The organism is Kiloniellales bacterium (assembly GCA_030064845.1).
Classification (GTDB): Bacteria; Pseudomonadota; Alphaproteobacteria; order Kiloniellales; family JAKSDN01; genus JASJEC01.
This window is the reverse complement of sequence record JASJEC010000026.1, coordinates 1-51,779: the sequence shown is the minus strand read 5'-3', so window position 1 is coordinate 51,779 and position 51,779 is coordinate 1. Positions and strand designations below refer to the sequence as shown.

General features: G+C 67.9%; 54 protein-coding genes and 1 pseudogene. 18 read left to right on the top strand and 37 right to left on the bottom strand.

Going from position 1 to position 51,779, the window contains the following annotated elements; all coding sequences use genetic code 11:
• The 3 genes from QNJ67_11745 to QNJ67_11735 form a co-directional block, all read right to left on the bottom strand.
• A partial coding sequence (locus QNJ67_11745) for a CoA transferase (protein ID MDJ0609639.1) occupies positions 1–258 on the bottom strand: 258 nt, incomplete at its 3' end.
• Positions 259–493: 235 nt separating this feature from the next.
• A complete protein-coding gene (locus QNJ67_11740) occupies positions 494–1,033 on the bottom strand; it encodes an N-acetyltransferase (GenBank protein MDJ0609638.1) in 540 nt (179 codons plus the stop codon).
• 289 nt (positions 1,034–1,322) lie between these two features.
• Positions 1,323–2,243, bottom strand: coding sequence for a LysR family transcriptional regulator (locus QNJ67_11735; GenBank protein MDJ0609637.1), 921 nt, complete (start codon positions 2,241–2,243; stop codon positions 1,323–1,325).
• Positions 2,244–2,327: 84 nt separating this feature from the next.
• Here QNJ67_11735 and QNJ67_11730 point away from each other — a divergent pair.
• The 5 genes and pseudogenes from QNJ67_11730 to QNJ67_11710 all read left to right on the top strand — a co-directional run bounded on the left by QNJ67_11730 (position 2,328) and on the right by QNJ67_11710 (position 7,511).
• Positions 2,328–2,456, top strand: a pseudogene (locus QNJ67_11730) (NAD(P)H:quinone oxidoreductase).
• A gap of 27 nt (positions 2,457–2,483) precedes the next feature.
• Entirely contained in the window at positions 2,484–3,188 is a 705-nt protein-coding gene (locus QNJ67_11725) for a pirin family protein (GenBank protein MDJ0609636.1), read from the top strand.
• A 160-nt stretch (positions 3,189–3,348) separates the two neighbouring features.
• On the top strand, positions 3,349–3,822 hold the full coding sequence (locus tag QNJ67_11720) for a DoxX family protein (GenBank protein ID MDJ0609635.1): 474 nt from the start codon (positions 3,349–3,351) through the stop codon (positions 3,820–3,822).
• A gap of 25 nt (positions 3,823–3,847) precedes the next feature.
• Positions 3,848–4,816 (top strand): glutathione S-transferase family protein, encoded by a 969-nt coding sequence (locus tag QNJ67_11715; protein ID MDJ0609634.1) that lies wholly within the window; start codon positions 3,848–3,850, stop codon positions 4,814–4,816.
• A 211-nt stretch (positions 4,817–5,027) separates the two neighbouring features.
• Positions 5,028–7,511 (top strand): mechanosensitive ion channel, encoded by a 2,484-nt coding sequence (locus QNJ67_11710; protein MDJ0609633.1) that lies wholly within the window; start codon positions 5,028–5,030, stop codon positions 7,509–7,511.
• A 29-nt stretch (positions 7,512–7,540) separates the two neighbouring features.
• Here the strand turns inward: QNJ67_11710 and QNJ67_11705 are convergent, their stop codons facing one another.
• The 11 genes from QNJ67_11705 to lgt form a co-directional block, all read right to left on the bottom strand.
• A complete protein-coding gene (locus QNJ67_11705) occupies positions 7,541–8,389 on the bottom strand; it encodes a nitroreductase family protein (protein MDJ0609632.1) in 849 nt (282 codons plus the stop codon).
• A gap of 16 nt (positions 8,390–8,405) precedes the next feature.
• Entirely contained in the window at positions 8,406–9,026 is a 621-nt protein-coding gene (locus tag QNJ67_11700; protein ID MDJ0609631.1) for a LysE family translocator, read from the bottom strand.
• 354 nt (positions 9,027–9,380) lie between these two features.
• On the bottom strand, positions 9,381–10,478 hold the full coding sequence (ychF, locus tag QNJ67_11695; protein ID MDJ0609630.1) for a redox-regulated ATPase YchF: 1,098 nt from the start codon (positions 10,476–10,478) through the stop codon (positions 9,381–9,383).
• Between the two features lie 4 nt (positions 10,479–10,482).
• Positions 10,483–11,133, bottom strand: coding sequence for an aminoacyl-tRNA hydrolase (gene pth / locus QNJ67_11690; protein ID MDJ0609629.1), 651 nt, complete (start codon positions 11,131–11,133; stop codon positions 10,483–10,485).
• Positions 11,134–11,163: 30 nt separating this feature from the next.
• The gene (locus tag QNJ67_11685) at positions 11,164–11,841 is read right to left on the bottom strand and encodes a 50S ribosomal protein L25/general stress protein Ctc (GenBank protein MDJ0609628.1); all 678 of its coding nucleotides are present in this window, start codon (positions 11,839–11,841) and stop codon (positions 11,164–11,166) included.
• Between the two features lie 109 nt (positions 11,842–11,950).
• The gene (locus QNJ67_11680) at positions 11,951–12,883 is read right to left on the bottom strand and encodes a ribose-phosphate pyrophosphokinase (GenBank protein MDJ0609627.1); all 933 of its coding nucleotides are present in this window, start codon (positions 12,881–12,883) and stop codon (positions 11,951–11,953) included.
• A 125-nt stretch (positions 12,884–13,008) separates the two neighbouring features.
• Positions 13,009–13,749, bottom strand: coding sequence for a hypothetical protein (locus QNJ67_11675; GenBank protein MDJ0609626.1), 741 nt, complete (start codon positions 13,747–13,749; stop codon positions 13,009–13,011).
• A gap of 238 nt (positions 13,750–13,987) precedes the next feature.
• Positions 13,988–15,139 (bottom strand): Xaa-Pro peptidase family protein, encoded by a 1,152-nt coding sequence (locus tag QNJ67_11670; GenBank protein MDJ0609625.1) that lies wholly within the window; start codon positions 15,137–15,139, stop codon positions 13,988–13,990.
• Positions 15,140–15,910, bottom strand: coding sequence for a peptidoglycan editing factor PgeF (gene pgeF, locus QNJ67_11665; GenBank protein MDJ0609624.1), 771 nt, complete (start codon positions 15,908–15,910; stop codon positions 15,140–15,142).
• 43 nt (positions 15,911–15,953) lie between these two features.
• Entirely contained in the window at positions 15,954–17,057 is a 1,104-nt protein-coding gene (locus QNJ67_11660) for an SAM-dependent methyltransferase (protein MDJ0609623.1), read from the bottom strand.
• On the bottom strand, positions 17,054–17,959 hold the full coding sequence (gene lgt / locus QNJ67_11655; protein ID MDJ0609622.1) for a prolipoprotein diacylglyceryl transferase: 906 nt from the start codon (positions 17,957–17,959) through the stop codon (positions 17,054–17,056). The genes QNJ67_11660 and lgt overlap by 4 nt, the downstream gene beginning before the upstream one ends.
• 195 nt (positions 17,960–18,154) lie before the next feature.
• On the opposite strand from lgt, the gene QNJ67_11650 reads away from it, so the two are divergent.
• The 8 genes from QNJ67_11650 to QNJ67_11615 all read left to right on the top strand — a co-directional run bounded on the left by QNJ67_11650 (position 18,155) and on the right by QNJ67_11615 (position 23,000).
• On the top strand, positions 18,155–18,484 hold the full coding sequence (locus QNJ67_11650) for an accessory factor UbiK family protein (GenBank protein ID MDJ0609621.1): 330 nt from the start codon (positions 18,155–18,157) through the stop codon (positions 18,482–18,484).
• Positions 18,481–19,101 (top strand): HAD family phosphatase, encoded by a 621-nt coding sequence (locus QNJ67_11645; GenBank protein ID MDJ0609620.1) that lies wholly within the window; start codon positions 18,481–18,483, stop codon positions 19,099–19,101. The genes QNJ67_11650 and QNJ67_11645 overlap by 4 nt, the downstream gene beginning before the upstream one ends.
• Positions 19,102–19,277: 176 nt before the next feature.
• Positions 19,278–19,778 carry a YbjN domain-containing protein gene (locus QNJ67_11640; GenBank protein MDJ0609619.1) on the top strand — a complete coding sequence of 167 codons (501 nt, stop codon included), beginning with the start codon at positions 19,278–19,280 and terminating at the stop codon, positions 19,776–19,778.
• A gap of 90 nt (positions 19,779–19,868) precedes the next feature.
• Entirely contained in the window at positions 19,869–20,681 is an 813-nt protein-coding gene (gene proC, locus QNJ67_11635) for a pyrroline-5-carboxylate reductase (protein MDJ0609618.1), read from the top strand.
• Complete coding sequence (locus QNJ67_11630) at positions 20,678–21,169, top strand: YbaK/EbsC family protein (GenBank protein MDJ0609617.1); 492 nt, start codon at positions 20,678–20,680, stop codon at positions 21,167–21,169. Before proC ends, QNJ67_11630 begins: the two co-directional genes overlap by 4 nt.
• 95 nt (positions 21,170–21,264) lie before the next feature.
• Positions 21,265–21,957 carry a TetR/AcrR family transcriptional regulator gene (locus tag QNJ67_11625; protein MDJ0609616.1) on the top strand — a complete coding sequence of 231 codons (693 nt, stop codon included), beginning with the start codon at positions 21,265–21,267 and terminating at the stop codon, positions 21,955–21,957.
• Positions 21,958–22,061: 104 nt separating this feature from the next.
• A complete protein-coding gene (locus tag QNJ67_11620; GenBank protein MDJ0609615.1) occupies positions 22,062–22,514 on the top strand; it encodes a phasin family protein in 453 nt (150 codons plus the stop codon).
• Between the two features lie 135 nt (positions 22,515–22,649).
• On the top strand, positions 22,650–23,000 hold the full coding sequence (locus QNJ67_11615; protein ID MDJ0609614.1) for a tRNA-binding protein: 351 nt from the start codon (positions 22,650–22,652) through the stop codon (positions 22,998–23,000).
• A 23-nt stretch (positions 23,001–23,023) separates the two neighbouring features.
• On the opposite strand, the gene QNJ67_11610 is transcribed toward QNJ67_11615, so the two are convergent.
• From QNJ67_11610 to QNJ67_11595, 4 genes are all read right to left on the bottom strand, one after another.
• Complete coding sequence (locus tag QNJ67_11610) at positions 23,024–24,052, bottom strand: HAMP domain-containing sensor histidine kinase (protein ID MDJ0609613.1); 1,029 nt, start codon at positions 24,050–24,052, stop codon at positions 23,024–23,026.
• 158 nt (positions 24,053–24,210) lie between these two features.
• Entirely contained in the window at positions 24,211–25,530 is a 1,320-nt protein-coding gene (locus QNJ67_11605; protein MDJ0609612.1) for an ATP-binding protein, read from the bottom strand.
• 18 nt (positions 25,531–25,548) lie between these two features.
• A complete protein-coding gene (locus QNJ67_11600; protein ID MDJ0609611.1) occupies positions 25,549–26,235 on the bottom strand; it encodes a response regulator in 687 nt (228 codons plus the stop codon).
• A 104-nt stretch (positions 26,236–26,339) separates the two neighbouring features.
• Positions 26,340–26,843 carry a MarR family transcriptional regulator gene (locus QNJ67_11595; protein MDJ0609610.1) on the bottom strand — a complete coding sequence of 168 codons (504 nt, stop codon included), beginning with the start codon at positions 26,841–26,843 and terminating at the stop codon, positions 26,340–26,342.
• Positions 26,844–27,002: 159 nt separating this feature from the next.
• Here QNJ67_11595 and QNJ67_11590 point away from each other — a divergent pair, with 159 nt between their 5' ends.
• Positions 27,003–27,905: a branched-chain amino acid aminotransferase gene (locus QNJ67_11590; GenBank protein MDJ0609609.1), complete on the top strand. Its 903-nt coding sequence runs from the start codon at positions 27,003–27,005 to the stop codon at positions 27,903–27,905.
• A 225-nt stretch (positions 27,906–28,130) separates the two neighbouring features.
• Here the strand turns inward: QNJ67_11590 and QNJ67_11585 are convergent, their stop codons facing one another.
• From QNJ67_11585 to uvrB, 13 genes are all read right to left on the bottom strand, one after another.
• The gene (locus tag QNJ67_11585; protein ID MDJ0609608.1) at positions 28,131–28,601 is read right to left on the bottom strand and encodes a molybdenum cofactor biosynthesis protein MoaE; all 471 of its coding nucleotides are present in this window, start codon (positions 28,599–28,601) and stop codon (positions 28,131–28,133) included.
• A 2-nt stretch (positions 28,602–28,603) separates the two neighbouring features.
• Positions 28,604–28,855, bottom strand: coding sequence for a molybdopterin converting factor subunit 1 (moaD, locus tag QNJ67_11580; protein ID MDJ0609607.1), 252 nt, complete (start codon positions 28,853–28,855; stop codon positions 28,604–28,606).
• On the bottom strand, positions 28,855–30,108 hold the full coding sequence (locus QNJ67_11575; GenBank protein MDJ0609606.1) for a molybdopterin molybdotransferase MoeA: 1,254 nt from the start codon (positions 30,106–30,108) through the stop codon (positions 28,855–28,857). Before QNJ67_11575 ends, moaD begins: the two co-directional genes overlap by 1 nt.
• Before the next feature lie 209 nt (positions 30,109–30,317).
• Positions 30,318–31,562 carry a hypothetical protein gene (locus tag QNJ67_11570; protein MDJ0609605.1) on the bottom strand — a complete coding sequence of 415 codons (1,245 nt, stop codon included), beginning with the start codon at positions 31,560–31,562 and terminating at the stop codon, positions 30,318–30,320.
• A 160-nt stretch (positions 31,563–31,722) separates the two neighbouring features.
• Complete coding sequence (mobB, locus tag QNJ67_11565) at positions 31,723–32,241, bottom strand: molybdopterin-guanine dinucleotide biosynthesis protein B (protein ID MDJ0609604.1); 519 nt, start codon at positions 32,239–32,241, stop codon at positions 31,723–31,725.
• A gap of 72 nt (positions 32,242–32,313) precedes the next feature.
• Positions 32,314–32,871 (bottom strand): CDP-diacylglycerol--glycerol-3-phosphate 3-phosphatidyltransferase, encoded by a 558-nt coding sequence (gene pgsA / locus QNJ67_11560; GenBank protein ID MDJ0609603.1) that lies wholly within the window; start codon positions 32,869–32,871, stop codon positions 32,314–32,316.
• A gap of 161 nt (positions 32,872–33,032) precedes the next feature.
• Positions 33,033–35,096, bottom strand: coding sequence for an excinuclease ABC subunit UvrC (gene uvrC / locus QNJ67_11555; GenBank protein MDJ0609602.1), 2,064 nt, complete (start codon positions 35,094–35,096; stop codon positions 33,033–33,035).
• A gap of 372 nt (positions 35,097–35,468) precedes the next feature.
• Positions 35,469–35,837: a dihydroneopterin aldolase gene (locus tag QNJ67_11550; GenBank protein MDJ0609601.1), complete on the bottom strand. Its 369-nt coding sequence runs from the start codon at positions 35,835–35,837 to the stop codon at positions 35,469–35,471.
• Positions 35,838–36,025: 188 nt separating this feature from the next.
• On the bottom strand, positions 36,026–36,823 hold the full coding sequence (locus tag QNJ67_11545) for an SDR family oxidoreductase (protein ID MDJ0609600.1): 798 nt from the start codon (positions 36,821–36,823) through the stop codon (positions 36,026–36,028).
• A gap of 60 nt (positions 36,824–36,883) precedes the next feature.
• The gene (locus QNJ67_11540) at positions 36,884–37,849 is read right to left on the bottom strand and encodes a calcium/sodium antiporter (GenBank protein MDJ0609599.1); all 966 of its coding nucleotides are present in this window, start codon (positions 37,847–37,849) and stop codon (positions 36,884–36,886) included.
• Between the two features lie 146 nt (positions 37,850–37,995).
• A complete protein-coding gene (msrB, locus tag QNJ67_11535; GenBank protein ID MDJ0609598.1) occupies positions 37,996–38,397 on the bottom strand; it encodes a peptide-methionine (R)-S-oxide reductase MsrB in 402 nt (133 codons plus the stop codon).
• Between the two features lie 104 nt (positions 38,398–38,501).
• The gene (locus tag QNJ67_11530; GenBank protein ID MDJ0609597.1) at positions 38,502–38,987 is read right to left on the bottom strand and encodes a hypothetical protein; all 486 of its coding nucleotides are present in this window, start codon (positions 38,985–38,987) and stop codon (positions 38,502–38,504) included.
• A 168-nt stretch (positions 38,988–39,155) separates the two neighbouring features.
• Positions 39,156–41,291: an excinuclease ABC subunit UvrB gene (gene uvrB / locus QNJ67_11525; protein ID MDJ0609596.1), complete on the bottom strand. Its 2,136-nt coding sequence runs from the start codon at positions 41,289–41,291 to the stop codon at positions 39,156–39,158.
• Positions 41,292–41,499: 208 nt separating this feature from the next.
• Between uvrB and carB the strand changes: the two genes are divergently transcribed.
• Complete coding sequence (gene carB / locus QNJ67_11520; protein MDJ0609595.1) at positions 41,500–44,760, top strand: carbamoyl-phosphate synthase large subunit; 3,261 nt, start codon at positions 41,500–41,502, stop codon at positions 44,758–44,760.
• A gap of 75 nt (positions 44,761–44,835) precedes the next feature.
• Positions 44,836–45,312, top strand: a complete 477-nt coding sequence (gene greA, locus QNJ67_11515) for a transcription elongation factor GreA (protein MDJ0609594.1) — start codon at positions 44,836–44,838, stop codon at positions 45,310–45,312.
• Positions 45,313–45,342: 30 nt separating this feature from the next.
• On the opposite strand, the gene QNJ67_11510 is transcribed toward greA, so the two are convergent.
• The gene (locus tag QNJ67_11510; GenBank protein ID MDJ0609593.1) at positions 45,343–45,834 is read right to left on the bottom strand and encodes an Lrp/AsnC family transcriptional regulator; all 492 of its coding nucleotides are present in this window, start codon (positions 45,832–45,834) and stop codon (positions 45,343–45,345) included.
• A 169-nt stretch (positions 45,835–46,003) separates the two neighbouring features.
• Here QNJ67_11510 and trxB point away from each other — a divergent pair, with 169 nt between their 5' ends.
• On the top strand, positions 46,004–46,972 hold the full coding sequence (gene trxB, locus QNJ67_11505; protein ID MDJ0609592.1) for a thioredoxin-disulfide reductase: 969 nt from the start codon (positions 46,004–46,006) through the stop codon (positions 46,970–46,972).
• 64 nt (positions 46,973–47,036) lie between these two features.
• Complete coding sequence (locus QNJ67_11500) at positions 47,037–47,927, top strand: LysR family transcriptional regulator (GenBank protein ID MDJ0609591.1); 891 nt, start codon at positions 47,037–47,039, stop codon at positions 47,925–47,927.
• 452 nt (positions 47,928–48,379) lie between these two features.
• Here the strand turns inward: QNJ67_11500 and QNJ67_11495 are convergent, their stop codons facing one another.
• The 5 genes from QNJ67_11495 to QNJ67_11475 all read right to left on the bottom strand — a co-directional run.
• Entirely contained in the window at positions 48,380–48,961 is a 582-nt protein-coding gene (locus tag QNJ67_11495; GenBank protein MDJ0609590.1) for a peptidoglycan-binding domain-containing protein, read from the bottom strand.
• 127 nt (positions 48,962–49,088) lie between these two features.
• On the bottom strand, positions 49,089–49,442 hold the full coding sequence (locus tag QNJ67_11490) for a hypothetical protein (GenBank protein MDJ0609589.1): 354 nt from the start codon (positions 49,440–49,442) through the stop codon (positions 49,089–49,091).
• Between the two features lie 158 nt (positions 49,443–49,600).
• The gene (gene msrP / locus QNJ67_11485; GenBank protein MDJ0609588.1) at positions 49,601–50,590 is read right to left on the bottom strand and encodes a protein-methionine-sulfoxide reductase catalytic subunit MsrP; all 990 of its coding nucleotides are present in this window, start codon (positions 50,588–50,590) and stop codon (positions 49,601–49,603) included.
• Between the two features lie 158 nt (positions 50,591–50,748).
• A complete protein-coding gene (locus tag QNJ67_11480) occupies positions 50,749–51,057 on the bottom strand; it encodes a hypothetical protein (protein ID MDJ0609587.1) in 309 nt (102 codons plus the stop codon).
• 287 nt (positions 51,058–51,344) lie between these two features.
• Positions 51,345–51,779: ATP-binding protein (locus QNJ67_11475; GenBank protein MDJ0609586.1), on the bottom strand; the 435-nt coding region annotated here is incomplete at its 5' end.

Genomic DNA, 51,779 nt, shown 5'->3' with positions numbered 1-51,779 from the left:
GAAGCGCGGCGCCGGGCCGTGCTCGCCCAAGGTCACCGCGGCCGCCTCAACGGCGGCGACGCAGCCGGCGCCGATCAGCAGGTCGGCCTGGAACCCCATCTGCGGCACGGCGAGCAAGTTCAGGTCCCGGGCGCCGCGGTGGATCAGCGCGCGCACGGCCGCCATGGCGCAGCCCGAGTAGTCCGGTGGCAGCGCCAGGAGGCAGCCGTCCGGTACCAGTGCGGCGATCTCGTCGGCTGAAGCGGCGAAGTCGGTCATCGGGGCATCCTTTCGGCTCCCGCGCTCGCAAGACCGGCTCACTCTGCGCCCCGCCGGGCGGGGCGGGCAAGGCCCAAGTGCCGCCCAGAGCAGATCCGGGTTTGACTGAATCGCCAGAGGCGATCCATCAAACCCGGTGAATCTGCTCTAACAAGGTGATATCGAGCGGATTCACATGTTTTGCCGGAACCGCGCAGCGTTTCCGGCAAAACATGATCCGCTCTAGGCCCCAGCCTTACGCCGCGGTGCCGTTCCGCGAAGGGCGCCCGCCGGTCTCGGCCTCGGGTGCGTGGCCGACCAGACCGCGCAGTCCCTGCAGCGCGCCCGGCTTCAGTTCTAGGACCTGAAAGCGCTCTAGGTCGACCGGTCCGGGTAGCATGATTCCGGCGGCTGCCGCGTTGACGAAGCCGAAGGGACCGTAGTAGTCGGCCTCGCCGACCACCAGGCAGACGCCGTGGCCGAGACGGCGGGCCTCGGCCAGGCTGTGGGCGATTAGGGCGCGCCCCATGCCCCGGCCCTGGAGCGCCGGCTCCACCGCCAGCGGGCCGAGCAGAATGGCCGGCGCGCCTTCGATCAGGACCGGCCAGTAGCGGATCGACGCGTGAACCTGGTCGTCGGCATCGACCGCGACGAAGGCGAGGGCTTGCAGGTCCGGGACGCCTTCGCGCAGCCGGTAGACCGTCTTGGCCAGGCGGTCGGGACCGAAGGTGCGGTCCAGCAAGGGTTCGAGCAGGTCTTGGTCTTCGGGCCCTAGGGGCCGGATCTTGAACGTCATCGCATCGCCTCTTCCGGAGTCCGCAGCGCTCATTGTCTAAGTATCAGGCGCGGCTCTCTTGGATTGTTCGCCGGGGGTCGGCCCGCTTGCCCGGGGGCGCGGCTGGAGGGGTGTGGTCGCTGGCCCTGGAGCTGCAATCGGTCCGATGTCACGCGGTCCGCGTGGGATCCTCTCGTCGTCGTCGCTGGCGATGCGATGCGGTCATCGGTTCTTTTCCACGGGGCCGGTGTGTATCGACCCTCGAAACGTGCCCATAGCACAGGCGGCTCGTTCAGGCCAAGGGTTTCCGTTACCCCGCTTCGCCCAGGCCCCGCTCCCAGTAGGGCGTGTCGCCGAAGCGCTCGGCGAGGAAATCGACGAAGACGCGGACCTTGGGCGACAGGTTGCGACTGGCGGGGTAGACGGCGTGGACGTCAGGGTGATCGATGGTCCAGTCGGTCAAGAGGGGCTCCAGCAGGCCGGCGCGCAGGGCCTCGGCCAGGATGAAGCTCGGCTGGATCGCGATTCCCAGGCCGCCGACCGCGGCGGTCGCGAGCGCCTCGCCGTTGTTGGCGCGCAGGCGGCCCTCGAGGGAGATCGTCCGGCGCCCGCCCGGGCTGGCGAAGGCGAAGCGGTCGCCGCCGCTGCGGTAGGCGTAGAGCAGGGCCTCGTGGCGGGTCAGGTCGTCCGGCGTCTCGGGCCAGCCCTTGGCCGCCAGGTAGGAAGGCGCGGCCGCGACCACCAGGCGGGCGGGTGCCAGGCGGCGGGAAATCACGCTGGAATCCGGCAGCGGCGTGATCCGGATCCCTACATCGAAACCCTCCTCGACCAGGTCGACCATCCGGTCGTTGAAGACCATCTCGACCTTGAGCTCGGGATAGCGGGCCATGAAATCGGCCAGGCAGGGCGCCACGTGCAGCATCCCGAAGGACATGGGCGCATTGACCCGAAGCGTTCCGCGCGGCGCGGTCGCCAGGTGCGAGACCGCTTCGCTCGCCGCCTCGGCCTCGGCGACGACCCGCCGGCAGCCGTCGTAGAAGGCGGTGCCGGCCTCGGTCAGGGAGAGGCGGCGGGTCGTGCGGTTCAGGAGGCGCAGGCCCAGGCGGTCCTCGAGCCGGGCGATCCGCTTGGAGACGGCGGATTTCGAGAGGCCGAGATCCCGCGCCGCGCCGGAGAAGCTCTCCAGCTCCGCGACCCGGGCGAAGAGGGCCATGTCGACCAGGTGGTCCATCTTATTGTTTCTTTCAGTCAACAATAAGTTTCGAATGACGTACCTAATTTTCCCTAATGAAACAAACCATCTTTCTGGTCAGTGGGCGGGCGGCCCTACGGCGCGACCACGCTGGCCGGCACCGACGGCAGCCGCCAGGTCAGCGAGAACGAGCTGGACATCGCCCGCTTCCAGGGCCGGCACGTCGCCAAGATCGCCGCCAAGCTGTGCGGCCAAGACCTTAAGACGAGGAGATTTGAGATGATCGAGATCTTGCCCTTCGAGCGCCTGGGCCGCTTCGACAACGACTGGCTCGGCGCGCGCTACCACTTCAGCTTTGCGGGCTACTATGACCCGTCTCGGACCGGCGTCGGTCCCCTCCTGGTCTGGAACGACGACACGATCCAGCCGGGCACGGGCTTCGATCCCCACGGCCACCAGGACATGGAGATCATCACCTACGTGCGCCGGGGCGCGATCACCCACAAGGATCACCTCGGCAACGAAGGCCGGACGGTGGCGGGGGACGTGCAGGTCATGTCCGCCGGAACCGGGATCCAGCACGCCGAGTTCAACCTGGAGTCCGAACCGACCCAGATCTTCCAGATCTGGATCGAGCCGAACAGCGGCGGCCTGCCGCCGCGCTGGGACACCCGCAGCTTCCCCAAGGGCGAGCGGGCCGGCGAGCTGGTGCCCTTGGCTTCCGGTCGCGACGGCCAGGACATGGCCTTGGCGATCAACCAGGACGCCACGATATTCGGCGCGACGCTTCAGCCGGGCCAGAGCGTGACGCACAGGCTCGGGTCGGACCGTCTGGCCTATCTGGTCGCGGCGAGCGGCCGCTTCGAGATCAACGGCCAGGAAGCCAAGGCGCGGGACGGTGTCACGATCCGCGACCTGGATGAGATCACCGTCACGGCGCTGGAGGAGACCGAACTCCTGCTCGCCGACCTGCCCCACCACTAGAGCCCCTAGAGCAGATCCGGGTTTGACGGAATCGCCGGAGGCGATCCGACAAACCCGGTGAATCTGCTCTAACACTATGATTTAGAGCGGATTCACATGTTTTGTCGGAATCGCGAAGCGTTTCCGTCAAAACATGATCCGCTCTAGGAGGAGAGGAAAGATGACCAGCAGTTCCACGACCGCGCCGCGGCCGATCATCCCGGCCCTGGCGCCGCTCTACAAGAGCCTCTCGGGGCTCTCCTATCCCCTGATCCGTGTCGCCACGGGCTTGATCCTCGTGCCCCACGGCGCCCAGAAGCTGTTCGGCTGGTTCGGCGGCTACGGCCTCGAAGGCACGGCCGGCTTCTTCGCCCAGAATCTCGGGCTCGAGCCTGGCATGTTCTTCGCGGTGCTGGTCGGCGCCACCGAGTTCTTCGGCGGCCTCTTCTTGGCGCTTGGTCTCCTGACCCGTCCGGCTGCGATCGGTATTGCGATCCTCATGGCGGTGGCCATCACCGTACATGTGCCGAACGGTTTCTTCTGGACCGCCGGCGGCTACGAGTATCCACTGCTCTGGGGTTTGATCGCCCTGGCTATCGCGCTCAAAGGCGGCGGCGAGCTGTCGGTCGACCGGAAGATCGGCCGCGAATTCTGATCGGTAGAAGACGGAGAAGGGCGCCATGGGACTCCTGATCGACGGCCAGTGGCACGACCAGTGGTACGACACCAAGGCCAGCGGCGGACGGTTCCAGCGTCAGGATAGCCGGTTCAGGGATTGGGTCACCGCCGAGGGCGGGCCCTTTCCCGCCGAGCCGGGCCGCTATCACCTCTACGTTTCGCTCGCCTGTCCCTGGGCCCACCGCACTCTGATCTTCCGGGCTCTCAAGGGCCTGGAGGAGGTTATCTCGGTCTCCGTCGTGCACTGGCACATGGCGGAGAACGGCTGGGAGTTCCGCAAGGGGCCGAACGCCACCGGCGACGGCCTCTTCGGCGCGGCCTACCTGCACGAGATCTACACCAAGGCGGATCCCGCCTACACCGGTCGCGTGACCGTCCCGGTGCTCTGGGACAAAAAGACCGGGACCATCGTCAGCAACGAGTCGGCGGAGATCATCCGCATGCTGAACTGCGCCTTCGACGCCTGGGGCGACCCCGCGCGGGACTTCTACCCCGAGGCGCTGCGCGCCGAGATCGAGGCCGTCAACGAGGCGGTCTACCACAAGGTCAACAACGGCGTGTACAAGGCCGGCTTCGCGACCACCCAGGAAGCCTACGAGGAGGCCTTCGAGGCCTTGTTCGACTGCCTCGACTGGCTCGAGGCGCGGCTCTCCGGTCAGCGCTACCTGGCTGGTGGACGGCTGACAGAGGCCGACTGGCGGATGTTCACCACGCTCCTGCGTTTCGACCCGGTCTACGTCGGCCACTTCAAGTGCAACAAGCGCCGCCTCGCCGACTATCCAAATCTTTGGGCTTTCACGCGGGAGCTCTATCAGATGCCCGGCGTCGCCGGGACCGTCGACATGCAGCACATCAAGCGGCACTACTATGGCAGCCACCCGACCATCAACCCCTCGGGGATCGTGCCCTCGGGCCCGGAGCTCGACTTCACGGCCGTCCACGACCGGGGGCGCCTTCCTGCCAGTTCCTGAGGCAAGCCGCCGCCGCAGCCTGCTCCGATGTGGGGCGCTATCAGATCGGATGGGGTTGCTTGGCGATCAATCCCGCTTGGTGTAACATACTGATTCTAAACATTTTAGCGCACTAAATCCGGCCAGACGCCTGGGCGTCTGATCGGATAGTGCGCTTGCCCGGCGTTTGTGGGACAGTCATGGCACGTCGACCACTGTTCGAAGTGACGCCGTGCACCGACACATCCTCGCAGGTTTCCTCGCAACCCTTGGCGTGCTGTGCCTGCTTGCCTCGAACCTCGCGGCTCAAGAGGTCCAGAGACCCTTCGGCAAGCTGGTCGAGGAATGGAACCGTTCGATCGAGCTGATCCAGCAGGAGCTGGGCCGAGGCGATCCGGTCGACGAGCGCGCGGCCCAGCTAAAGGACCGCCTGGTAACCATTCGCGCGGAAGCCATCCCCGTTCGCCGAAACGCCGAAGCCTCGATCAAGACGCTGCGCAGCCGGGTCGACGCCCTGGGGCCGCCACCCTCGGAGGACGACCCTCCCGAGGTCGCGGACATCGCCGCGCAGCGCCAGCAACTCGATGAGGAGATTGCCGCGCTGACCGGGCGCGTCCAACAGGTGAATCTGATACTGCAGCAGGTCGAAGAGCTCACCGCCGACATCAACGTGCGGCTGCGGGGGCGCGCCATTGCGTTCCTGCTGACGAGCTACCCCCTGCCTATGGCGCCGAGCACCATGCTGGCCGCGGTGCCCGACTTCTTCGATCTTCTGGCGGCCCTGGTCCAGGCGCCCGTGGCGTGGTGGTCCGAACTCGGGCCGAATGAACGTCGGGCCGTCGTGACCCGCTCCTCCGTGGCCCTGGTCGTCGCTGTGCTCTTGGTCCTGTTTCTGCCCGTCCTTCTGCGGCGCCGCTTCTATCGGGACCCGAACATTTTGAAGCCGAGCTACACGCGCCGGTTCTCCTGCGCGGTTGCCTGGGGCCTTGCGTTCGGCATCATTCCGGCCGCCATCTTCGGCGCCCTGTTCTACCGCGTCGCCAGTCACAGGTCCCCGATCGTCGGCGAGTTCGCCCTCATCGTCGAAGCCACATGCACCGCCTTGGCGTTCTTCATCCTGGCCTGGGCACTGCCGCGCGCCGCGCTGGCGCCGAATCTGCCCAACTGGCAACTGATCGAGCTGCCGGTGCGGAACGCCCGCGCGCTCACCCGGCGCATTACCTTTCTGGCCGCCGTCTTCTCGCTGGATCTCTTCTTTCAGGTCTGGGGCGCCCATTGGCAGGCTTCCGACGAGTTCCTGTCGATCTTCTTTCTGGTCATCAACGTCCTCGAAGCCGTGGCCATCGTGGCGCTGGTCCAGGCCTGGCTGTGGCGGCGCGACGAGGAGCCACAAGCGGCCGAGGCCGGGCGGGGCCAAGAAGAAGAGACGGGGGAACGATCCCGAGCGCAGGACCTGGGCACAGCCCTGAGAGTCACCGTGGCCCTGATCGCCTTCGCGGCTGTCGGGGCCTCGCTGATCGGCTACGGCAATCTCGGCAACTACCTCCTGGACAATATCCATTTCAGCGCCGTGGCCTTCGGCATCCTTTTCCTGCTGCGCGGCCTGTTCCGCGAGCTGATCGGCCTGGTGCTGCGCTCGGCGTTTCTGCGTGACGGCCTTTCACTGCGCCACGTCACGCGACAGGTCTTCAAGTTTTGGCTGCGGGTTCTGCTCGACATCGTGATGGTCTCTCTCGGTGCGCTCGCCGTGCTGTCGATCTGGGGTATTCCGATCGAGAACCTCTGGGACTGGACGGTTGCCACGCTAAGCGGTTTCCAGGTCGGCGACGTGACCATCTCGGTCACCGACATCTTCGTCGGGATCGTGGTCTTCATCATCGCGCTCTTCCTGACCAGGCTGCTGCAAAGGGCGCTCACCGATCAGATCCTGCCCCGAACGCGGCTCGATTCCGGCGTGCGGAACTCCCTGGTCCAGGGTCTCGGCTACCTCGGCATGATTGTCGCGTTCGCGCTCGCCGTGGCGGCGCTGGGGTTGAACCTCACCAACTTGGCCCTGATCTTCGGCGCTCTCTCGGTGGGTATCGGCTTCGGCCTGCAGAACGTCGTGAACAACTTCGTATCCGGCATCATTCTGCTCGTCGAGCGGCCGATCAAGGTCGGCGACTGGGTCGTGGTCGGTCAGAACGAAGGCTTCGTGAAGCGGATTCAACTGCGCGCCACCGAGATCGAGACCTTCCAGCGCGCCTCGGTCGTCATACCCAACAGCGAGATCGTCTCGAACTCGATCACCAACTGGACTCACCGCGACCGCTACGGCCGCGTCGACATCCCGGTCAAGGTGGCCTTCGGGAGCGACATCGAGAAGGTCAAGGAGGTCCTGCTCGACTGCGTTAGGTCCCACGAGATGATCCTCACTTGGCCGGCGCCCTTCGTTCTGTTCCGGCGCTACGGGCAGGATTGCCTGGAATTCGAGGCGCGCGGCTTCCTGTCGAACATCGAGTACATCTTCATCGTCCAGAGCGATGTCCTGACGTCGATCGACCGCGCCTTGCGTGAAGCCGGCATCGAGGTGCCCTATCCCCAGCGCGAGCTGCGGTTCCGCGACGCCGAGGCGGCCCGCGAGGCGCTCGACAGCCCCGCCGTGGTGCGTGCTGCGGAGGATGCCGGCCCCGGTCCGGAGATGGCCGCGGAGCGCAAGGTGGGGTCGCGCAAATAGATATCCCCTGAGCGTGGCCCGGGGCGAAGCTAGTCGAGCTTGAAGCCCTTGGCGCGCAGAAAGCGCCCGAAGTCCGCCCGTTCCGGCACGGCGTACTGCCGGGCCTTGTCTTCCGACCAACCGTAGCGCGCCGCCTGGCCGAAGCGCTCGGTGTAGCGCTGGGCGCTATAGGGCTGGGCCGCTTCCCGCCGCCGGTCGTAGGCCTCGATGACCGTGCTCAGGTCCTGCTCCCGATAGCGGTCGCGGTGAAGTGTCGCGGAGAGCGGCAGGCGCAGGCTCAGCTTGGGGATCTCGTCGGCCGGATAGCCCAGCGCCAGGCCGGCGACCGGAAAGACGTGGTCGGGCAGGGCGAGCAGCGCGCTGATCGCCGCCGCGTGATTGCGGACCGCGCTGATCGGACAGCAGCCCAGTCCCGCCGCTTCCGCCGCGGTGACGAAGCAGGACAGGGCGACGGCCGCATCGACCGCGGCGTTGAACAGGGCGTCCAGGTGGTCGTTGGCGTTCTCCTTGCCGCGCCATTCATGGATCAGCCTGAGACGCCGGTTGTTGCCGCAGAACATCAGCAGGTGCGGCGCCGCCCCGATCCAGGCCTGGCCGAGCGGCCCGGTCGTCAGCAGCCGGTCGATCCGGTCCCGGAGCCCGGGATCCTCGACCAGGATGATGTCGCGCTGCTGCAGGTCGCTCTTGCTCGGCGCCGAGAGCGCCAGGGCGCAGAGGGTCTCGAGCGTGCCGGGTGGGACCTCGCGCTCGCGGAAGGCCCGGCAGGAGCCGCGCGCCGCGAGGCGTCCCCAGGCTTCCGGTGAACCACCTTCATCGCCGGCCGCGACGGGCTCGCCGAAGCGGCGCGCGAGAACCTCATGTAAGCCGGCCTTGGTCATGGCCTCTCCCTGCCAGTCAGCTGCGGCGCGCCAGAGCGAGACCGGCGGCCGCGCCGATGATCAGGCCGCCGACCGCTCGGTTGCGCAGCCGGGCGCGGCGCCGGTCCCCCAACCAGCCGTGCAGGCGGCCGGCGCAGATCGCATAGCCGCTGTCGAGAGCGATCGCGATCGTGAAGAACGTGGCCGAGAGAAGAACGAGCTGCGGACCGGCGGGCGCCGCGGGGTCGATGAACTGAGGAAAGAAGGCGGCATAGAACAGCAGAACCTTCGGGTTCGTTGCCGCGACCAGGAAGCCGCGCCAGAACAGGGGCCTCAGTCCGATCCGACGTTCCGCCCCTGGAGCCGGGCCGTTCGCCGGAAGACGCCAGTAGCGGAGACCGAGCCAGAGGAGGTAGGCCACGCCGGCCCAGCGCAGCCATTCGAACCACTGGGCGAGGAACACCATCACCGAGGTCATGCCGAGGGTCGTGACCGCGAGCTGGAGGATCTGGGCCGCGCCTGTGCCGGCAACCGTGACCAATCCGTAGCGGCTGCCGTAGGCGAGCGAGTTCGCGACGATCAGCGAGACGTTGGGCCCGGGGACGGCGATCAGGACCGTCGTCGCCAGCACGAAGGCGAGGTAGAGCTCCAGGGCCATGGCGGCGAACCTCCGGCGCGGGGATCCCAGCACCCCGGTCTACTCCGCCTCTCTGCCGAAGGGAAGGCCGTTGCGCGGAACCCGCTCTAGGGCCTGTTGACACTCACGTCGCGCTCCTGGTCCGAGTGAAATCGGCCCGCTGTTAGGCGCGAGGAGGAAGGACATGCCGAGCATATTCGACGACGAGCAACGCGGCAGGAGGCCGATTTCGCCGGATCCCTTCGGGACGGGGCGCATTTGCGCCGGGGCGGCGTCGCGGAAGGACTTGTGGGGCCCAAGCCCACGGCGCCTCCCGCTCCTGGCCCCGGTGCAAATCCGCTCCCGCCAGGAGCGCGCCGTGAGTGTCAACAGGCCCTAGACGTTGAAGCGGAAGTGAAAGACGTCGCCGTCCCGGGCCTGGTAGTCGCGACCCTCGACCCGCATCTTGCCGGCGTCCTTTGCGCCCTGCTCGCCGCCGCAGGCGACGAAATCCTCGTAGGCGATGGTCTCCGCCCGGATGAAGCCGCGCTCGAAGTCGCTGTGGATCGCGCCGGCCGCCTCGGGGGCCTTGGCGCCCCGGCGCACAGTCCAGGCGTGCGCTTCCTTGGGCCCCACGGTGAAGAAGGTGATGAGATCCAGCAGGGTGTAGCCGGCGCGGATCACCCGGGCCAGGCCGGTCTCCTCAAGACCCAGGGTTTCCAGGAACTCCTGCTTCTCCGCTTCGTCGCCGAGCGCCGCCACCTCGGCCTCGATCGAGGCTGAGATCACCACGAAGCCCGCGCCCTCGGCCTCGGCCTTCCGGCGCACCTTCTCCGAATGGGCGTTGCCGTCTGCCGCCGCGGCTTCCTCGACGTTGGCGACGTAGAGCAGTGGCTTGGCGGTCAGGAGCTGGAGCTGGCGGAAGACCGGCTGCGCCTCGCGCGGCAATTCGACGGCGCGCGCCGGCCGGCCGTCCTGCAAGGCCTCGGCGACCGGCTCCAGGACGGCGAGGCGGGCCTTGGCTTCCTTGTCGTTGCCCCGGGCCCGCTTGACCGCGGCCTCGCGCTGGCGCTCGACGCTTTCCAGGTCGGCCAGCAGGAGCTCGGTCTCGACGATCTCCGCGTCGCGGATCGGATCGACCGAGCCCTCGACGTGGGTGACCTCGCCCTCGAAGCAGCGCAGCAGGTGGACGACGGCGTCGACCTCGCGGATGTTAGCCAGGAACTTGTTGCCCAGACCCTCGCCCTTAGAGGCACCGGCGACCAGGCCGGCGATGTCGACGAACTCCAGCACCGTCGGCACCACCTTGGCGGACTTGGCGAGCTCGGCCAGACGGGAGAGGCGCGGGTCGGGCACCGGCACGCGACCGACGTTCGGCTCGATCGTGCAGAAGGGGTAGTTGGCCGCCTCGGCCGCCGCCGTTTCGGTCAGGGCGTTGAACAGGGTCGACTTGCCGACGTTGGGCAGGCCGACGATGCCGCAGTTGAATCCCATGGGATTAGGTCTCGTCCGATGTCGCTTGGTCCGGTTTAGGCGAGCGCTCGCGCTGCTCCCGGGTCTTCGGATCCGGTTTCGGCCGCGGCGGCGACAAGGCCAGCGAGACCCGTGACATGAAGGCCGAGGAGTCGCCGGCCAGCAGCAGAGGCAGCTCGCAGGCCACCGCGTCGATCAGGGGATCGAGCCAGGCGTCCTCCGCCTTGGCGAAGTCCTTGAGCACGTGTCCGTGGACCAGGTCCTTGTCGCCCGGGTGGCCGACGCCGAGACGCACCCGCCAGTAGTCCTTGCCGATGTGGGCGTCGATCGACCGGAGCCCGTTGTGGCCGCCGGCGCCGCCGCCCTTCTTGACGCGGACCTTGCCGGGCTTGAGATCGATCTCGTCGTGCAGCACGAAGACATCCGCCGGCGCCAGCTTGAAGAATCTCAGGGCTTCGCCGACCGCCCGGCCCGACTCGTTCATGAAGGTCTGCGGCTTGACCGCGAGCACCTTCTCCGAGCCGATGCGGCCTTCCGATACCTCGCTCTGAAAGCGCGCACGCCACGGGCCGAAGCCATGGCGGCGGACGGCCTCGTCCACCGCCATGAACCCGATGTTGTGCCGGTTCCGGCTGTATCGCGGGCCCGGGTTGCCCAGGCCGACAAGCAGCAGCACGCCTGGCCTCCCGCGGGCGCGTGAAGGGCGCTAGGACTCTTCGCCCGACTCCGTCTCCGCGCTCTCCTCGCCCTCGGCGGCAGGCGCCCCTTCCTCGCCCTCGGCGGCGGCTTCTTCGCCTTCCTCGGCTTCCTCGGGGATCACGCTGGGCGCCGCGACCGTGGCGATCGTGAAGTCGCGGTCGGTGATGGTCGGCTCCACGCCCTCGGGCAGGCTGATCTCGCTGATGTGGACGGAGTCGCCGATGTCGCGCCCGGTCAGATCGACCTCGATCGACTGGGGTATGGCGTCGGCCTGGCACGCGACCTCGACGGTATAGCGCACGACGTTCAGCACGCCGCCGCGCTTCAGGCCGGGCGACTCCTCCTCGTTGAGGAAGGTGACCGGCACCTCGACATTGATCTTGGTGTCACGGCTGACCCGCAGGAAATCGACATGAATCGGACGGTCGGTGACCGGATGCAGTTGCAGGTCCCGCGGCAGCACCCGTTCCTTGGTGTTGCCGACGTCGATGTCGAGCAGGGTGGAGAAGAACCCGCCGGTCGAGATCTCGCGTTGGAGTTCGCGGGGGTCCATGGAGATCATCACCGGGTCCTTCTTGGCGCCATAGATAACGCCCGGAACCCGTCCGGCACGCCGGGTCGCGCGGGCGGCCCCCTTTCCGGCCCGCTCCCTCGGCTCTGCCGCCAGTTGGTGCACGTCGCTCATCGCTCTTCGTCTCCTTCGTTCCTACCATGAAGGCGGCCGCGCCGCCCTCGCTAACGTCCCCGCCCGGCCTCCAGGGGTGCCGGCGCAGGGGGTGCCGCCCACCGGGCGGCTAATCGAACAGGCTCGACACGGAACGCTCGTCGCTGATCCGGGTCATAGCCTCGCCCAGCAGTTGCGCAATCGTTATCTGGCGGATGTTCTGGGCCACACGCATCGCCTCGGTCGCCTGGATGCTGTCGGTCAGCACCAGCTCCTGCAGCGGCGACGCGGTAACCCGCGCGACCGCCCCGCCGGACAGCACCCCGTGGGTGACGTAGGCGGAGACCGACAGGGCGTCGGCTTCCATCAAGGCCACCGCGGCGTTGCACAGCGTGCCCGCCGAGTCCACGATGTCGTCGACCAGGAGGCAGCGCCTACCTTTCACGTCGCCGATGATGTTCATCACCTCGGAGACGCCCGCCTGTTCGCGGCGCTTATCGATGATCGCAAGATCGGCGTCAAGCCGCTTGGCAATCGCGCGCGCGCGATAGACGCCGCCCACGTCCGGCGACACGATGGTCAGATCGTCGCCCTGGAAGCGCTCCTTGATATCGTTGGAGAAAACCGGCGCGGCGTAGAGATTGTCGGTCGGGATATCGAAGAAACCCTGGATCTGCCCGGCGTGCAGGTCCAGCGTCAGAACACGGTCCGCGCCCGCCGAGGTGATCAGGTTGGCCACCAGCTTGGCCGAGATCGGCGTACGCGGCCCGGACTTCCGATCCTGCCTCGCGTAGCCGTAGTAGGGGATGACCGCGGTGGTGCGCCTGACCGAGCCCCGCTTCAGGGCGTCGAGCGCGACCAGCAGCTCCATCAGATTGTCGTTCGCCGGGTAGGAGGTCGACTGGATGATGAAGACGTCCTCGCCGCGCACGTTCTCGTGGATCTCGACGAAGATCTCCATGTCCGAAAAGCGGCGCACGCTCGCCTTGGTCAGGGGGATCTGGAGGGATGCCGAAATCGCTTCGGCCAGCGGCCGATTGCTGTTGCCGGTCAGGATTTTCATACGCAGGCCCCCAGAGCGGCCTTCCCAGAGGTTTCGCTGAGGCCGACCCCCCGCCGGCCAAATCGCGCGGAATGTATCAACGGCCCCCCGGAGTGTAAATGTTCTTCGGGCCGGGCCGGGCGGGTTCAGCCGGCACGTCCCAGCTGATCCAGGAGATCGAGGATACCCGCCGCGGCGCCCTGGGCGATCTGCTCCGAGAGCTCACCCCATTGCCCGTCCAGCTGCTCCGCCGGGACCCGGTTCGCCTGGTCTATCCGGCCCAGCTCGCGGCCGTCCTTGGAATCGTTAACCGCCCAGGACAGCCGAATCTCACGCCAATAGCCCCCCGGCGGGCTGAGCGAGACCCGGCAATCGATCAGCAGGTCGCGGGTGCCCGCGTGCTCGGCCAGGGGCAGGCCGGCCCGGCTCAGTTCTTCGGCGAGAGCCTGGGCAAGGCTCAGACTACCATCACCCGGCGCGCGGATCGGCAGGATGACCAGACGCGCGCCGGGAAAACCGGGGACCGAGCGCTGAACCTGCTCCGAGTCCTGCACCTGGCGCGCTATAGCCTCGGCGGTAAGCTCGACTATCTCGACGATGCCCTCGTTCGCGCCGGTTCGCCAGGCGCCCCTGGGCAGGCGCGCCCGCTGGCGATAGGCGGCGATGCGGGCTCCGTCCGGGTCCTGCAGTTCCCAGTGCAGCATGATCTCCTCGTGGCTGTTGTCGATCGGCTGTACAACCGCCCAGCCGCGCAGCCTTTGCGCGGTCGACCCCGGGGGCCTGGTCGTCGCCGGCAAATTGCGCGATCGGAGCGCATCGGCCAAGGTGTCCGCCGTCCATGCCGGATATCCCGGGGGCTCCCCCTCGATGGTCATGACATGGACCATGCGCCCGTCCTGGATATCGAGCAGTGGGTTGCCGTTCTTGACTTCCGGCTGAAACGGCCGCGGCAGCGGGCCGCAGGCGGCGGCCGCGACGAGCAGGAGACAAAAGACAGAGGCTCTGGCGAGGCTCCGGCCGGGCGCCGCTAGACGACCACCACGCAGGTGACCAGGAGCACCAGTATTCCAAAGAAGATCAAGAGTACGAGATAGGGCATCGAACATTCCCGGCGCCTCTCGGCGGCTAGACGATGACGAGGTCGAGGGGACGGGTCGAGAGCGGCTCGGCGCCGCGCTCGCCGATCAGGCTGGTCCGCCCGAGGCTCATCGCCAGACCGCGGTCGCTGTCGAAGATGATCATGTGGCAGAAGAACACCATGCCCGGCGCCACCTCGACCGGGTTGCCCTTGTAGAGCATCGGCCAGTCCATCCAGTTGGGCGAGAAGGTGGTGCCGAGGGAGTACCCGCAGGCATTGAGTCTGTGGGCCTGATAGCCGGCACGGTCGAGCACCCGGGCGTGGGCGTCGAAGGCCGCGCCCACCGTGTTGCCCGGCGTCAGTGCCGCCTCGACGGCCAGGAGCGCTTCTCTCGCCACGGCGTGCATTTCGACCTGGCGGTCCGGCGGCGTGCCGATCGCGAAGGTGTGCATCATGGCCGCGTGGTAGTGCCGGTAGGCGCCGGCCCACTCCAGGGTCAGCTGGTCCTGCGGGTCGAGATGGCGCCGGCCGGTGTGGTAGCGGCACAGCAGCGCGTTCTGCCCGGAACCGATGATGTACTCGTTGCCCGGGTAGTCGCCGCCGCCCTTGAAGACGGCGCCCTGCATGGCCGCCAGGATATCGCCCTCGTAGGCGCCGGCGCCGGCGAGCCCGGCGGCCGCGTCGAAGGCCTCGTCCGCGAGGACGGCGGCCCGGCGCACGAAGGCAACCTCCGCCTCGCTCTTGACCACGCGCTGCCTGCTGACCAGGGCCGAGGCGTCGACCAGCTCGGCTGTACCGGCGATGGCCGCCTCGAGCCGCTTTCCGGCGGCGGCGGTCAAGCCGTAGGCGTCGTACTCGACGCCGAGGCGCCGGCCCTTCAGTCCCCAGTCGACCAGCATGTCGCGCAGTTCAGAGGCCGGATCCGCCCCGGGTCCGTCGACCCAGACGCGCACGTCGTCGACCACGGAGGTCAGCTGCGCCTGGCGCAGGTCCGCCGACCGGGTCAGCAGGAACATGCGCCCGTCCGCGCCGAGGTAGAGGCACTGGAAGTAGACGTAGCCGAAGGTGTCGTAGCCGGTCAGGTAGTACATCGACTCCTGCCGGAACATCAGCAGGCCGTCGAGGCCCTCCCGGCCCATGGCGCGACAGGTCGCCGCGCGCCGCTCGGCCAGCTCCTCGGCCGTGAAGTGGATCGCCATCTAGTCGGCCTCCAGTTTAATGGTCGAGAGACTGCGGCCGTAGTCGGGCTCTTGTTGGAGACAGGAGCGCCGGTAGCTGAAGAAGAGATCCGGCTCGCCGCAGGTATCGTGGGCCAGAGTCTCCACGGCGCCCAGGTCCAGGGCGGCCAGGCGGCGGCGGGCGTAGCCCTTGATATCGAACATGAAGTGGCCCGCGCGCGCGGACGGACGGAACAGGGTCCGGTAATTGGCCGACTGCTCCAGGAAGGGCCCGGGGAACTCGGGGCCGACCTCGTAGGACCGCTGTTCGATCGCCGGCCCGATGGCCGCCAGGATCCGGCCGCGCAGCGCGCCGAGTCGCTCCATGGCCGCGACCGTCGCATCCAGCACGCCGTCGAGCGCGCCGCGCCAGCCGGCGTGCGCCGCCCCGACCACCCCGGCCTCGGGATCCGCGAACAGCACCGGCACGCAGTCGGCCGTGGTGATCGCCAGCACCAGACCCGGACGCGCGGTGACCAGGGCGTCGGCCTCGGGGCGCTCTCCCGGCCCCCAGGCGCGCTCGACCTGCGCGACGGTGCTGGAGTGGGTCTGGTAGGGCGTGAAGAGCTGATCGGGAGCGGCGCCGAGCTTGGCCATGGCGCGCGCCCGGTTCTCCTGCACGCGGGCGGCTTCGTCCCGGGAGCCGATGCCGCAGTTGAGCGAGTCGTAGAGGCCGCGGCTGACCCCGCCGTGGCGGGTGAAGAAGGCGTGGCGGACGCGCGGCAGTCCGGTGAGCATTTTGGCCTTCAGCATGGCGGGGCGAAGTCTAGTTCTGGTTGCGGTGTTCTGTAGCGTGTCATCCGTGCGTCTCCAAGTCTTCCAGCGGTCCAAGCGCCGGGGCCGCGATCGCCAGGACCTTGAAGAGATCCCCCATCTCTTCGCTGTCGGAGAGCCGGCGCCGCGCTGCCTCGATGTCACGGGCCTGGGCCTCGGTCGCCTGTTTGAGCAGCGCGTCGGCCCGCACGTCCAGGCCGAGTCGCCGGAGAAACCGCCCCTGTGCGATCGGCCCGTAGACCGCGGCGCCGGCGGTGCGCGCCGTCTGCGCCAGGCTGGCGAAGTCGACGTGAGCGGTCAGGTCGGCGGTACCGGGCTGGGTGAGGACGTCGTGGGCCGCGTGCCGGCGCACCGCCTGAAGGCTCTCCCCCGTCCGGCTCTGAGCCGGCCCGAAATCGATCAGTATGGCCGCACCGCCGTCTCGGCCGACCCGGCCTGCGATGTCGCCGACCAGGGTGTGGCCGGCGGGCGACACCTCGATCATCTGTCCCGGCTCGGCCTCCCGCAGGGCCGGCGGCACCAAATGCTGGGCGGCGGCGGAAGGCGGGGCGAGCGCGAAGCCCAGGCTCTCTTCGGCGTCGGCCACGACCATGCGCTCGCACCAGCCGGTCTCCGCGCGGGTCAGCTGGCGGATCGGAAGCGCGTCGAGAAACTCGTTGGCGACCAGGATCATGGGCCCGTCCGGGACGCCGGCGAGCTCGTTGTGCCAGCTCGGCCGGAACGCCGCCAGGCGCTCGGCCTGGCACTTCCTCAAGGCCGGGCTGACCTCGACCAGATGGATCTCGGCGCTCTCGACGAAGCCCGGCGCCACTTGGGCGGCGCGCAGCATGTCGGCCATCATGGTGCCCCGGCCCGGACCCAGCTCGACGAAACGGAAGGGCGCCGGCGCGCCCATCCGGCGCCATATCTCCGTGCACCAGAGGCCGAACAGCTCGCCGAACATCTGGCTGATCTCGGGCGCCGTGGTGAAGTCGCCCGACCGGCCGAAGGGGTCGCCGGTCATGTAGTAGCCCTCGGCCGAGTCGGTCAGCACCTGCGCCATGTACTCGGCGACGGTGATCGGGCCGTGGAGCGCAATGCGCCGCGCGATCCGCCGGCCCAGGGGCGTGTTGGCCGCCTGGCTCACGGCCGGGCCCGCTGCACCGGGCGCATCAGCGCCCAGATCACCAATGCCGCGCCGCCGGCCGCCATGGGAAACGACAGGACCTGCCCCATGGTCGCGCCGCCGAACAGCAGGCCCAGGTGGGCATCGGGCTCCCGCACCAGTTCCACGGCCATGCGGGAGAACGCGTAGCCGGCCAGGAACAGCCCGGTAATGAGGCCCGGCCGGTAGAGTCCCCTCGCGAGGGCCAGGGCGAAGAGCAGGCAGAACAGCAACAGGCCCTCCAGAGCCGCTTCGTAGAGCTGGCTGGGATGCCGGGGCAGGGCGAGCGGGTCGGTCGGGAACACCATGGCCAGCCAGAAGTCGGTCGGCCGGCCGTAGAGCTCGCCGTTGATGAAGTTGGCAACGCGGCCGAGGAGGAGCCCGATCGGCGCCGCGGCGGCGATGACGTCGGTCAGCTGGAACAGCGGGATCCGCCAGCTCCGGGCGCAGAAGATCATGGCGAGGGCGACGCCGAGGAGGCCGCCGTGGAAGCTCATGCCGCCTTCCCAGACGAAGAGGACCTGCAGGGGGTGCTCCAGGTAGAAGCTCGGCTTGTAGAACAGGACGTAGCCCAGTCGGCCGCCTAGCACGACCCCCAGGGTGGCCCAGAGCAGAAAATCGTCGATCCTCGCGCGGAACACCTCGAGCGCGGTCGGCTCGCTCTCGCCGTCGGCGGCGCGCGGCTTCCCGACGTCCTGCGCGACCGACCCTGGCGGATCGGCCCGGCCCATTTCAGCTTGGGGCGAGCGGCCGGCGAGCCAGAGGCAGTACCGCCAGGCGAGCAGGAGGCCGACGACGTAGGCCAGGGAATACCAGCGAATGGCGAGCGGTCCGATTTCCAGCGCGACCGGATCGATATTGGGGAATGGAATCGCGAGAAGCATGCCGGAGGTCTCGAGGTGAATCGCCGTCCGCGTTCGATCGGCCCGCGCCGCCGCGCGGACTGTATTGGATCTCCCCGCGCCGGTCCATGGCCCGCTGGCCGGGCGCGCCACTTCAGGCGCCGGTGAGATCGGGGTTTGCCCGTGGCCGTTTCCCGCCCATATGGTGGGTCACTGTCGCGGCTGGGAGTAAAGACCATGCAAACGCAGAACAAGATCCTGGACGACATGGCCCGCGTGGCCAGCGGCGCCCTCGGGGTCGCCTCGGAGATGCGCAACGAGGTCGAGGGCCTGCTTCGCCAGCAGCTCGAGCGGCTGGTCAACCAGATGGACCTGGTCAGCCGGGAGGAGTTCGAGGCGGTCAAGGCGATGGCGGCCAAGGCCCGGGAAGAGCAGGAGCTTCTGGCGGAACGCGTCGCCGCTCTGGAGGCCAAGCTCGCGGCCGCCTCCAAGCCGGCGAAGGCCGCGCCCGCAGGCAAGCCCGCGAGCCGGCCGCGCAAAACCGGCAAGGCGGCCGGGTCCTCGTGAGCCCTGCGCCCGAGGTCGTCATCTTCGACCTGGGCGGCGTGCTGATCGACTGGGACCCCCGCCACCTCTACCGCAAGCTGATCGATGATGACGGTGAGATGGAGCGCTTTCTCGCCACGGTGTGCACCCGGGACTGGAACGAGCGGCAGGACGCGGGGCGTTCCTTCGCAGAGGCCGTCGCCGAGCTCTCGGCGCGCCATCCCGACCAGGCCCACCTGATCGAGGCCTATTGGCGGCGCTGGCCGGAAATGATCGCCGGCGCCATGGACGACAGCGTGGCGATCCTGCGCGAGCTGAAGGCCGGCGGGCTCCGGCTCCTCGCGCTTAGCAACTGGTCGGCCGAGACCTGGCCCCACGCCCGGGACCGCTTCGAGTTCCTGACCTGGTTCGACGGATTGGTCCTCTCCGGTTTGGAGGGCGTGAACAAGCCGCAGCCCGAGATCTACGACCTCTTGCTCGAGCGCTTCCAGGTCCGGGCAGAGGGCGCGCTTTTCATCGACGACGTCGAGGCCAACGTGGAGGCGGCCAGACGCCGCGGCTTGCCCGCCGTCGTGTTCGAAGGCGCAGCCCCGCTGCGGCGCGCGCTCGCGGACTGCGGGCTGCCCGTCTCACCCTGACGCGCCCCGGGCCACGCCCGCGCGGCCCGATATCGAACTTATCAACAAGAATTCACGGTTCTGTCGAAGCGGCGGGCAATCCCCTGTTGCAAGGCCGAATCACATTTGGCAGCCTAGATGTTGTAGTTCGTGCCTTTCAGACGCCTATATATCGGGAAGCCCCCGGGGAGGATCCCATGGTCGCCACGCAAACGTACCTGGAAGAGCGCCCCAATCCCCTCGATCTCGTTGAAGAGCTGGCCGCCGCCAACCAATGGCACTGTGAACGGTCCAACGACTCCGAGTTGACCATGGAGATCGCCGGCCGCTGGTGCGATTGCCACATGTCCTTTCTCTGGGCGGACGACGTCAGCGCCATGTTCTTCTCCTGCCATTTCGGACAAAAGGTTCCCGAGCCCAAGCGGGCGGCGGTCCATGAACTGCTCGCGCTCTATAACGAGACCCTGTGGCTCGGGCATTTCGATCTCTGCTCCGAGGACTGGTCGCCGCTGTTTCGCCACACCCTCGCCCTGCGCGGGGTTTCCGCGCCCAGCGTCGAGTTGCTCGAGGATCTGGTCGATACCGCGCAGACCGAGTGCGAGCGCTTCTTCCTGGCGCTCCAGCTGGTCGTTTGGGGCGGCCAGCCGGTCGCCACCGCGATGACCGCCGCCATGATGGATACCCAGGGCGAAGCCTGAGCCGGGCGTCGCCTTCCCGCCACCCTTGCCCCGCCGCGCCGACGGCCGCATCATCTGGGCAACTGCGGAGCGGCGAGGGGGCGCGTGACCATGGAGTTCAGAGGGCCTCTGGCCTTGATCGGCTGCGGCAAGATGGGCGGAGCGCTGCTGGCCGGCTGGCTCGACCGCGGTCTGGAGCCCTCGAAGCTCAGCATCGTGGAGCCGAACGCCGAGGCCGCGGCGGCCTTCGCGGCGCGCGGCGCGGCGGCCTTCGACGCCGGCGACGCGCTGGACGCGAATCAGGCGGTCGTGGTGTTCGCCGTCAAACCGCAGCAGATGGACGCCCTGGTGCCCGCCTACGCCCGCTTCGCCGGCCGTGGGGCCGTCTTCCTCTCCATCGCGGCCGGCAGATCCCTGGCGTACTTCCAGGACCGGCTCGGCGCCGGAGCGGCGATCGCGCGGGCCATGCCCAATACGCCGGCGGCGGTCGGCCGCGGCATGACCGTGCTGGTGGCCAATCCGCATGTCGGCCCAGAGCAGAAGAAGACCTGCGAGGAGCTGATGTCCGCCGTCGGCGAGGTCGCCTGGGTCGAGGACGAAACGCTGCTCGATCCGGTCACCGCCGTATCGGGGGGTGGTCCGGCATACGTATTTCTGCTGATCGAGTGCCTGGCGGAAGCGGGCCGCAAGGCCGGCCTGCCCGAGGCTCTGGCAATGCAGCTTGCCCGCACCACGGTCGCGGGCTCAGGCGAGCTGGTGCGGCAATCGAGCGACGCCGCCGATACGCTGCGACGGAACGTCACCAGTCCCGGCGGCACCACGTTGGAGGCGCTGAAGGTCCTGATGGCCGACGACGGCCTGCAGCGGCTGATGGACCGGGCAATCGCCGAGGCGACACGCCGCAGCCGGGAGCTGGCCTCGTGACCGAGCGGACGCTCAAGGCCAGCGCGCGCCGCGTCCAGGAGGCGCTTGAGAACCTCGGCCACGGGTTCGAGGTCCGCGAGTTCCCGGAGTCGACCCGCACCGCCGCCGATGCCGCCGCCGCGATCGGCTGTGGCGTCGGCCAGATCGCGAAGTCCCTGGTGTTTCGCGGCGGCGCCTCGGACCGGCCGGTCCTGGTGATCGCCAGCGGATCGAATCGGGTCGACGAGAAGAAGGTGGCCGAGGTTCTGGGCGAGAAGATCGAGCGGGCCGACGCCGACTTCGTCCGCGCGCGGACCGGCTTCGCGATCGGCGGCGTGCCGCCGGTCGGCCACGCCGAATCGCCGATTACCGTGATCGACCGCGACCTCGAGGCCTACGACGAGATCTGGGCGGCGGCCGGCACGCCGAACGCGGTGTTCCGCCTCTCGCCCGCCGAGCTGATCGCGATCACCGGCGGGCGTCCGGCCGCGGTCAAGCGGGGCGCCTGAAGCGCCGGCGCCTAATTTGCACCGGCACGCATTGGCGGGGCTGTCGCGCTCCCCTAAATATGCGTCAGGTCGGTCGTAAGGAACGGTGAATCACCATGGCGAAGAGAGCCGCTACGTCGGGTTCCAACGGATCGGGGACCGAGGGCGCAAGTCGCAAGAACTCGGGGTCGGGCAGCGCGGGGCCCGGTCCGTCGGAGCGTTTGATCGAGACCGCAATGAGCCTGGCGGCAGAGCGGTCTTGGCGGGAGCTGTCGCTCGCGGAGATCGCCGAAGGCGCCGGCCTGTCCTTGGGCGAGGCCTATGCGGTCTTTCCGTCGAAGAGCGCCATCTTGCGGGCCTTCTCACGGAAGATCGACGCCGAGGTCCTAGGCGATAGCTCCCTCAGTGACGACTGGGACGGGGGCGAGACGACGGCCCGCGACCGGCTGTTCGACGTGATGATGCGGCGCTTCGACGCCTTGGCGCCGTACCGGCCCGGACTGGCCAACGTGATCTACGACCAGGCGCGTGAACCGCTCGGCGCACTCTGCAGCCTGCGACAGGTCCGCCGCTCCATGGCGGCGATGCTCGAGGCCGCCCGGCTTTCGCCCGAAGGCCTCGCCGGCGAGGTCCGCGTCCGCGGCCTGGTGGCGCTCTATCTCGCGACGCTGCGAGTCTGGTTGCGCGACGAGAGCGCGGACATGGCCAAGACCATGGCCAGTCTGGACGGCTACCTGCGCCGGATCGAAGCGGGTCTGCAGAGCCTCTCCGGGGGGCGCCGTCGCGGCGCCGGCCCGCCAGAAGAATAAATTTTTGTGCACTGCAAAAAAACACCTTGACCGCAGGCCGTGTCTTATTCATATCAGGATTATTGTGCACTGCAGCATAACCCCGAGATCAGGAGCTTAAGGCGATGGCGCGGACCAACAGCAACCCCTTCATGGGCATGGATATCCCGGCTTTCATGGACTTCGGCAAGTTCGCCGAGCAGTTCAAGATGCCGCAGGTCGATACGGCGGCGATGATCGAGAGCCAGCGCAAGAACATCGAGGCGCTGAGCGATGCCAACCGGCTCGCGTTCGAGGGCGCGAAGGCCCTGACCGAGCGTCAGGTCGAGATCATGCGCCAGGTGATGACCGACTCCACGGCGGCCGTGAAGGAGATGACTGCGACCGGCAAGCCCGAGGACGCCATGGTCAAGCAGGCCGAGTGGCTGAAGCAGGGCGTCGCGCGTTCGGTCCAGAACTTCCGCGAGCTGGCCGAGATGGGCGCCAAGTCGCAGACCGAGGCGGCCGACGTGATCAGCAAGCGGATCACCGAGGGTCTCGACGAGTTGCGTACGGCGATCAAGAAGGGCGCGGCCTGAGGGCTTAGCCACTTCCCAATCTGGAAGGCCTGGGGCCGCTTCCGACGAAGCGGCCCTTTCTCTTTGACGGCGGGCCTGTCTTCGCCGCACGGCCGGTGATAGCCTTCGCCGCCGAGCGTGTTGGAGGGCGGGGCAATGGCATCGGGGCAGGCCGAGATCACTTTCCAGGATTTCCTCAAGGTCGAGGTGCGGGTCGGCACCGTGGTCCGCGCGGAGCCTTTCCCCGAGGCGCGACAGCCGGCGATCAAGCTCTGGGTGAATTTCGGGCCGGAGATCGGCGTCAGAAAGACCTCGGCCCAGATCACCCGGTACTACAGCCCGGAAACGGTGGTCGGACGCCAAGTGGCGGCGGTGGTGAACTTCCCGCCGAAGCAGATCGGCAAGTTCATGTCGGAGATCCTCGTCCTCGGCTTTCCCGACGGGGACGGCGAGGTCGTGATGATCGGTCCCGACCGGAAGGTTCCCGACGGCGGGCGGCTGTACTGAGCGGACCGGCGTTCTAGGCCGCGTCAGGCGACCTCTGGACGCGCGCCCGAGACCGGGGCTTCGTCCGCGCCGAGGTCCCGGCGCGCGTGGGGCAGGGTGATGCGCACCGCCGTTCCCTCTCCGATCGCGCTCTCGATCGTCAGGCTGCCGCCGTGCAGCTCGGTCAAGGCCTTGGCCAGCGGCAGGCCGAGCCCGGTCCCGGGCTGGTCGGCCCTCAAGTCGCGGCGGAATTGGGTGAAGGGCTCGAGAACCCGCTCGAGCTCCTCGCTGCTCATGCCGATCCCCGTGTCGCGAATCGTGATCGCCGTGCCGTCGGGGCCGGCCGGTTCCACGGCCAGGACGACCTTGCCCCGATCCGGCGTGAATTTGACGGCATTGCTCAGCAGGTTGACCAGCACCTGCTTGAGCTTGCGTCCGTCGGCCGTGATCGTGGCGCAGCTCTCCGGGACCGTCATGTCCAGGGCGATCGACGCCGCCGCGGCCCGCTCGCGGACCATGGCCACGCAGGACTGGAGAAGCTCTTCCGTGTCCAGGGTATCCTCGACGAGCTCGTGCTTGCCGGCCTCGACCTTGGCGATGTCGAGCATGTCGTTGACCAGGCCGAGCAGGTGCTGTCCGGCGTTCTTGATGTCCCTGGTGTATTCCAGCGCCTTGTCGGCCGAGGGTTCTGGTTTTTTCAGGCTGTCGGCGATGATCTCCGCGAAGCCGATGATGGCGCTGAGCGGTGTGCGCAGTTCGTGGCTCATGTGCGCCAGGCATTCCGAGCGCGCTACGTCGGCGGCGGCGGACTCGTCCAGGATCGTGGTCGCCAGCTCGACCGTCTCCGCCAGCTGTCGCCGGGCCGAGGCGACGCTCGCGAGGCTCCGGCCGTTTGCGGCCAGCTCGGCGAGGCGTTCCCGGTAGCGCTCGCCGCTGGCAGGGTTAACGGCCGGGGTGCCGGCCGCCCGCGGAGCACGCCGGTGCTTCGCATTCCAGAGGAGGGCGACCCCCGAATCCCGCTCGCCATGCTTGGCCGGGAGAGCCGCTTGGTTCCTTTTGTCATCCCTATTCATGATGCCTCTCTTGACCGGTTTGCGACTCCGCAAGTCGGTCAAACCTTAATTGGTGGCTTTGCTATAACTTATATAGCAAAACCCAGATAAATACCAATACTAGAATTTATGTATTACTTTAGATAAAGCCGGATACTTCGGCGGCGCCGAGACCAGCTTCAGACCGGCAACCAGATCCGGGCGCGCAGGCCGCCCTGGGGCGCATCCTCCAGGACCACGTCGCCGCCGTGACTACGGACCACGTCGCGGGCGATGGTCAGGCCCAGCCCCGCACCGCCGGCGTCGGGGTTGCGCGATTCGTCCAGCCGGAAGAAGGGCCGAAACACGTCCCGGCGCCGGGCCTCAGGGATCCCGGGACCGTCGTCGTCGATCATGATCTCGACCTTGTTCTTCCGAAGCTTCGTCCGAACCGAAACCATACGGGCATTGCGTTTGGCGTTGCCGATGAGGTTGGCGAGACACCGCCGCATGGCCTCCGGCCGCAAAGGCATCACGATGGGTTCCTTGACCTGCAGACTGACTTCGCTCTCAGCGTCATCCATCTGGTCCACCAGGTCGTGGAGCAGGCGCGAGAGGTCGGTACGCTCGGGCTGCTCGGCGCCCTCGCCCCTGGCGAAGGCGAGGTAGCCGTCGACCATCCGCTCCATCTCGGCGACGTCGGCCTGCAGGTGGTCGACCTCGTTGTTCTTGCCGAGCAGAGCGAGGTGCAGCTTCATGCGGGTCAAGGGCGTGCGCAGATCATGGCTGACCCCGGCCAGCATCTCCGTGCGCTGCCTGACCTGCCGGTTGATCCGGGTGCGCATTCGGGTCAGCGCTTTGGCCACCAGCCGCACCTCGCTGGCGCCTTCGACCTTGACATGGCCGGCATCCCGGCCCTTGCCGTAGGCGTCGGCCACCATCGCCAGGCGCCGCAGGGGACGCACCTGGTAGCGCATGAAGATCGTAGCCAGGCCGAACAGCACGATCGCGCTGCCCACCATCCAGACGATGAAGATGTAGGTGGTCGAGCTGAACAGGCGGTTGCGTGGAATGAAGACCTCCAGGACGCCGTCGGGCAGCTGGACGTCGACGCGGATCTGCTTGTCTCGCCAGGCGGTGTCGATGATGAAGGCGTAGGGCATACGGCTGTGCAGAGCCTTGGATAGCTTGCTCTCGACGATGTTGTCCGGCTTGAACTGCTCGTGGCCCTCCGGCAGCTTGGCTTCGTCGTGGAAGGTGACGTCGAGAAAGAAGCTGACCTTGGCCAGGCGCAGTGCGCTGGTCCGGCTGCCGGGCGTCGGCTGGGGCCCCATGATGCGGATCACCGCCGCAATGTCGCCTGCGACGCCGTCGGAGAGGCGCTGGGTAATGTTGTCGAAGTGCCGGTTATAGAAGACCCAGGTCGCGATCACCTGGGTCAGGATCAGCGGCAGGATGATGATCAGCAGCGACCGGCCCAACAACGATCTCGGCACCAGGCGCTTGAGCAACGAGAGCATCGCGACGCTCCGCGAACACTAATCAGGCGTCAGGACATACCCGGTGCCCCTGACGGTTTGCAAGTACCGCGGGAAGCGCGGGTTGTTCTCGATCTTGCGGCGCAGGCGGGTCATCTGGACGTCGATGGTCCGCGCGCTGCCGATCTCGGGATTCTGCGCCGTCAGGTCCTCGCGCGAGACCGGCACGCCCGGCTGCCGGGCCAGGGCGACGAGGAGCGAGGCCTCGGCCGCGGTAAGCTGCACGAACTCGTCGCCGTGGCGCAGTTCCGAGCGCTTCAGATTGAAGCGGAAGCCGCCGAAGGCGACCTCGCTGCCGGCCGGGCCGGAGGACGGTTGGGCGCGCCGCAGGATCGCCTGGACCCGCAGCGCCAGCTCGCGCGGCTCGAAGGGCTTCGGCAGGTAGTCGTCGGCGCCGACCGCCAGGCCGTTGATCCGGTCGCCGGCCTCGCCCATGGCGCTCAGCAGCAGGACCGGCACCGCGCTCTTCTCGCGCAGGGAGGAGGTCAGCTCGAGCCCGGTCTCGCCCGGCAGCATGATGTCCAGCACGATCAGGTCGAAGTCGAAGGCCTCGAGCTGCGCGCGGGCGTGGGCGGCGTCTTTGGCCACTGTAACGCGGTAGCCCTGTTCGCCGAGGTAGCGGCGCAGCAGGTCGCGCAGCCGGGTGTCGTCGTCGACAACAAGGATATGGGGCTTGTCTGCTGTCATCGGAGGCGGCGTTCGGGGCTCTTCTGGCTGACCTCTGGGATCTCTGGGCAAGAACTAGCCCATTTGGCCGGCGGTTTAAACGGCCACGGGATTCTACGAAGGGATCATGCGCGGCGTTCGCGCTCGTCGTCGGCCTTGAAGCGGCTGCGGTCCTTCTCGTCGATCAGGTTGCGCAGCACCCGGCGGAAGCCCTCGACGGACTCCGCCCCGGCCGCCCGGTAGGCGCGGGCCATGCGACGCCGCTGGTTCTCGCTCAGCTGCCGCTCCAGGTCCCGGCCCTTCTCGGTCAGCTCGAGCAGGCGGCGGCGCCGGTCCTGCCGGTCGGTCCGCTGCATGATGAAGCCTTCGCGGACCAGTTGGCCGAGCACGCGGGACAGGCTCTGCTTGGTGATCCCGAGAATGGCGAGGAGCTCGCTCACCGCGATCGAGGGGTGGCGGCCGACGAAGTAGATCGCCCGGTGGTGGGCCCGCCCGAAGTTGAAGCGCGCCAGGATCTGGTCCGGTTCCGCCGTGAAGTCGCGGTAGGCGAAGAACAGGAGCTCCATGCCCTGGCGCAGTTCCTCCTCGCGCAGAAAAAGAGGGTTGGCGCCGCTTTTTATGTCAGCCATGTTGACATATTCGCCCGCAACTGTTACACAAACAACTAATTTCGCACCGCGCGCAGCGGCGGAAAAGCGAGGGCAAGGGAGGAGCCGCCGAGGCCGGCGGAAAGACCCTGTCCCGGACCGGAACAAATTTCACTGGCCACTTTGGGGTGGGGATTCGCCATGTCAATGCTTCCGTTCGACGACCGTGATGGCCAGATCTGGCTGGATGGCGCTCTCGTGCCGTGGCGCGAGGCCAAGATTCCCGTTCTGAACCACGGCCTGCACTATGCGAGCTGCGTCTTCGAGGGCGAGCGGTCCTACAACGGCCGGGTCTTCAAGATGACCGAGCACCACGAGCGGCTGCACAAGTCGGCGCGGGTCATGGGCTTCGAGATCCCCTACAGCGTGGCGGAGATCAACGCGGCGACCAACGAGGTGCTCCGGGTCAACGGCATCGTCGACGGCTACGTCCGTCCGGTCGCCTGGCGCGGCAGCGAGATGATGGCGGTCTCGGCCCAGAACACCACGATCCACATGGCGATCGCCGCCTGGGAGTGGCCGGCCTACTTCTCGACCGAGGCCCGGCTCAAGGGCATCCGCATGTCGATCGCCAAGTGGCGCCGGCCCTCGCCGGACTCCGCCCCGACCGACTCCAAGGCCGCCGGGCTCTACATGATCTGCACGCTCTCCAAGCACGAGGCCGAGGGCCGGGGCTACGCCGACGCCCTGATGCTGGACTACCGCGGCCGGATCGCCGAGGCGACGGGCGCCAACATCTTCCTGGTGCAGGACGGGGTGCTCCACACCCCTACGCCGGACTGCTTCCTCGATGGTATCACCCGCCGGACGGTCATGGCGCTGGCGCGCGAGCGCGGCTACGAGATCGTCGAGCGGGCGATCATGCCGGACGAGCTGGCCCGGACCCAGGAGGTCTTCATCACGGGCACTGCGGTCGAGGTCACCCCGGTCGCCGAGATCGACGGCTTCACCTTCACCCCTGGCGAGATCACCCGCGATCTGATGACCGCCTACGACGAGCTGGTGCGCCAGCCCGAGAACGCGGCGGCGGCCAGCGCGGCCTAAGCCGTCGGGGATCTTCACCCGAGAGCGCTAGAACAAACGGCCCTCACCGTCCCATGGCTTCGCCGTGGGCGACCGAAGGTCAAGCCCTACGGGCTCCCTCTCCCTTGGAGAGCGTAACGATAGCGCCGATGCGCTCCGGTGAGGGTGGGTTGTGAGAAGTTCTTCCAGGCGGAAATCGGGGAACCTATCGAGGGAAATGGAACTCCCAACCTCCACAGCCGTTGCCTACTCCGCCGCCTTCGTCCGCCCCTTCCGCCACTTGTTCCGGGCCGCGTCGTCGCTGGCGCGCGCTTCGACCCACTGCCCGCCCCCGGGGCCTTCCTCCTGTTTCCAGAAGGGAGCCTCGGTCTTCAGCCAGTCGATCAGGAAGTGGCAGGCCTCCAGCGCCGCCTCGCGGTGGGCGCTGGCGCAGGCGACCAGGACGATGGGGTCGCCCGGCTCCAGGCGGCCGTAGCGGTGGATGACCAGGCTGGCCTCGAGCGGCCAGCGCGCCTGCGCCTCGGCCTCGATCCGCGCCAGCATCTTCTCGGTCATGCCGGGATAGTGCTCCAGGGTCATGGCGCTGACCGCCTTGTCGCCGGCCATGTCGCGCACCAGCCCGACGAAGGACGCGAGCCCGCCGATCCGGTGGTTGCCCTTGCTGAGGGCCGAGAGTTCCTCGCCCAGGTCGAAGGCTTCGCGCTGCACCCGGATCACGTCTAGCCTCCCGTTACGGGCGGGAAGAGGGCGACCTCGTCGCCCGGCTTCACCGGATGGTCCGGCTGGGCGTACTCCTGGTTGACCGCCACCCGCACCACCTCGAGGTCGGCCAGGGCCTCGGCGTGGCCGGGCCCGCGGTCCTTGAGCCAGGCCAGGAGATCGCCGACCGTCGCCACCTCGTCCGGCGGCGCGACCTCTTCCTCGGCCATCCCGGTCTTGGTTCTCAGCCAGGCGAAATAGAGCACTTTCATCAGGCCACCTCGCTGAACGGCAGAAAGTCGACCAGGGTGCCGGCGGTGAGCTCGGTCATGCCCTCCGGCAGCTCCACGAGGCCGTCGGACTCGACCAGGGAAGACAGGATGCCGGCCCCGTCGCGCGGGAACTTGACCGCCCGCCAGCCACCGGCGTCGTCCCGCTCCAGGCGGGCGCGGACCCACTCGCGCCGATCCTTCTTCTTTTTGTAGTCGAAGGCGGCCGTGACCCGGAAGAGGTGGGGGGCGAGGTCGCTGGCGCCCATCAGGCGCAGGATCATGGGGCGCACGAAATTGAGGAAGGTGACAACCACGGCGGCTGGATTGCCGGGCAGGCCGACGAAGGGCACGGAGCCGACCTGGCCGAGCGCGATCGGCCGCCCCGGCTTTATCGCCAGGCGCCAGAGATGGAGCTGGCCGAGCTTCTCGACCGCCTGCTTGACGTGGTCCTCCTCGCCGACCGAGACGCCGCCCGAGGTGACGATGAGATCGTGCTCGGCCGCCGCGCGGGCCAGGGCCGGCTCGATCACCTCGGGGCGGTCGGCCAGGATGCCCAGGTCGTCGATCCGGCAGCCCAGGGCCTTCAGCAGCCCGGCCACGGTGAAGCGGTTGGAATCGTAGATGCAGCCGGGTGCCAGGTCCGTGCCCGGTTCACACAGTTCGTCGCCGGTCGAGAAGAGGGCGACCCTCAGGGGCTTGGAGACCCGAAGGTCCCGGCGCCCGGCAGCGGCCGCTTGGCCCAGGTCCTGGGGCCTGAGGCGCAGGCCGCGCTGCAGGATCTCGGTGCCGGCTGTAATGTCCTCGCCGCGCCGGCGCCGGTTCGCGCCGCGCTTGATGCCCGGCCGGATCACCACGGTGTCTCCCTCGGTCCGGCAGTCCTCCTGCATCATCACGGTATCGGCGCCCTCGGGCATGGGGGCGCCGGTGAAGATCCGGATCGCTTCGCCGCGCCGGGCCGGCCGGCCCAGGGGGTGGCCGGCCGCAACCCGGCCCGAGACCGGCAGGCGGGTCTCCGCTTCGGGGTCGAGGTCCTCGAAGACCACCGCGTAACCGTCGACCGCCGAGTTGTCGTGCGGCGGGACATCGCCCGGCGCGACCACGGATTCGGCCAGGATGCAGCCCAGGGCGTCGGTGAGGGGCAGCCGCTCGGTCCCGGTCACGCTGGTGAGGCGCGCGTCCAGGAGCGCCAGCGCCTCCGCCGTGGTCATCAGCTTGCCGCCATGGGCGAAGCAGTCGTCGGTCAATTGAGCCATGCTTAAGGCACTATTCTTATTGGGTTATCAGGGGCCGACCCGGTTTTACGGCGACCCCTCCGGCCGTCTCGGCCCGGCCCCAGAACATAAGGATAGCCCGTCCCGCCAGCAAGGCGCGGACTTCCGAGCCTCGCGCCGCCGCTGGGCGCCGTCTGGCGCAGCTTTTCCCGGGCGTGCCCCGACGCCTCGATCCGAGCCTCGCGCCTGAATTACGAGGATGCGAAGAGCAGCTGAACCTTCTCCTTGATGGTCCAGCCGTAGCCCTCGAGCCCCTTCTTCCCGTCAGGCGAGACCACGCCCTCGAACCACAGCTCCTTGCCGTCCGCGGCCCCCGCCTTCTCCAGCTCGGCCTCGAAGCCCGGCATGTAGTCGGCGAGATCCTGGGTCCACTGCACGTAGTCGAGCGGGAACACCCCGAGCAGGCGGCCGTCGTCCATCTTGAGCATGGCCGTCTTCTCCGTGCGAACGACCGAGAAGCGCGACTGTTCCCAGAGCTTCGCCATCATGTCGGCCTGCTGCTGCAGGTAGCGCGCGACCCGCTTGTCCGGGGCCTCGGACGCGATGGCGATGACGCCCTCCAGCCCCTCGGCGCCCTCCATGCGCTTGACCGCCTCCACCAGCTGCAGCTTCTCTTTCGGCGAGTAATTGAAGTTCTTCAGGAAGGCTTCGGTCGTGTCTTTCGGGATGCCGAGGGCCGCCAGGTCGGCCCGGTGCTCGTCCGCCAGGCGCTCGGGGGGATTGTCGACCAGCTTCTTGTTCATCGTGTCGGTCAGGCCCAGCCCGAGAACTGGGTACTCAGCGACCGTATCCTTGGTGGCGACACTCACCGCGGCCTGGGCCGTGATCCCGCCGGCGAAGGCCGCCCGCCCGGTGGACACGAGCGCTTCCTGGAGCGGGGGCCAGTCGGTGTAGGGATCGACGCCGAGCTGGACGGCGTAGCTGCGTTTGGTCTGGGCCCACCCGGCGGCGGCCGACAGGGCGCCTTCCTGGTTGGGGTCTTCGCTGACCGCCGAACTGGCGATGTTGCCGATCCAGCTGCCGAAACCCTTGACCGCGCCGCTTACCGTGTCCACCGGCGCCGTCACAAGGTCGCCGACCGCCTTGACCGGCGCGAGCGCACCGTTGAGCAGGGCGTCGCCGAAGACGCCCGCCTTGCTCATCTCGTCCAGGGTCTTCAGGGCGTTGACTTCCCGGATCCGCACGCTCAGGCGATAGTTGCTGACGGCCGTGGCGTCGCCCCACTCGGTGGTCAGCGTGTAGGTGTTGATGAACCCGTCGTTGCTCGCCGTCTCCTTGACCTGATGATTCGGCCCCCTCATCTCGACGCTCGAAACGAAGCGTTTCGCCTCCACGTCGACAGGCGGTTTGACGATGTCCTGGGCCCAGGCGCCCGCGGCCCAGAAGGCCATCAGGGCGATGGCGGTCCCAAACCCGGTAAATCCGCGAAGTCTCATGATCTGGCCTCCCCAAGGAAAACGGCGTTCCATATGTGAACAGCCGAGAAATTTAATGAAGTTCGACTGAAACGTAACGTGAAAGTTGCATGTGCGGTCGGCGCCCGGAGTTAGAGCAGTTTCGGATCCGCACCAGCAAGCTGAGATGGAGCGGTTCGCTCTAGGCCCGGGCCGCCAGGTCCTTCGCCAGGCCGCAGTGCTGGAGGATGAAGCCGGCGATCGCCTCGACATCGTTCAGGTCGAGGCGCGGGACCGTGACCTCTGAGAGGGGGCCGTCGCTGGCCACGGCCACGATTCTCGGATCGCTTCGGCACAGCAGCGGTTTGCCGAGCGCCGTCCGGTGGACCTCGAGCTTCTCGTGCTCGTGCCGCTTGTAGCCCTCGACCAGGAGGAGGTCGACCGGCGACATGCGGGCCGCCAGCTCGGCGATCTCCGGCTCGGCGCCGCCGCGCAGCTCGTGCATAAGGGCCCAGCGCTGGCCCGAGGTCACCAGGACCTCGGTGGCGCCGGCGGCCCGATGCTCGTAGGAGTCCTTGCCCGGATAGTCGACGTCGAAGCCGTGGTGGGCGTGCTTCATGGTCGATACGCTCACGCCGCGCGCCACCAGCGCCGGGATCAACTTGGTCACCAGGGTGGTCTTGCCGCTGCCGCTCCAGCCGGCCACTCCGAAAACTCTCATCTCGCGCTCCGCGGTTTCGCCACGCCGCGGCTAACAAAGGGCGCGCTCGCGGCCCTGTCAACCAAGACTCGGCTACTCCAGGAGCATGTGCTTGAGGCCGCGCTGCAGGTAGTCGTAGCCGGTCACCAGGGTCAGCGCAGCGGCGAGCCACAGGCCAGCCTCGCCGATGGTCTGCACCGGGATCGCCGCCGGGCCGGCCTCGCCGACGATCAGGAAGCCGAGCGCCACCATCTGGAGGACGGTCTTCCACTTGGCCAGTTTGCTGACCGGCAGGGGCACGCGGATTTCGGCCAGGTACTCGCGCAGCCCCGAAACCAGGATCTCCCGGCAGAGGATCACAAGCGCCGGGAGCACGACCACATCGGTGATCACGTCGCGCGCGACCAGCATCAGGATGACCGCCGCGACCAGCAGCTTGTCGGCGATCGGGTCGAGGAAGCGCCCGAGCGGGGAGACCTCGTTGCGCTCCCGGGCGAGGTAGCCGTCCAGGTAGTCGGTGATGCCGGCCAGCGTGAAGAGCGCGCAGGCGATCCAGCGATAGACCGCGCCGTCGAGGTAGAACATCCCGATCACCAGGGGAATCAGCCCGATGCGCAGGAGAGTCAGGAGGTTGGGCAGGGAGGTGAGCATCACGAGGTTTCCGAGGCTTTGCGCGGACGCTGTGCCGGCCGGCCGCCGCCTTCTAGCACAGGAGCGCACCCGGTCACTAGCGGCGCGATCGGCCGGATTCACCCTGGCACGGCGGGCTTTCTATTTCGTGTAGGCAGGCTGGCCGCCGGTGCCACCGGGGGTCAGGCGGCGCCATGGAAATGCTCGTAGATCCTGCGGGCCACGGCCTTGCTGATGCCCTCGACCGCCTCCAGGTCGGCCAGCCCGGCGCGGCGTACGCCCTGGGCGGAGCCGAAATGGTGCAGCAGGGACTTCTTGCGTTTGGCGCCGATGCCGGGAACCTCGTCGAGGGCGGAGCGCAGCCGATCCTTGCCCCGGCCCTGGCGGTGGGCGCCGATCACGAAGCGGTGCGCCTCGTCGCGCAGCCGCTGCAGGAAATAGAGCACAGGGTCGCGCGGCGGCAGCAGCAGCGGCTCCCGGCCCGGCTGGAAGATCCTCTCCCGTCCGGCGTCGCGGTCCGGGCCCTTGGCGATCGCGGCGACCGCGATGTCTTCCAGGCCGAGCTCCGCCAGCACCTGCTGGGCGACGCGGAGCTGCCCGCGGCCGCCGTCGATCAGCACCAGATCCGGCCACTGGGCGCCTTCCCGTTCAGGATCCTCTTTCAGGGCGCGGGAGAAGCGCCGTTGCAGCACCTCGCTCATCATCGCGTAGTCGTCGCCCGCGCTGAAACCCTCGGTGTCGAGCTGCCGGACCGCATCACCCCGGTCTGGCCCGCGCGCTGCGGGTTTCGCCGCACCCTTGATCTTGAACTTTCGATAGGCCGCCTTCTCGAAACCCTCGACGCCGGCGACGATCATCGCGCCGTAGGCGTTGCTGCCCTGTATGTGGCTGTTGTCGTAGACCTCGATCCGCTCCGGCGCCGCCTCGAGCCCGAGCCGCTCCGCGAGCTCCTCCAGCAGGCGGCGTTGGGTGCCGCTCTCCGAGAGGCGCCGGGCCAGGGCCTCGCGCGCGTTGCTGAGGGCGCCCTCGACCAGCTTGCGCTTGTCGCCCCGCCGCGGCCGGGTCAGGGTCACCTTGCGCGCGGCCCGCTCGCAGAGCGCCTCGGTGACCAGCGCCTGCTCCTCGATCTCGTGGCTCAGAAGCACCAGCTTGGGGACCGGCTTGCCGTCGTAGAACTGTGCGACGAAGGCCGAGAGCACGGCGACTGCGCCCAGGTTCTTGTCGTGCGACGGGAAGTATGAACGGTTGCCGTAGTTGCGTCCGGCCCGGAAGAAGAAGACCTGGACGCAGGTCTGGCCCGCTTCCTGATGGGCGGCGATCACGTCGGCGTCGTCGATGCCCTCGAGATTGATGTCCTGGCGGGACTGGATGTGGGCGAGTGCGCGCAGGCGGTCCCGGTAGACCGCCGCGGCCTCGAAGTCGAGACGCTCCGACGCCGCCTCCATGGCTTCGCTCAGATCCTGCTGGATGTCCTGTCGGCGCCCGGTCAGGAAGTCGCGGGCCTGGTCGACCAGAACGCCGTAGTCCCGGTCCGAGATCCGGCCGACGCAGGGCGCCGAGCAGCGCTTGATCTGGTACATCAGGCAGGGCCGCGTCCGGGCGGAGAAGACCGCATCCGAGCAGGATCGCAGCAGGAAGGCCTTCTCCAGGGCGGTGATCGTCCGGTTTACCGCGCCGGCCGACGCGAAGGGACCGAAGTAGTCGCCGTCCTGGCTGTGCGCGCCGCGGTGCTTGGTCAGCCGGGGGCAGGCCTGGCCCTTGGTGATCAGAATATAGGGAAAGGACTTGTCGTCGCGCAGCAGCACGTTGTAGCGCGGCATGAGGCGCTTGATCATGTTGCTCTCCAGCAACAGCGCCTCGATCTCGCTGTGTGTCGTGACCACTTCCAGCCGCACCGTCTCGGCGACCATCCGTTGGAGACGCCGCGGCAGCTTGGAGATCTGGGTGTAGCTGGCGACGCGCTTCTTTAGGTTCTGCGCCTTGCCGACGTAGAGCGCGTCGCCGCGTCGGTTGAGCATGCGGTAGACGCCCGGCGAGGTCGGCAGCGTCTTCAGCTGGCTCTCGAGGCAGGCCAGACCGCGGGCCAGGGAGGCACCCGGCCCAGAGGCCTCCTCGGCCTGCTCGGCGTCCTCGGCCGTCGCCTCCGCGCCCTCGGGCAGTGTCTCCGCCAGGTCGGGGATCACCGCCGCGCGCTTGCCGCCCTCGGAGGGGTCGTTGACGCGCCGATGCCCGCGTGTTTTCGCCATGGCCGGCACTCTCACAACTCAGGTTTCCGCCGTCAATCCCGGCCGCCGCCGGTAGCGCCGCCGCGCGGGGCCTTGCGCCGGCCGTCAACTATCCACGAATCTTGTGAATAACTCTGTGGAAAACTATCGGCTCGTCAGGCCTCAGCGAGCTATATCAAGGATTTGTTAATCGTGCCTATTTTTTAGGCAATTCTGTAAGCGTTTGTTAAAAAACATGAATTTCATAGTCAAGCGAGAATCAACTCTGATGGAAAGACTATTGAACTCACTCGACCGACAGTTACTTCTCCGCCGGTCGCTTGTGTACAACTTTTCCTCTTCGGCCAAAGAATCTGTTTTTGCCGCAAGGCGTTAGCTCCTGGCCGCCCGGGCTCAGGCCGGTCCGCGGGCGAAGCTCATCTCGACGCCGACTCCCGCCATGTCGGGGTAGCGGTCCAGCTTCTCGAGCCTTACCCGAACTGTCACAATCTGTGGGTCCTCCAGGCAGGCGTCGGCGATCCGCCCGGCCAGCGTCTCGAGCAGCGCGGTGGTCTCGTCCTCGGTGCAGGCCGCCCGAACCTGTCGGCAGAAGTGGCTGTAGCTGACGACGTCGTCGATTCGGTCGCGGGCGGGCCGCGACGGCGCGAGCTCCAGCTCGAGGTTGACGCAGATCCTCTGAGAGCGGGCGCGCTCCTGGCTGGTCACGCCGACCTTGGAGTCGACGACCAGGTCGCGCAGCACGATTTTCTGCCCCGTCGCCACGGCGCTGCGGCTTCCGGGAACAGCGTGGCCGGTTGGATGGAGTTTCGCGGGCTTGGCGTCGGGCATTTCAGCTCGGCTTCACGGCTTCTGCGGGGTCCGCGACGACGGTCCCTCTGGGGCGCGCGCGATCATGTGCCCCGGGCCGCGAGGGTGTCAACCGCGCGCCGGCGCCGCCTCGCCGGGCCGGACTACTCCTCATCGAGGGCGCTGGGGCCGGGTTGAGCCCAGCCGAGGTGCTGGCCGCCGTCGAGCGCGATCATCTGTCCGGTCATGGCCCGCGCCGACAGGATGTAGCGCACGCCGTCTGCGATGTCCTCGGGCGCGGCCCCGTCGCCCAGCGGCATGGCGGCGCACTGCCGGTCGAACTGCTCCTGGCTCTGGCGCGGACTCGGCAGCACCGGCCCCGGCCCGATCGCGTTGACCCGGATGCGCGGCGCCAGGGCCATGGCCAGCGTCCGGGTCAGCGTCCAGAGGCCGGCCTTGGACAGGGTGTAGCTGACGAAATAGGGGGTCAGGCTCCAGACCCGCTGGTCGATGATGTTGATCACGGCCCCGCCCATTTCCGGGGGCAAGGCGGCGGCGAAGCTCTGGGTCAGGACGAAGGGCGCCCGCAGGTTCGGCTCGAGGTGATGGTCCCAGGACTGGCGGGTGACCGAGTGCACCTGGTCCAGCTCGAAGACCGCGCCGTTGTTCACCAGGCAGCCGAGCGGCCCGAGCGCCTCTGCGGCACGGCCGACCAGGCCGGCGGCCTGGGCTTCCTCGGCCAGGTCGGCGCCAAGCGCCTCGGCGCGCCCCCCTTCGGCCCGGATCTGCTCCGCCAGCGCGTCGGCGGACTCGGCGGAGCGGTTGTAGTGCACCGCTACGGCCCAGCCGTCGGCCGCGAGCGCCAGGGCGATCGCCCGCCCGATTCTCTGGGCCGCCCCGGTCACCAGGGCGGCGCGCGGGTAGTCTCTCGGATGGACGCCGGATCGGCTGGACTCGCTCATGTCCGCCACCATGCAAGAGCCCCCGGGCGCGAACAAGCGCGAACTGGCGCGAAGAGCCCGCTAGAACGCGGACTGCTCCCGGGCGAAGAGCAGGGCCATGTAGGCGCCGTAGCAGGCCAGGAAGAGGATGCCCTCGCGCCGGCTGAACCGCCAGTCAGTGACCATGAAGACCAGGCAGAGCACGGTGACCCCGGCCATGACCCAGACGTCGAACTGAATGAATTCGACGGCGACGACGACCGGGGCGGTTAGCGCCATGGCCGGGATGATGGCCATGATGTTGAACAGGTTCGAGCCGATGACGTTGCCCAGCACGATCTCGGGGTGACGCCGGTAGCTGGCCACGATGGCGGTCGCGAGCTCGGGCAGCGACGTGCCGACGGCGACCAGCGTCAGCCCGATCACGGCCTCGGAAACCCCGGCGATCCTGGCGAGATCCACCGCACCCTCGACCAGGAGCTTGGAGCCGACGACGAGGAGAGCGACGCCGGCGGTGACAAAGGCCAGCGACCAGAAATTCGAGAGCGTTCCCTGCGGCTCTTCGTCCAGGCCCGCTTCGGTCTCGATCGCCGGCCGCCGCCGCTCGCGCCGATAGCTGTAAGCCAGGTAGCCGACCAGCAGGACCAACATGGCCACGCCCTCGATCCGGCCGATCAGTCCTATCACCGTCAGCACCGTGAACAGCACGGTCGCGCCGAGCATGGCGAGGCCGTCACGCAAGACCTGGTTGGCCTGGGTGTGGATCGGCGCCAGCATCGCGGTGGTGCCGAGGATCAGGAGGATGTTCGCGGTGTTAGAGCCGATGACGTTGCCGATGCCGATATCCGGCGCGTCCTCCAGGCTCGCGGCCACCGCCACCACCATCTCCGGCATGGAGGTCGCGGCGGCCACGACGGTCATGCCGACCAGGAGTGACGAGAGGCCGAGACGGGCGGCCAGGGACACCGCGCCCCTGAGCAGCACTTCTCCACCGAAAACGAGCAACAAGAGTCCGCCGGCCACCATGCAGAGCGCGAGGAAAGTCACCGTGGCAGCCTTTCGAGGATTGGCGGAGGGACGGGGAGACGAGGCGGGAGCCGGTGGCGTGGGCTGTTAAATGCGGTTTCTGGCTTCCCAGTTCAATGGTGTATCTCTAAGGACCTGATCCCGCGGCCGGCCGGGCGTTCCGGGCTTCAGCCCTCCCGGGGCACGAGCTTCAGCGCCGCCGAGTTCATGCAGTAACGCAGGCCGGTCGGCCGGGGGCCGTCCTCGAACACGTGGCCGAGGTGGGCGTCGCAGCGCGCGCAGAGCACCTCGGTGCGCACCATAAAGAGGCTCCGGTCGATCCGGGTCTCCAGGCAATCGGGGCTGATCGGCTGCCAGAACGAGGGCCAGCCGGTGCCGGAGTTGAACTTCGTGGCCGAGTCGAAGAGCAGCGCCGCGCAGCAGACGCAGCCGTAGACACCCGGGGTCTTGCTGTCGTGGTAGCTGCCGGAGAAGGCCGGTTCCGTGCCGCCCCGCCGGGTCACGGCGTACTGCTCGCGGGTCAGGAGACGGCGCCACTCGGCGTCGGTCTTCCGCATCTTCTCGCCCATCGGGGAACGCCTCTCGACCGCAGAGCGCAGAGCGCGACGGGCGCGCCCGGCGCGCCCCATCAATCGCGTGATTCTGCCGTAATCCTAGGATCCAGCCCGGAGGCTCAACGGTAGGCGAAATCCGGCGTCCGATACAGGTCTAGACGCGCTTTGGGGTCGCTCTCGGCGACCGAGACCATGGGGTGTTCCAGGTAGTGACCGGCGGTGAAGGGGTCGATCCGCCAGAGCAGGTCTTCGATTTCCGTGGCCTTGGCGGCGCAAGTGTCCAGGGTGCCGTAGGCGGCGACCTTCACGGAGAGATCCACAGGAGCGTCGTAGGAAGAGTATTCGGCGTCTTGCAGGGCGGCGCAGGCGACGCGCAGCGCGACCGCGCTCTGTTCCAGGGCGTCGACCTGGCCCGGATTCTTGCGTTGCGCCGCCTCGATCACCGCTTCCAGCGCCAGGTTCGCCCGCTGCTGCTGGTCGTAGACCTGGGTGCTCTGCTCCGCCGCCGCGCAGCCGGCCAGTCCGGCGGCGACCGCGGCGCCGAGCAGCGGTTTTCTCCAGGCGGCAGGACGCGAAACCTGGGACCGGTTTGATCGAGTTCTCATGATTTCATGCTCGCGGGCGGCAAATTCTGCCGTCGAGGTATGCCACGCAAGGTGTTAAGGCATGATTAAGGAGTGCCGCCCACGGCCCGTCGAGCTCGGCGATTTGGGATTTAGAATCAGGAGGTTGCCCGCCGCCCGGCTGGCGCCGGCGGCGGCCCGGGTGCCGGTTCAGGGCCGGCGCCGGCTTCGGCGCCGCGCCTTGCGACTCTTGCTCCCGGCGTCGGCCCGCGCCACGCGGGCGGCGAAGCCGCCCTCGCTCGGCAGCTCCAGGTCCTTGGTCTCCAGGCGGCGGATCTCGTCGCGCAGCCGGGCGGCTTCCTCGAACTCCAATTCCGCGGCGGCCTCGCGCATCCTCTGCTCCAGGTCGGCCAGGTGGTTCTGCAGGTTGTGGCCGATCAGGTGGGGCGTCTCGTCGTCGCCGGTCTGGACCGTCACGTGGTCGCCGGAGTAGACGCTTTGCAGGATGTCCGAGATGCCCTTGCGCACAGATTCCGGCGTGATGTCGTGGGCGGCGTTGTAGGCCTGCTGCTTCTCGCGGCGCCGGTTGGTCTCCTCGAGGGCGGCCTGCAGGCTGTCGGTCATCTCGTCGGCGTAGAGGATGACCCGGCCGTCGATGTTGCGCGCCGCCCGCCCGATGGTCTGGACCAGCGCCGTGGTCGAGCGCAGGTAGCCGGCCTTGTCCGCGTCCAGGATGCAGACCAGGGCGCACTCGGGGATGTCGAGGCCCTCGCGCAGCAGGTTGATGCCGACCAGCACGTCGAATACGCCGAGCCTGAGGTCGCGGATGATCTCGATCCGCTCCAGGGTATCGACGTCCGAATGGATGTAGCGCACCTTGAGGCCGGCCTCGTGGAGGTACTCGGTCAGGTCCTCGGCCATGCGTTTGGTCAGGGTGGTCACCAGCACCCGGGCGCCGCTTTCGACCGTCGCCTGGCACTCGGCGATCAGGTTGTCGACCTGGCTCTCGGTGGGGCGCACGATGCAGACCGGGTCGATCAGCCCGGTCGGCCGGATGATCTGCTCGACGAAGACGCCGCCGGTCTGGTTCAGCTCCCAGGAGCCCGGCGTGGCCGAGACGAAGACCGTGGGCGGGCGCATGACCTCCCACTCCTCGAACTTCAGCGGCCGGTTGTCGATGCAGGAGGGCAGGCGGAAGCCGTACTCCGCCAGGGTCGACTTGCGCGCGTAGTCGCCCCGGAACATGCCGTGGAGCTGGGGCACGGTGACGTGGCTCTCGTCGACCACCAGCAGGGCGTCATCTGGCAGGTACTCGAACAGGGTCGGCGGCGGCTCGCCCGGGTTTCGGCCGGTCAGGTAGCGCGAATAGTTCTCGATCCCGGCGCAGGAGCCGGTCGCCTCGATCATCTCGAGGTCGAAGGTGGTGCGCTGCTCCAGGCGTTCCGCCTCCAGGAGCTTGCCGGTTTCGCGCAGCTCCTCGAGCCGGGCCTTGAGGTCCTGCTTGATCAGCTTGGCGGCCTGCTGGAGGGTCGGGCGGGGCGTCACGTAGTGGCTGTTGGCGTAGATTCGGACCTCGTCCAGCGCGCCGGTCTTCTCGCCAGTCAGCGGATCGAACTCGAAGATCGCCTCGACCTCGTCGCCGAACAGGGAGAGCCGCCAGGCGCGGTCCTCGTAGTGCGCCGGGAAGATCTCCAGGGTGTCGCCCCGGGCGCGGAAGGTGCCGCGGTGAAAGCTGGCGTCGTTGCGCTTGTACTGCAGCTCGACGAAGGCCTTGAGCAGCGCCGAGCGGTTGACGCTCTGCCCGGTCTTGATGTCCACCACCATCTGGGAATAGGTCTCGGGCGAGCCGATGCCGTAGATGCAGGACACCGAGGCGACGATCACCACGTCCCGGCGCTCGAACAGTGCGCGCGTCGCCGAGTGGCGCATGCGGTCGATCTGTTCGTTGATCGAGCTCTCCTTCTCGATATAGGTGTCGCTGCGCGGGACGTAGGCCTCGGGCTGGTAGTAGTCGTAGTAGGAGACGAAGTACTCGACCGCGTTCTCCGGGAAGAACCCGAGCATTTCGCCGTAGAGCTGCGCGGCCAGGGTCTTGTTGGGCGCCAGGATCAGGGTCGGCCGCCGCAGGGTCTGGATGACCTGGGCCATGGTGTAGGTCTTGCCCGATCCGGTCACGCCGAGCAGCACCTGGTCGCGCTCGCCCTTCTGCAGACCCCCGATCAGCTCGGCGATCGCCTGCGGCTGGTCGCCGGCCGGCTGGAACTCCGAAGTCAGCGCGAAGTCGGTGCCGCCGGCGCTGTAGAGCGCCTGCTTGTCCGCCAGGGGTTGCAGCACGGGACTGGTCATGGCGGTTATATAGGGCTTCCGGGGGAGCCGGCGCCAGGGGGCACGTGGCGGCGCCGGCAAGACTCCTGACACGGGCGCCGCGGCGCCCGCTTTGGGGGCGATTGGCGCTTTCCGGGCTTTCATCGCACCGCCGCTCGTGGCAAAACAGCGCCCGTTCCGCCCAGGCCGGTCGCCGGCGCCCGCGCGGGACGGCATTTTCGGAGCTTAGATGCCCAAGCGCAGCGACCTCGAGTCCATACTGATACTGGGCGCGGGACCGATCGTGATCGGCCAGGCCTGCGAGTTCGACTATTCCGGCGCTCAGGCCTGCAAGGCCCTCAAGCAGGAGGGCTACCGGGTCATCCTGGTCAACTCCAACCCGGCGACCATCATGACCGACCCGGGACTGGCCGATGCGACCTACGTCGAGCCGATCACGCCGGACGTGGTGGCCCGCATCATCGAGCGGGAGAAGCCGGACGCCCTGCTGCCGACCATGGGCGGGCAGACCGCGCTCAATACCGGCCTGACGCTGGAGCGCAGCGGCGTGCTGGCGGCCCACGGCGTGGAGATGATCGGCGCCAAGGCGGACGTCATAGACAAGGCGGAGGACCGCCAGCTGTTCCGCGAGGCCATGGACAAGATCGGCCTGAAGAGTCCGCGCTCCACGCTGGTCAAATCCCTCGACGAGGCCCGGGCCGCGCTCGACCACGTCGGGCTGCCGGCGATCATCCGGCCCTCCTTCACCCTGGGCGGCACGGGCGGCGGCATCGCCTACAACAGCGAGGAGTTCGACGGCATCGTCTCCGGCGGCCTGCGTGCCTCCCCGGTCGGCAAGGTTTTGATCGAGCAGTCGGTGCTGGGCTGGAAGGAGTTCGAGATGGAGGTCGTCCGCGACTGCGCGGACAACTGCATCATCGTCTGCTCGATCGAGAACCTGGATCCCATGGGCGTCCACACCGGCGACTCGATCACCGTCGCCCCGGCGCTGACCCTGACCGACAAGGAGTATCAGCGCCTGCGCAACGCCTCGATCGCCTGCCTGCGCGAGATCGGCGTCGACACCGGCGGGTCCAACGTCCAGTTCGCCGTCAACCCCGAGGACGGCGAGCTGGTCGTCATCGAGATGAACCCGCGGGTCTCCCGCTCCTCGGCCCTGGCGTCCAAGGCGACCGGCTTTCCCATCGCCAAGGTGGCGGCGAAGCTGGCCGTCGGCTACGTCCTGGACGAGCTCGACAACGACATCACCGGGGTCACGCCGGCGTCCTTCGAGCCGACGATCGACTACGTCGTGACCAAGATCCCGCGCTTCACCTTCGAGAAGTTCGTCGGCGCGGAGCCGGTCCTGACCACCTCGATGAAGTCGGTCGGCGAAGCCATGTCGATCGGCCGCTGCTTCTCCGAGTCGCTGCAGAAGGCCCTGGCCTCGATGGAGACCGGCCTGACCGGCTTGAACGAGGTCGCCCTCGAGGGCGTGCACGACGCCGAGGGCCGGGTCGACAAGGACAGCGTCAAGAGCCTGCTCTCGCGCCAGGTGCCCGAGCGCTTCCTGATCGCGGCCCAGGCCTTTCGCCTCGGGCTGACGCTCGACGAGATCCGGGCCGTTACCGGTTTCGACCCCTGGTTCCTCGAGCAGCTGCGCGACCTGGTGGCGGTCGAGGCCGAGGTCGCCCGGGACGGCCTGCCGGCCGAGCGGGAGGGTCTGTTCCGCCTTAAGCAGCTCGGCTTCTCCGACGCCCGCCTGGCCGAGCTGTCCGGCCTCGACGAGGCCGAGGTCGCCCGGCGGCGGCGTGAGCTCGGCGTGGTGCCGGTCTACAAGCGGGTCGATACCTGTGCCGGCGAGTTTCCCTCGCTCACTCCCTACATGTACTCGGCCTACGAGCCCGGCGGCGCCGACGGGCCGCAGTGCGAGGCCGAGCCCAGCGAGCGGGACAAGGTGATCATCCTCGGCGGCGGTCCGAATCGGATCGGCCAGGGGATCGAGTTCGACTACTGCTGCGTCCACGCGGCCTATGCGCTGCGCGAGGCCGGTATCGAGACGATCATGGTCAACTGCAACCCGGAGACCGTCTCGACCGACTACGACACCTCGGACCGGCTCTACTTCGAGCCGCTGACCGCCGAGGCGGTCGGCGAGATCGCCCGGGTCGAGGGCGGCCGCGGCCGCCTCCTCGGGGCGATCGTGCAATACGGCGGACAGACTCCCCTGAAGCTGGCCAAGGCCCTGGAGCGGGCCGGCATCCCGATCCTCGGCACCTCGCCCGACGCCATCGACCTGGCCGAGGACCGCCAGCAGTTCCAGGCCCTGCTTTCGCGCCTCGGCCTGAAACAGCCGAGCAACGGGACGGCGACCTCGGCCGAGGAGGCGCGGGCCGTGGCCGAGGCGATCGGCTACCCGGTGCTGATCCGGCCGTCCTACGTGCTGGGCGGCCGGGCCATGGAGATCGTGCACGATCCCCAACAGCTCGACCGCTACATCGGCTCGGCGGTCAAGGTCTCCGGGCGGAACCCGGTGCTGATCGACAGCTATCTGCGCGGTGCGATCGAGATCGACGTCGACGCCCTGTCCGACGGGACCGAGGTGGCGGTCGCCGGTGTCATGGAGCATATCGAGGAGGCCGGCATCCATTCCGGGGATTCGGCCTGCGCCCTGCCGCCACACACGATTCCGCCGGCGGTCGTCGAACAGATCGAGCACCAGACCCGCCTGCTGGCCGGGGGCCTGGGCGTCGTGGGCCTGATGAACATTCAGTTTGCCGTGCGCGGCGAGGAGATCTTCATTCTCGAGGTGAACCCTCGCGCCAGCCGTACCGTTCCCTTCGTCGCCAAGGCGACGGGGGTACCGATCGCCAAGATCGGCGCGCGCCTCATGGCCGGCGGCAAGCTGGCGGACTTCAACCTGGCACGGTCGCGGGTCGACCACGTCGCGGTCAAGGAAGCGGTCTTTCCCTTCGCCCGCTTCCCCGGCGTCGACGTGGTGCTCGGCCCGGAGATGAAGTCGACCGGCGAGGTCATGGGCCTCGACCGGGATTTCGCCAGCGCCTTCCTGAAGGCCCAGATCGGCGCGGGGGTCGCCCTGCCGCAGGGCGGCACGGTGTTCATCTCGGTCAAGACCGACGACCGGGCGGCGATCGCGCCGCTCGCCGCCCGCCTGATCGAGATGGGGTTCGAGGTGATGGCGACCTCGGGTACCGGCGCCTATCTTGCCCGCCAGGGCCTCACGTCCTCGACCGTAAAGAAGGTGCACGAAGGCCGGCCGCACATCGTGGACGCGATGAAGTCCGGCACGGTCGATCTCGTGATCAACACGACCGAGGGCGCCAAGTCGATCGCCGACAGCTTCAGCCTGCGGCGCACGGCGCTCCTGGGAGAGATACCCTATTACACGACCGTGGCTGGAGCGGCCGCCGCGGTCGAGGCGATTTCGGCGCTCAGGAGCGGCCAGCTTGAAGTTGCGCCGCTGCAATCTTACTTTATGGGGTCATTCTGACCCGACGACGCCCTGGCCCTCCGCCCAGGCGTCGCCCACCTCACTGTGGAACGCACGGAATTCGAGTACATACGCATGGGAGATAAAGTCCCTATGACGGCCCAGGGTTGGGCCAGTCTGGAAGAAGAGTTGAAGCACCTTAAGAGCGTAGCGCGGCCGGAAGTCATCCGGGCGATCGCCGAGGCGCGCGAGCACGGCGACCTCTCCGAGAACGCCGAGTATCATGCGGCCCGCGAGCGGCAGAGCTTCATCGAGGGGCGCGTCGCCGAGCTCGAGGACAAGATGGCCCGGGCCGAGGTGATTGATATCGCCACGCTCTCCGGCGACACGGTCAAGTTCGGGGCCACCGTGACCCTGGTCGACGAGGACACCGACGAGAAGATCCGCTACCAGCTGGTCGGCGAGCTCGAGGCTGATGTCAAGGGCGGCCGCCTGGCGATCACCGCCCCCCTGGCGCGCGCCATCATCGGCAAGCAGGTCGGCGATTCGGTCGAGGTCAACACGCCCAAGGGCGAGAAGAGCTACGAGATTCTCAAGGTCGCGTACGTCTAGCGCGCCGCAGCTCCCGGCCCGTACACTTCGTTACGCCTCGAGCGGCACCGACTCCGGATCCAGGGGTACGCCCGGCTGGTCCTTGGCCGTACGGATCACCTGCATGGTCTGGACCGTGGCGACGTGGGGCGCCGCCGTCAGCCGTGTGGTCAGCTCGTTCTCGTGGGCCGTGTTGTTGGCCACGATCTTGAGCACGAAGTCGTGGGGACCGCGCGCCATGTGGCACTCGCGGATCTCGGGCCAGCTCTCGGCCATCGCCTCGAACTCCTTGAGTACCTGCTCGGCCTGGCTGTCGAGGCCGACCAGCGCGAAGAACATCACCTCGAAGCCCAGTTTCTCCGGATCGAGCTGGGCGTGATAAGCGGTGATATAGCCCGCCTCCTCGAGGGCCCGGACCCGGCGCAGGCAGGGCGGCGCCGAAATGCCGGCGCGGCTGGCAAGCTCGACGTTCGTGATGCGGCCGTCATCCTGCAGGTCCTTGAGGATCCGAACATCGATGCGGTCGAGCTTGACGCGGCGCATGGAGGGGTCTCCCGGTAAGGTTCGTGCTTATCGACGCGGTCCAGCGAAACGATATTACCCAGAGGTGGTCGAGCGGCCAAGGCCCGCCGTGCCGCCAATCGCTCCCTTGCGGGCCGCGAGCCGCCTATCTACATTCAGCCTCTGCCTGGCATCGCGCGGGAAGTCCTCCATGACGCAAGAACATCACAGCAAGGTCCTGGTCCTGGGCTCGGGGCCGGCCGGCTATACCGCCGCGATCTACGCCGCGCGGGCCAACCTCTCGCCCATGCTGGTCGAGGGCCTGCAGGTCGGCGGCCAGCTCTCGATCACCACCGACGTCGAGAACTACCCGGGCTTCGCCGAGGCCATCCAGGGCCCCTGGCTGATGGACCAGATGAAGGCGCAGGCGGGCAACGTCGGCACGACCATGCTGTTTGACACCATCGTCGAGGTCGACCTGAGCCGGCGCCCGTTCCGCTGCCTGGGCGACTCCGGCGACCGCTATCTGGCCGAGACCCTGGTGATCGCGACCGGCGCCCAGGCCCGCTGGCTCGGCCTGGAGAGCGAGACCCGGTTGCGCGGGGCCGGCGTCTCGGCCTGCGCGACCTGCGACGGGTTCTTCTTCCGGGGCAAGGAGGTGGCGATCGTCGGCGGCGGCAACACCGCCGTGGAGGAGGCGCTCTTCCTGACCAACTTCGCGTCCAAGGTGACCCTGATCCACCGCCGGGACAGCCTGCGCGCGGAGAAGATCATGCAGGATCGGCTGTTCCGCAACGACAAGGTCGAGTTGGTCTGGAACCACGTGGTCGACGAGGTGCTGGGCGGCGGCGAGCCGCCGGCCGTGACCGGTGTGCGCCTGCGCGACGTGGCGAGCGGCGCGACCAGCGAGCTCCCGGCGGACGGCCTGTTCATCGCGATCGGCCACGACCCCGCCACCCAGCTGTTCAAGGGCCAGTTGGAGATGGACGCCGAGGGCTACATCCTGACCGCGCCGGATTCGACGGCGACCGCCGTGCCCGGGGTCTACGCCGCCGGCGACGTGCGCGACAAGGTCTACCGCCAAGCCGTGACCGCGGCCGGCATGGGCTGCATGGCCGCGCTCGAGGCGGAGCGCTTCCTCGCCGAGCAGGAAGCGTCGGCCGTGCAGGCCGCCCAATAACTTCTGGGGCAGTAACCTCCTTGGACGGGCGGGGCCGCGCCCCGCCGAAGGTTCGAACACGATGATGGACTGGGACAAGCTGCGGATCTTCCACGCGGTGGCCGAGGCCGGCAGCTTCACCCACGCCGGCGACCGGCTGAACCTCAGCCAGTCGGCGGTCAGCCGGCAGATCTCGGCGCTCGAGGACAGCCTGAAGGTGCCGCTGTTCCACCGCCACGCCCGCGGCCTGATGCTGACCGAGCAGGGCGAGCTGCTCTACCGTACGGCTCACGAGGTCTTCGGCAAGCTGGCCATGACCGAGGCCCAGCTGACCGAGAGCAAGGACCGGCCCAAGGGGCCGCTCAAGATCAGCACCACGGTGGCCTTCGGCTCGACCTGGCTGGCGCCCCGGATGCGCGAGTTCATCGAGGTCTACCCCGAGATCGAGGTCCACCTGATCCTGACCGACAAGGAGCTCGATCTCGCCATGCGCGAGGCCGACGTGGCGATCCGGCTCTCGCCGCCGCGCCAGGCCGACCTGATCCAGCGCCACCTGCTGACCATGCACATGCACATCTACGCGGCGGCCAGCTACCTCAAGAAGAACGGCCTGCCGGCCGCGCCCGAGGAGCTCGACGAACACAGCATCATCGTCTATGGCCACGACACCCGCCCGCCGGTGCCCGACGTCAACTGGCTGCTCAGGATCGGCCGCAAGGACAACCACCTGCGGCGCCCCGCCATGACGGTCAACAACGTCTACGCCGTCATGCGCGCGGTGCAGAGCGGCGCCGGCCTCGGCGCCCTGCCGGAGTTCATGGTGCAGGACGGCAACGACCTGGTGACCGTGCTGCCCGAGCTGGAAGGCCCCCAGATCGACACCTATTTCGTCTATCCGGAGGAGCTCAGGACCTCGAAGCGGACCGCCGTGTTCCGGGATTTCCTGCTGCGCAAGATAGCCGAATCGAAGTTCTGAGGCCCGGCGGTGCCGTATCAACACGCTGATTCTATAGAGATCCAACCCTTCCGATTCGACGTAAATTATACGCTATGCAGAATTTGCATGGCTCCCCTGTCGTTTTGGGGTTGGACTTGGCGGCCGGGTGACTTATCTTTCCATCAATGCTGCATTGCAGCATGAACGAGTTTCGGCGCCAGAGCGCGACAAGAGAGGTCAGCGACGCGCCATCCGAGATCCAGGTGCAAGGCCTGGATGGGGTCTTCGGACCCTACGTCTCCCAGACGTGAAGCCTCCCTGTTCAACTTGCCCCTAGGGTTTCCCTAGGGGCAATTTTTTTTTGCGAGAGTGGTGGCCAGGGTGTTGGCTGGTGTGTTTGGCGGCTTCGTCTCGGCCCGGCGAATGACGAGCGGCCGAGGTTCACATGTCTTGCCGGAACCGCAGACCTTTCTGTCGAGACATGATCCGCTCTAGCTCTCGTCGCGCAGCCGCTGGACCAGAGCCTCGGACGGCTCGCCAGTGGTCTTCAAGCCTTTGGCCGCTTCGAAGGCCCTGATCGCGCCGCGGGTCTTGGGGCCCATCTGCCCGTCCGCCGGGCCGGGCTGGTAGCCCTGCGCGGCCAGCAGGCGCTGGATCTCCCGCACAAGGGCCGGGCTGTAGCCCTGCGCGATCTTGAGCTTGATCAGATAGAGCTGACTTCTGCCGCTGTCGGGATTGACCCTCAGGTAGGAGAAGCTGTCGGCGCCGCTATAGCCCGCCTTGGCGGTATAGAAGATGCCGAGATGCTCGACCCGGTTCGCGCAGCTCCGGGGTTTGCGCTCGACCGGCTTGAGCCGGACCTTGCCGTGGGCTGGCTGCTCGACCAGCTTCACCTCAATGCGCTTGGCGAAGCACTTGTCCGCCGTCCCCCGCTTCCAGCGCCCGTGGGCCCAAATCCGGGTCTCCTTCGACGCCTCTACCGTCCGAGTCTTGACCTTGTCCGGCTGCCGCTCTGGCAAATGTTCGCAGGCGGCGAGCACGAGCAATACGGTGGTTAAGACGAGAGTGCGCAAGGGATCTTCTCCGGAAAGTGCCTGGCGTTGCCCGAGGGCAGCCCCGGCAGTTGGCGAAACCGAGCTTTCGTGAGGGGGCGCTGGTTCTGCGCTTCCTCCGCGGGTGCTTCACCAGCCTACTTGGCGTTCAACCGCCAAAATGGAAGACCAGCATCGCGATCAAAATGATTGCACCGAACCCGAGCAGGGCGATCAGTCTGAGCGCGTGATAGATCTCCATTTCATCGCGCAAGCGATAGGGGTTCGTCAGGTAGAGCCAGAGATAGAAACTGATGCCGAATATGGAAGCGGCACCGATAAGCAGCGCCAAAGCCAAGGTCATGGGGCTGAAATCGCCGTCAGCAGCCGCACTGCTGACTTTGAACCCATGGAACAGCAGGGCCAGGACGATGCCGACGATGGCCCAGTAGGTGCCGGCGAAGAGGAAGGGCCTGCTGGTGCTGTATCTCTGGGCCCTGTCCAGGGCTTCGCTCGATCTCATGGCCGCGGTTCGTTTGAGGTCGGCGCTTGGAGACTAGAGAGGCGGGCCTTTCATGAAGGTAAAGGGCGCCGAAAGCAGAAGGCCGCCCGTCCCGGGGGACGCGCGGCCTCTTCGTTGCCGCCCGGCGGCGAACCGGCGGCGAGGGGGATGCGGTGCGGCTACATAAAGAGCCGCTCGTTCTCCATGCCCTTGTAGAGGTCGGCGACGTATTCCTCGTAGCCGTTGTAGAGCAGGGTGGGGACCCGCTCGTCGGAGCCGAGCATCCGCTCGGTCGCCTGGCTCCAGCGCGGGTGGGCGACTTCCGGGTTCACGTTGGCCCAGAAGCCGTATTCCTTGCCCTGGATGGTCTCCCAGAAGCTCTTGGGGCGCTCGGCGGTGAACTCGAAGCGCACCAGGCCCTTGATCGCCTTGAAGCCGTACTTCCAGGGCACCGCCAGGCGCAGCGGCGTGCCGTTTTGCTTGGGCATGGGCTTGCCGTAGATCCCGGTGGCGATGAAGGCGAGCTCGTTGGTCGCCTCGGCCATGGAGAGGCCCTCGACGTAGGGCCAGGGGTACCAGGGCGTCTTCTGCCCGGGCGCCACCTCAGGGTCCAGGAAGGTGTACATCTTGACGTATTGGGCGCCCGAAAGCGGCCGGGCGAAGTCGACCAGCGCCTTTAGCGGGAAGCCGCTCCAGGGCACGGCCATGGCCCAGGCCTCGACGCAGCGATGGCGGTAGAGCCGCTCCTCGAGCGGCATCTTGGCCAGAAGGTCGTCGATCTCGATCTCGATCGGCTGCTCGACCAGGCCGTCAAGGGTCACGGTCCAGGGCCGGATCGGCAGCGCCTGGGCCTTCTTCCAGATCGTCTTGGACGAGCCGAACTCGTAGTAATTGTTATAGGTCGTGGCATCGCTCTCCGGCGTGATCTCGCGGTCGAGCCGGTAGCGCAGGTTGCGCTGGACCGGGTAGAGAGAGGCCGAAGGATCGGGCTCGGAGGCCTGCGCGGTCGGCGCCGGCGCCTCGTCACAGGCGGCCAGGAGGCCCGAGGTCGCGCCGAGGATCGTGCCTGCGGCCAGGCCCCTGACCAGGCTGCGGCGATTCAAATAGAGCGATTCCGGGGTCGCGGCCCGTTCCGGCAGTTCCCAGCCGCGCTTGATCCGCACCAACATCTCTCACCTCACGATTTTGCGTTGTCGCCAGCTTGCCCCAATACGGTTACCGATTTCACCCCCTGATAGCCGCAGCGGCGCCGGCCGAACGATCCCTCGCGGGACCATCCGGCACGCACGCCGCCAACCCAATAGTACGTAACTGGCCTGCCGCCCGATCAGTTGGCGGCGCAGGGGTTGGCCGCCGCGCAGGGGTTGCAGGGGTTGCAGGGGCTCGCCGCGGCGCAGGGGTTGCAGGGATTGGCCGCCGCGCAGGGATTGCAGGGATTGGCCGCGGCACAGGGGTTGCACGGGTTGCAGGGGTTGGCCCCGGCGCAGGGATTGCAGGGGTTGCAGGCGGCCAGCTGGAGCACGCCGCCGCCGGCTGCGCTGACCGCGGTCGGCAGGGCCGTGGCGCCGGCCAGCGCCATGGCCGCGCTGAGGACGACGACGGTATCCTTGAGGTTGGTGCGCTTGGTCTTGGACATGGATCACCTCGTGTGAAAAGCGGTTGTCTCTTAAGATTTGCGCCGGACGCGCGTACTACAGGTGGGCGAGCCTCGCGCGCATGCTTAAGGCCGCGATAAAGACCGCTTAAAGTTTGTGTAAAGATTGCCTGGCGGGACGCTCCCAGAAGGCTGCCGAATAGGTTCTAGGCTGGCACCATCACCCTTCGACAGGCTCAGGGTGAGGGCGAAATGTTTCAAGCACTTACCCTCATCCTGAGCTTGTCGAAGGATGACCATGATCAAGGGCGCGGGAGGTTTTCGGCGGCTCAGGCCGGCAGGGTGAACCAGATGCGCACCTCGCCGCCTTGGCTGCCGGCGCCGATGCGCCCGCCGTGGGCCTCGACCAGCTCCTTGACGATCGACAGGCCGATGCCGGCGCCGCCGCTGTCCCGCGAGCGCGACTTTTCGGCCCGGTGGAAGCGCTCGAAGATCAGGTCGAGATCCTGCGCCCCGATCCCCGCCGCCGGGTTGACGAAGGACACCTCGACGCCGTCGCCGACCCGCGCCGCCGAGATCTTCACGCGGCCGCCGGGCGTGGCGTACTGCGCGGCGTTCTGGATCAGGTTGCGCAGGACCAGCAGCAGCTTGTCGCGATCGCCGCGGACGTGGCCGGCCCGCTCGCCGATGTCGGTCTCGACCGCGATCTCCTTGTTGTCGAACTGGTACTGGTAGAGCTGGACCACCCGGGCCATCAGGTCGCC

Bases quoted from the DNA above. Each gene is read 5' to 3' on its own strand.
- QNJ67_11740 (MDJ0609638.1), bottom strand. From the start codon at position 1,033: ATGACGTTCAAGATCCGGCCCCTAGGGCCCGAAGACCAAGACCTGCTC.
- QNJ67_11735 (MDJ0609637.1), bottom strand. From the start codon at position 2,243: ATGGACCACCTGGTCGACATGGCCCTCTTCGCCCGGGTCGCGGAGCTG.
- QNJ67_11725 (MDJ0609636.1), top strand. From the start codon at position 2,484: ATGATCGAGATCTTGCCCTTCGAGCGCCTGGGCCGCTTCGACAACGAC.
- QNJ67_11720 (MDJ0609635.1), top strand. From the start codon at position 3,349: ATGACCAGCAGTTCCACGACCGCGCCGCGGCCGATCATCCCGGCCCTG.
- QNJ67_11715 (MDJ0609634.1), top strand. From the start codon at position 3,848: ATGGGACTCCTGATCGACGGCCAGTGGCACGACCAGTGGTACGACACC.
- QNJ67_11705 (MDJ0609632.1), bottom strand. From the start codon at position 8,389: ATGACCAAGGCCGGCTTACATGAGGTTCTCGCGCGCCGCTTCGGCGAG.
- QNJ67_11700 (MDJ0609631.1), bottom strand. From the start codon at position 9,026: ATGGCCCTGGAGCTCTACCTCGCCTTCGTGCTGGCGACGACGGTCCTG.
- ychF (MDJ0609630.1), bottom strand. From the start codon at position 10,478: ATGGGATTCAACTGCGGCATCGTCGGCCTGCCCAACGTCGGCAAGTCG.
- QNJ67_11685 (MDJ0609628.1), bottom strand. From the start codon at position 11,841: ATGAGCGACGTGCACCAACTGGCGGCAGAGCCGAGGGAGCGGGCCGGA.
- QNJ67_11680 (MDJ0609627.1), bottom strand. From the start codon at position 12,883: ATGAAAATCCTGACCGGCAACAGCAATCGGCCGCTGGCCGAAGCGATT.
- QNJ67_11675 (MDJ0609626.1), bottom strand. From the start codon at position 13,749: ATGGTCCATGTCATGACCATCGAGGGGGAGCCCCCGGGATATCCGGCA.
- QNJ67_11670 (MDJ0609625.1), bottom strand. From the start codon at position 15,139: ATGGCGATCCACTTCACGGCCGAGGAGCTGGCCGAGCGGCGCGCGGCG.
- pgeF (MDJ0609624.1), bottom strand. From the start codon at position 15,910: ATGCTGAAGGCCAAAATGCTCACCGGACTGCCGCGCGTCCGCCACGCC.
- lgt (MDJ0609622.1), bottom strand. From the start codon at position 17,959: ATGCTTCTCGCGATTCCATTCCCCAATATCGATCCGGTCGCGCTGGAA.
- QNJ67_11650 (MDJ0609621.1), top strand. From the start codon at position 18,155: ATGCAAACGCAGAACAAGATCCTGGACGACATGGCCCGCGTGGCCAGC.
- QNJ67_11640 (MDJ0609619.1), top strand. From the start codon at position 19,278: ATGGTCGCCACGCAAACGTACCTGGAAGAGCGCCCCAATCCCCTCGAT.
- proC (MDJ0609618.1), top strand. From the start codon at position 19,869: ATGGAGTTCAGAGGGCCTCTGGCCTTGATCGGCTGCGGCAAGATGGGC.
- QNJ67_11625 (MDJ0609616.1), top strand. From the start codon at position 21,265: ATGGCGAAGAGAGCCGCTACGTCGGGTTCCAACGGATCGGGGACCGAG.
- QNJ67_11620 (MDJ0609615.1), top strand. From the start codon at position 22,062: ATGGCGCGGACCAACAGCAACCCCTTCATGGGCATGGATATCCCGGCT.
- QNJ67_11615 (MDJ0609614.1), top strand. From the start codon at position 22,650: ATGGCATCGGGGCAGGCCGAGATCACTTTCCAGGATTTCCTCAAGGTC.
- QNJ67_11610 (MDJ0609613.1), bottom strand. From the start codon at position 24,052: ATGAATAGGGATGACAAAAGGAACCAAGCGGCTCTCCCGGCCAAGCAT.
- QNJ67_11605 (MDJ0609612.1), bottom strand. From the start codon at position 25,530: ATGCTCTCGTTGCTCAAGCGCCTGGTGCCGAGATCGTTGTTGGGCCGG.
- QNJ67_11600 (MDJ0609611.1), bottom strand. From the start codon at position 26,235: ATGACAGCAGACAAGCCCCATATCCTTGTTGTCGACGACGACACCCGG.
- QNJ67_11595 (MDJ0609610.1), bottom strand. From the start codon at position 26,843: ATGGCTGACATAAAAAGCGGCGCCAACCCTCTTTTTCTGCGCGAGGAG.
- QNJ67_11590 (MDJ0609609.1), top strand. From the start codon at position 27,003: ATGTCAATGCTTCCGTTCGACGACCGTGATGGCCAGATCTGGCTGGAT.
- moaD (MDJ0609607.1), bottom strand. From the start codon at position 28,855: ATGAAAGTGCTCTATTTCGCCTGGCTGAGAACCAAGACCGGGATGGCC.
- QNJ67_11575 (MDJ0609606.1), bottom strand. From the start codon at position 30,108: ATGGCTCAATTGACCGACGACTGCTTCGCCCATGGCGGCAAGCTGATG.
- QNJ67_11570 (MDJ0609605.1), bottom strand. From the start codon at position 31,562: ATGAGACTTCGCGGATTTACCGGGTTTGGGACCGCCATCGCCCTGATG.
- mobB (MDJ0609604.1), bottom strand. From the start codon at position 32,241: ATGAGAGTTTTCGGAGTGGCCGGCTGGAGCGGCAGCGGCAAGACCACC.
- pgsA (MDJ0609603.1), bottom strand. From the start codon at position 32,871: ATGCTCACCTCCCTGCCCAACCTCCTGACTCTCCTGCGCATCGGGCTG.
- uvrC (MDJ0609602.1), bottom strand. From the start codon at position 35,096: ATGGCGAAAACACGCGGGCATCGGCGCGTCAACGACCCCTCCGAGGGC.
- QNJ67_11545 (MDJ0609600.1), bottom strand. From the start codon at position 36,823: ATGAGCGAGTCCAGCCGATCCGGCGTCCATCCGAGAGACTACCCGCGC.
- msrB (MDJ0609598.1), bottom strand. From the start codon at position 38,397: ATGGGCGAGAAGATGCGGAAGACCGACGCCGAGTGGCGCCGTCTCCTG.
- QNJ67_11530 (MDJ0609597.1), bottom strand. From the start codon at position 38,987: ATGAGAACTCGATCAAACCGGTCCCAGGTTTCGCGTCCTGCCGCCTGG.
- uvrB (MDJ0609596.1), bottom strand. From the start codon at position 41,291: ATGACCAGTCCCGTGCTGCAACCCCTGGCGGACAAGCAGGCGCTCTAC.
- carB (MDJ0609595.1), top strand. From the start codon at position 41,500: ATGCCCAAGCGCAGCGACCTCGAGTCCATACTGATACTGGGCGCGGGA.
- greA (MDJ0609594.1), top strand. From the start codon at position 44,836: ATGGGAGATAAAGTCCCTATGACGGCCCAGGGTTGGGCCAGTCTGGAA.
- QNJ67_11510 (MDJ0609593.1), bottom strand. From the start codon at position 45,834: ATGCGCCGCGTCAAGCTCGACCGCATCGATGTTCGGATCCTCAAGGAC.
- trxB (MDJ0609592.1), top strand. From the start codon at position 46,004: ATGACGCAAGAACATCACAGCAAGGTCCTGGTCCTGGGCTCGGGGCCG.
- QNJ67_11500 (MDJ0609591.1), top strand. From the start codon at position 47,037: ATGGACTGGGACAAGCTGCGGATCTTCCACGCGGTGGCCGAGGCCGGC.
- QNJ67_11490 (MDJ0609589.1), bottom strand. From the start codon at position 49,442: ATGAGATCGAGCGAAGCCCTGGACAGGGCCCAGAGATACAGCACCAGC.
- msrP (MDJ0609588.1), bottom strand. From the start codon at position 50,590: ATGTTGGTGCGGATCAAGCGCGGCTGGGAACTGCCGGAACGGGCCGCG.
- QNJ67_11480 (MDJ0609587.1), bottom strand. From the start codon at position 51,057: ATGTCCAAGACCAAGCGCACCAACCTCAAGGATACCGTCGTCGTCCTC.